This is a genomic window from Peribacillus sp. B65, assembly GCF_058513295.1.
In genome coordinates this window covers 4,173,728-4,231,398 of sequence record NZ_CP195840.1, presented here as the reverse complement: position 1 = coordinate 4,231,398, position 57,671 = coordinate 4,173,728, and the positions used below count along the sequence as shown (strand labels likewise).

At 43.0% G+C, this 57,671-nt stretch carries 56 protein-coding genes, 1 pseudogene and 3 other annotated features (2 of these 60 running past the window's edge); of the genes and pseudogenes, 8 read left to right on the top strand and 49 right to left on the bottom strand.

Annotation, left to right across the window (positions count from 1 at the left end; genetic code table 11):
* Both ACSR9O_RS20600 and ACSR9O_RS20595 read left to right on the top strand, forming a co-directional pair.
* On the top strand, positions 1-48 hold the 3' portion of the coding sequence (locus tag ACSR9O_RS20600; protein ID WP_101222779.1) for an IscS subfamily cysteine desulfurase. Its footprint begins 1,080 nt before the window's first position; 48 of the gene's 1,128 nt are visible here — the last part of the coding sequence; its start codon lies beyond the left edge, outside the window; the stop codon is at positions 46-48.
* A gap of 49 nt (positions 49-97) precedes the next feature.
* Positions 98-628 carry a transcription repressor NadR gene (locus ACSR9O_RS20595; RefSeq protein WP_101222780.1) on the top strand — a complete coding sequence of 177 codons (531 nt, stop codon included), beginning with the start codon at positions 98-100 and terminating at the stop codon, positions 626-628.
* A 58-nt stretch (positions 629-686) separates the two neighbouring features.
* Here the strand turns inward: ACSR9O_RS20595 and ACSR9O_RS20590 are convergent, their stop codons facing one another.
* The 11 genes from ACSR9O_RS20590 to ACSR9O_RS20540 form a co-directional block, all read right to left on the bottom strand.
* Positions 687-1,379 carry a DUF6944 family repetitive protein gene (locus ACSR9O_RS20590; protein ID WP_230176800.1) on the bottom strand — a complete coding sequence of 231 codons (693 nt, stop codon included), beginning with the start codon at positions 1,377-1,379 and terminating at the stop codon, positions 687-689.
* 333 nt (positions 1,380-1,712) lie between these two features.
* Positions 1,713-2,588 (bottom strand): prephenate dehydratase, encoded by an 876-nt coding sequence (gene pheA, locus ACSR9O_RS20585; protein ID WP_101222781.1) that lies wholly within the window; start codon positions 2,586-2,588, stop codon positions 1,713-1,715.
* 615 nt (positions 2,589-3,203) lie between these two features.
* Complete coding sequence (locus tag ACSR9O_RS20580; protein WP_034308837.1) at positions 3,204-3,653, bottom strand: ACT domain-containing protein; 450 nt, start codon at positions 3,651-3,653, stop codon at positions 3,204-3,206.
* A 40-nt stretch (positions 3,654-3,693) separates the two neighbouring features.
* On the bottom strand, positions 3,694-4,983 hold the full coding sequence (obgE, locus tag ACSR9O_RS20575) for a GTPase ObgE (protein ID WP_101222782.1): 1,290 nt from the start codon (positions 4,981-4,983) through the stop codon (positions 3,694-3,696).
* Positions 4,984-5,031: 48 nt separating this feature from the next.
* Positions 5,032-5,571, bottom strand: a complete 540-nt coding sequence (locus tag ACSR9O_RS20570) for a Spo0B domain-containing protein (RefSeq protein ID WP_101222783.1) — start codon at positions 5,569-5,571, stop codon at positions 5,032-5,034.
* 541 nt (positions 5,572-6,112) lie between these two features.
* Entirely contained in the window at positions 6,113-6,403 is a 291-nt protein-coding gene (gene rpmA / locus ACSR9O_RS20565; protein ID WP_048688955.1) for a 50S ribosomal protein L27, read from the bottom strand.
* 12 nt (positions 6,404-6,415) lie between these two features.
* A complete protein-coding gene (locus tag ACSR9O_RS20560; RefSeq protein ID WP_101222784.1) occupies positions 6,416-6,748 on the bottom strand; it encodes a ribosomal-processing cysteine protease Prp in 333 nt (110 codons plus the stop codon).
* A 13-nt stretch (positions 6,749-6,761) separates the two neighbouring features.
* On the bottom strand, positions 6,762-7,070 hold the full coding sequence (gene rplU, locus ACSR9O_RS20555) for a 50S ribosomal protein L21 (RefSeq protein WP_034308849.1): 309 nt from the start codon (positions 7,068-7,070) through the stop codon (positions 6,762-6,764).
* A gap of 13 nt (positions 7,071-7,083) precedes the next feature.
* Positions 7,084-7,167: a sequence feature (ribosomal protein L21 leader region), on the bottom strand.
* A gap of 75 nt (positions 7,168-7,242) precedes the next feature.
* Positions 7,243-8,715, bottom strand: a complete 1,473-nt coding sequence (locus ACSR9O_RS20550) for an Rne/Rng family ribonuclease (protein WP_491725494.1) — start codon at positions 8,713-8,715, stop codon at positions 7,243-7,245.
* A 42-nt stretch (positions 8,716-8,757) separates the two neighbouring features.
* Positions 8,758-9,624 (bottom strand): M50 family metallopeptidase, encoded by an 867-nt coding sequence (locus tag ACSR9O_RS20545; protein WP_101222786.1) that lies wholly within the window; start codon positions 9,622-9,624, stop codon positions 8,758-8,760.
* Positions 9,617-10,366 carry a M23 family metallopeptidase gene (locus ACSR9O_RS20540; RefSeq protein WP_101222787.1) on the bottom strand — a complete coding sequence of 250 codons (750 nt, stop codon included), beginning with the start codon at positions 10,364-10,366 and terminating at the stop codon, positions 9,617-9,619. Before ACSR9O_RS20540 ends, ACSR9O_RS20545 begins: the two co-directional genes overlap by 8 nt.
* Positions 10,367-10,605: 239 nt before the next feature.
* On the opposite strand from ACSR9O_RS20540, the gene ACSR9O_RS20535 reads away from it, so the two are divergent.
* Positions 10,606-11,049, top strand: a complete 444-nt coding sequence (locus ACSR9O_RS20535; RefSeq protein WP_034308861.1) for a S1 domain-containing RNA-binding protein — start codon at positions 10,606-10,608, stop codon at positions 11,047-11,049.
* 126 nt (positions 11,050-11,175) lie between these two features.
* Here ACSR9O_RS20535 and minD read toward each other — a convergent pair whose 3' ends face one another.
* The 9 genes from minD to ACSR9O_RS20490 form a co-directional block, all read right to left on the bottom strand.
* Positions 11,176-11,979, bottom strand: coding sequence for a septum site-determining protein MinD (minD, locus tag ACSR9O_RS20530; RefSeq protein ID WP_491724987.1), 804 nt, complete (start codon positions 11,977-11,979; stop codon positions 11,176-11,178).
* Positions 11,980-11,981: 2 nt separating this feature from the next.
* Positions 11,982-12,665: a septum site-determining protein MinC gene (minC, locus tag ACSR9O_RS20525; RefSeq protein ID WP_230176797.1), complete on the bottom strand. Its 684-nt coding sequence runs from the start codon at positions 12,663-12,665 to the stop codon at positions 11,982-11,984.
* A gap of 116 nt (positions 12,666-12,781) precedes the next feature.
* Positions 12,782-13,300, bottom strand: a complete 519-nt coding sequence (gene mreD, locus ACSR9O_RS20520) for a rod shape-determining protein MreD (RefSeq protein WP_101222789.1) — start codon at positions 13,298-13,300, stop codon at positions 12,782-12,784.
* On the bottom strand, positions 13,297-14,169 hold the full coding sequence (mreC, locus tag ACSR9O_RS20515; protein ID WP_101222790.1) for a rod shape-determining protein MreC: 873 nt from the start codon (positions 14,167-14,169) through the stop codon (positions 13,297-13,299). The genes mreD and mreC overlap by 4 nt, the downstream gene beginning before the upstream one ends.
* A 125-nt stretch (positions 14,170-14,294) precedes the next feature.
* The gene (locus ACSR9O_RS20510; RefSeq protein WP_034308871.1) at positions 14,295-15,314 is read right to left on the bottom strand and encodes a rod shape-determining protein; all 1,020 of its coding nucleotides are present in this window, start codon (positions 15,312-15,314) and stop codon (positions 14,295-14,297) included.
* 148 nt (positions 15,315-15,462) lie between these two features.
* Entirely contained in the window at positions 15,463-16,137 is a 675-nt protein-coding gene (gene radC, locus ACSR9O_RS20505; RefSeq protein ID WP_101223484.1) for a RadC family protein, read from the bottom strand.
* A 58-nt stretch (positions 16,138-16,195) separates the two neighbouring features.
* Complete coding sequence (locus ACSR9O_RS20500; protein ID WP_101222791.1) at positions 16,196-16,765, bottom strand: Maf family protein; 570 nt, start codon at positions 16,763-16,765, stop codon at positions 16,196-16,198.
* A 191-nt stretch (positions 16,766-16,956) separates the two neighbouring features.
* A complete protein-coding gene (locus ACSR9O_RS20495) occupies positions 16,957-17,964 on the bottom strand; it encodes a hypothetical protein (protein WP_491724986.1) in 1,008 nt (335 codons plus the stop codon).
* Positions 17,965-18,238: 274 nt separating this feature from the next.
* On the bottom strand, positions 18,239-18,988 hold the full coding sequence (locus tag ACSR9O_RS20490; RefSeq protein ID WP_491724985.1) for a prepilin peptidase: 750 nt from the start codon (positions 18,986-18,988) through the stop codon (positions 18,239-18,241).
* A 302-nt stretch (positions 18,989-19,290) separates the two neighbouring features.
* Between ACSR9O_RS20490 and ACSR9O_RS20485 the strand changes: the two are divergent.
* Positions 19,291-19,514 (top strand): annotated as a pseudogene (locus ACSR9O_RS20485) (transposase); the annotation flags it as partial.
* A 29-nt stretch (positions 19,515-19,543) separates the two neighbouring features.
* Here ACSR9O_RS20485 and ACSR9O_RS20480 read toward each other — a convergent pair.
* On the bottom strand, positions 19,544-20,833 hold the full coding sequence (locus ACSR9O_RS20480) for a bifunctional folylpolyglutamate synthase/dihydrofolate synthase (protein WP_491724984.1): 1,290 nt from the start codon (positions 20,831-20,833) through the stop codon (positions 19,544-19,546).
* 98 nt (positions 20,834-20,931) lie between these two features.
* Here ACSR9O_RS20480 and ACSR9O_RS20475 point away from each other — a divergent pair, with 98 nt between their 5' ends.
* The gene (locus ACSR9O_RS20475; RefSeq protein WP_101222795.1) at positions 20,932-21,873 is read left to right on the top strand and encodes an ATP-grasp domain-containing protein; all 942 of its coding nucleotides are present in this window, start codon (positions 20,932-20,934) and stop codon (positions 21,871-21,873) included.
* The gene (locus ACSR9O_RS20470) at positions 21,842-22,684 is read left to right on the top strand and encodes an ATP-grasp domain-containing protein (RefSeq protein ID WP_101222796.1); all 843 of its coding nucleotides are present in this window, start codon (positions 21,842-21,844) and stop codon (positions 22,682-22,684) included. The genes ACSR9O_RS20475 and ACSR9O_RS20470 overlap by 32 nt, the downstream gene beginning before the upstream one ends.
* Before the next feature lie 49 nt (positions 22,685-22,733).
* Here the strand turns inward: ACSR9O_RS20470 and ACSR9O_RS20465 are convergent, their stop codons facing one another.
* Positions 22,734-25,385, bottom strand: coding sequence for a valine--tRNA ligase (locus ACSR9O_RS20465; protein ID WP_101222797.1), 2,652 nt, complete (start codon positions 25,383-25,385; stop codon positions 22,734-22,736).
* Positions 25,386-25,428: 43 nt separating this feature from the next.
* Positions 25,429-25,655 (bottom strand) — a binding site (T-box leader).
* Positions 25,656-25,881: 226 nt separating this feature from the next.
* On the opposite strand from ACSR9O_RS20465, the gene ACSR9O_RS20460 reads away from it, so the two are divergent.
* On the top strand, positions 25,882-26,073 hold the full coding sequence (locus tag ACSR9O_RS20460) for a YszA family small membrane protein (RefSeq protein ID WP_101222799.1): 192 nt from the start codon (positions 25,882-25,884) through the stop codon (positions 26,071-26,073).
* 56 nt (positions 26,074-26,129) lie between these two features.
* Here ACSR9O_RS20460 and ysxE read toward each other — a convergent pair whose 3' ends face one another.
* The 8 genes from ysxE to hemA form a co-directional block, all read right to left on the bottom strand.
* Positions 26,130-27,200, bottom strand: coding sequence for a spore coat protein YsxE (gene ysxE / locus ACSR9O_RS20455; RefSeq protein WP_232782920.1), 1,071 nt, complete (start codon positions 27,198-27,200; stop codon positions 26,130-26,132).
* An 87-nt stretch (positions 27,201-27,287) separates the two neighbouring features.
* Complete coding sequence (locus ACSR9O_RS20450; protein WP_491724983.1) at positions 27,288-28,718, bottom strand: LysM peptidoglycan-binding domain-containing protein; 1,431 nt, start codon at positions 28,716-28,718, stop codon at positions 27,288-27,290.
* A 332-nt stretch (positions 28,719-29,050) separates the two neighbouring features.
* Positions 29,051-30,340 carry a glutamate-1-semialdehyde 2,1-aminomutase gene (gene hemL / locus ACSR9O_RS20445; RefSeq protein ID WP_230176788.1) on the bottom strand — a complete coding sequence of 430 codons (1,290 nt, stop codon included), beginning with the start codon at positions 30,338-30,340 and terminating at the stop codon, positions 29,051-29,053.
* Between the two features lie 40 nt (positions 30,341-30,380).
* Complete coding sequence (gene hemB / locus ACSR9O_RS20440) at positions 30,381-31,373, bottom strand: porphobilinogen synthase (protein ID WP_260358251.1); 993 nt, start codon at positions 31,371-31,373, stop codon at positions 30,381-30,383.
* 1 nt (position 31,374) lies between these two features.
* Complete coding sequence (locus ACSR9O_RS20435; RefSeq protein WP_491724982.1) at positions 31,375-32,166, bottom strand: uroporphyrinogen-III synthase; 792 nt, start codon at positions 32,164-32,166, stop codon at positions 31,375-31,377.
* Positions 32,166-33,098, bottom strand: coding sequence for a hydroxymethylbilane synthase (gene hemC, locus ACSR9O_RS20430; RefSeq protein ID WP_101222805.1), 933 nt, complete (start codon positions 33,096-33,098; stop codon positions 32,166-32,168). Before hemC ends, ACSR9O_RS20435 begins: the two co-directional genes overlap by 1 nt.
* 9 nt (positions 33,099-33,107) lie before the next feature.
* Positions 33,108-33,938, bottom strand: coding sequence for a cytochrome C assembly family protein (locus ACSR9O_RS20425; protein ID WP_133349505.1), 831 nt, complete (start codon positions 33,936-33,938; stop codon positions 33,108-33,110).
* A 10-nt stretch (positions 33,939-33,948) separates the two neighbouring features.
* Complete coding sequence (gene hemA / locus ACSR9O_RS20420) at positions 33,949-35,295, bottom strand: glutamyl-tRNA reductase (RefSeq protein WP_101222807.1); 1,347 nt, start codon at positions 35,293-35,295, stop codon at positions 33,949-33,951.
* A gap of 254 nt (positions 35,296-35,549) precedes the next feature.
* On the opposite strand from hemA, the gene ACSR9O_RS20415 reads away from it, so the two are divergent.
* Positions 35,550-36,032, top strand: coding sequence for a LiaI-LiaF-like domain-containing protein (locus ACSR9O_RS20415; RefSeq protein ID WP_101222808.1), 483 nt, complete (start codon positions 35,550-35,552; stop codon positions 36,030-36,032).
* 73 nt (positions 36,033-36,105) lie between these two features.
* Here the strand turns inward: ACSR9O_RS20415 and yihA are convergent, their stop codons facing one another.
* From yihA to ACSR9O_RS20320, 19 genes are all read right to left on the bottom strand, one after another.
* Entirely contained in the window at positions 36,106-36,687 is a 582-nt protein-coding gene (yihA, locus tag ACSR9O_RS20410; protein WP_063232814.1) for a ribosome biogenesis GTP-binding protein YihA/YsxC, read from the bottom strand.
* Positions 36,684-39,005: an endopeptidase La gene (lon, locus tag ACSR9O_RS20405; protein WP_101222809.1), complete on the bottom strand. Its 2,322-nt coding sequence runs from the start codon at positions 39,003-39,005 to the stop codon at positions 36,684-36,686. Before lon ends, yihA begins: the two co-directional genes overlap by 4 nt.
* 255 nt (positions 39,006-39,260) lie before the next feature.
* A complete protein-coding gene (gene lonB / locus ACSR9O_RS20400; RefSeq protein WP_101222810.1) occupies positions 39,261-40,931 on the bottom strand; it encodes an ATP-dependent protease LonB in 1,671 nt (556 codons plus the stop codon).
* A 397-nt stretch (positions 40,932-41,328) separates the two neighbouring features.
* On the bottom strand, positions 41,329-42,597 hold the full coding sequence (gene clpX, locus ACSR9O_RS20395; protein ID WP_101222811.1) for an ATP-dependent protease ATP-binding subunit ClpX: 1,269 nt from the start codon (positions 42,595-42,597) through the stop codon (positions 41,329-41,331).
* Between the two features lie 431 nt (positions 42,598-43,028).
* Positions 43,029-44,321, bottom strand: coding sequence for a trigger factor (gene tig / locus ACSR9O_RS20390; RefSeq protein WP_491724981.1), 1,293 nt, complete (start codon positions 44,319-44,321; stop codon positions 43,029-43,031).
* A 184-nt stretch (positions 44,322-44,505) separates the two neighbouring features.
* Positions 44,506-45,540: a tetratricopeptide repeat protein gene (locus ACSR9O_RS20385; RefSeq protein WP_230176784.1), complete on the bottom strand. Its 1,035-nt coding sequence runs from the start codon at positions 45,538-45,540 to the stop codon at positions 44,506-44,508.
* Between the two features lie 172 nt (positions 45,541-45,712).
* Positions 45,713-46,312: a 3-isopropylmalate dehydratase small subunit gene (gene leuD, locus ACSR9O_RS20380; protein WP_101222814.1), complete on the bottom strand. Its 600-nt coding sequence runs from the start codon at positions 46,310-46,312 to the stop codon at positions 45,713-45,715.
* 28 nt (positions 46,313-46,340) lie between these two features.
* Complete coding sequence (gene leuC / locus ACSR9O_RS20375) at positions 46,341-47,750, bottom strand: 3-isopropylmalate dehydratase large subunit (protein WP_101222815.1); 1,410 nt, start codon at positions 47,748-47,750, stop codon at positions 46,341-46,343.
* A 70-nt stretch (positions 47,751-47,820) separates the two neighbouring features.
* Positions 47,821-48,933: a 3-isopropylmalate dehydrogenase gene (leuB, locus tag ACSR9O_RS20370; RefSeq protein ID WP_101222816.1), complete on the bottom strand. Its 1,113-nt coding sequence runs from the start codon at positions 48,931-48,933 to the stop codon at positions 47,821-47,823.
* 15 nt (positions 48,934-48,948) lie between these two features.
* A complete protein-coding gene (locus ACSR9O_RS20365; RefSeq protein ID WP_101222817.1) occupies positions 48,949-50,484 on the bottom strand; it encodes a 2-isopropylmalate synthase in 1,536 nt (511 codons plus the stop codon).
* Positions 50,471-51,499 (bottom strand): ketol-acid reductoisomerase, encoded by a 1,029-nt coding sequence (gene ilvC / locus ACSR9O_RS20360; protein ID WP_101222818.1) that lies wholly within the window; start codon positions 51,497-51,499, stop codon positions 50,471-50,473. The genes ACSR9O_RS20365 and ilvC overlap by 14 nt, the downstream gene beginning before the upstream one ends.
* A gap of 60 nt (positions 51,500-51,559) precedes the next feature.
* Positions 51,560-52,072, bottom strand: a complete 513-nt coding sequence (ilvN, locus tag ACSR9O_RS20355; protein ID WP_101222819.1) for an acetolactate synthase small subunit — start codon at positions 52,070-52,072, stop codon at positions 51,560-51,562.
* Between the two features lie 3 nt (positions 52,073-52,075).
* Positions 52,076-53,791: an acetolactate synthase large subunit gene (ilvB, locus tag ACSR9O_RS20350; protein WP_101222820.1), complete on the bottom strand. Its 1,716-nt coding sequence runs from the start codon at positions 53,789-53,791 to the stop codon at positions 52,076-52,078.
* Positions 53,792-53,906: 115 nt separating this feature from the next.
* Positions 53,907-54,165: a binding site (T-box leader), on the bottom strand.
* A gap of 308 nt (positions 54,166-54,473) precedes the next feature.
* Complete coding sequence (locus ACSR9O_RS20345; RefSeq protein ID WP_101222822.1) at positions 54,474-54,974, bottom strand: M15 family metallopeptidase; 501 nt, start codon at positions 54,972-54,974, stop codon at positions 54,474-54,476.
* A 158-nt stretch (positions 54,975-55,132) separates the two neighbouring features.
* Positions 55,133-55,408, bottom strand: a complete 276-nt coding sequence (locus ACSR9O_RS20340; RefSeq protein ID WP_101222823.1) for a GNAT family N-acetyltransferase — start codon at positions 55,406-55,408, stop codon at positions 55,133-55,135.
* An 815-nt stretch (positions 55,409-56,223) separates the two neighbouring features.
* On the bottom strand, positions 56,224-56,442 hold the full coding sequence (locus ACSR9O_RS20335; protein WP_232782921.1) for a YidH family protein: 219 nt from the start codon (positions 56,440-56,442) through the stop codon (positions 56,224-56,226).
* A 96-nt stretch (positions 56,443-56,538) separates the two neighbouring features.
* Complete coding sequence (locus ACSR9O_RS20330) at positions 56,539-56,712, bottom strand: hypothetical protein (RefSeq protein WP_202190575.1); 174 nt, start codon at positions 56,710-56,712, stop codon at positions 56,539-56,541.
* Positions 56,713-56,885: 173 nt separating this feature from the next.
* The gene (locus tag ACSR9O_RS20325; protein WP_101222824.1) at positions 56,886-57,248 is read right to left on the bottom strand and encodes a GIY-YIG nuclease family protein; all 363 of its coding nucleotides are present in this window, start codon (positions 57,246-57,248) and stop codon (positions 56,886-56,888) included.
* Positions 57,249-57,266: 18 nt separating this feature from the next.
* Positions 57,267-57,671, bottom strand: the 3' portion of a protein-coding gene (locus tag ACSR9O_RS20320) for a DUF2087 domain-containing protein (protein WP_491724980.1). The gene runs 351 nt beyond the window's last position; only the last 405 of its 756 coding nucleotides appear in the window; the start codon falls outside the window, past its right edge; its stop codon occupies positions 57,267-57,269.

The following is a 57,671-nucleotide window of genomic DNA, read 5'->3' as shown; positions in this document are numbered from 1 at the left end:
ATTCAAAAGTTGGCGGACTGCATCGAAGGAATAGCTGCCATTCGATAAAATCCTCCAATCTGTGTTAGAATGTTTGTAATTAAAGAGGTGAATGTTTATGGAAAGAAAGAAATTACTCGGGGAAGAAAGACGGACGAAACTCTTACATTTATTGCAAACAAGCGCGGAGCCTGTAACAGGCAGCGAGCTTTCGCAGATAACGAATGTAAGCCGGCAGGTTATCGTTGGTGACATAACCCTCCTGAAAGCGCGGAATGAGCCTATCATTGCGACGAGCCAAGGCTATCTGTACTTACAAACGGGGAGCACGCAAAAGCCGGAACGGATCATTGCTTGCCAACATGATCCTTCCCGGACCCAAGAAGAGCTATATTTACTCGTGGATATCGGCATCACGGTGAAAGATGTCAAAATCGAGCACCCCGTATACGGTGACCTTACTGCTTCCATCATGGTCAGCAGCCGTAAGGAAGTCCAGCAATTCCTTTCAAGGGTGACGGCAACGAATGCATCTTTTTTATCGGAGCTAACGAGCGGCATCCATCTCCATACACTGAGCGCATCATCTGAAGAACTGCTCGACGAAGCGGAGTGTGCTTTGAGGGATGCCGGCATTTTAGTCGATTGAATGAACGAAAAAACCTCAAAAGCCATATCTTTTGAGGTTTTTTTTATGGGCCTTATGTTCACTCATCATTGGAATTGCTTTCATTTGAGCTGCCATCCCCGGAGTTTTCATCTTCGTTACTTCTTAACTGCCCGATAAGACTAATGACGGAACCGACCGCCTGTACCCAGCCTCCCATCACTTGGATTGATTCAGCATCAGATGGCTTCTCTTCCAAATAAGGATATTGATATTTTTGCAGTTCCTGCTCCTTATCTTGTTCTTCTTGCTCTTGATCCTTATCTTGGTCTTTTTCTAGAATGCTATTTTTAAGTTCGGCAATTCCACCTATCGCTTGCATCGAATTCCCAATCGCCTGCAACAAATTTCCCGTAGCATTGAAGGCCTGCTCCGGTTCATCCGGATTTTCGTATGCCCCCGCCAAAGCGGTGCCTCCGCCCAACGCTTGAATCAGATTACCTTTGATGATTAATTCCTGTTTCGTTATTTCATCAAAATCAATGACTAGGCCTAAGATAACGGTCGAATTCCCGATCGCCTGTATTATATTACCGAATTTATCCAGTGACCAGGTTTCTTCTGCATCAGCCAATAAGGCATTACCTGTTGCTTGAAGTTCATTTCCAATCAAATCCAAGTTCGTACGAAATTCTTCGTCCAAGACTTTGGATGGTGTACCAGCAACAGCAGAAATGACGGTTCCTATCGCTTGAGTCCAAGAACCGAAAGTTTCTTTGAATTGACTATCCATCTCTGCTGACCACCACCCTCTCTCTGCATTTTTGATTAAAAAGGTGCATCCACTGAATCAGTCATCAAGGTATGTATTACTGCTCCTATTTCCACATGTGGCCTACCGGGATTTACTTATTGTATTTGCTTTCATCACAATCGGTGTTTGTTTTTCATCCAAAATCATGCTGCCTACTTTTATATATTTCATAAAATGCACGCAAAGGGAATACAAAACCTTCGCAAAAAAATGCCCCGGGAAAACCCCGGGGCACTTACATATTCATTGGATAAAACTCAGCTGAGGTTGTACCATTTATCATTTTAGAAAAAAAATTTCACAAAAGAAAAATCAGCGCTGCGGTACACCTGTTTGGACTTTAAAGCATGAATAGCTTCCCATGATCGATACCGTACATCCTAAGGCCTCAAGCTCGGAAATCGCTCCTGGGATAAGGACATCGTCAAGGGGCATTTCGATGTCGATGATGAAAAAGTAATTGCCCAATCCAGTTTTCATAGGTCTTGATTCAATCTTGGAAAGGTTAAGTTTCCTCCAGGAAAAAGCGGAAAGGACTTGGTGCAGCTGCCCTGAGTGGTCGGCAGGAAGCTGAATCATCAAGGTCGTTTTCTTGTCGCCTTCAACGGTCAAATGCCCTTCATAGTCGACTTCACTGTTGGATACGACAATAAACTTGGTGTGATTATGTTCGTAATCGTGAATATTTTGTTTTGCAATCGTCAAACCGTATTCCTCTGCAGCCATATCATTTGCAATCGCTGCAATATTGATATCGGGATTCTCCATCACCATCTTCGCAGCGGCAGCTGTGGATGTGACATACTCATACGGAATGCCTCTTAGCTCATTATGTAGAAATTTGCGGCATTGAGCGATGGCATGGGAATGCGAATATACCATGTCAGGTTTGAAACCAGGATATGCATGGTCAGGATGCACCATATAATGCTGTTGGATTGGAATCGTCACTTCGCCTTTCATAGGCAATGTGACTTCATGGACTAAGTAATCCATCGTTATATTTACCGAACCCTCCAAAGCATTCTCGATCGGCACGAGCGCGTGATTCACTTCCCCGTCCCGAACAGCATCTAGGCAGTCCGGAATCGTGTTCATCGGTATTTTTATATCATTAGGAAATAGTCGCGATACAGCTAAATCCGTGAACGTTGCTTTTGGTCCAAGAAATGCAATTTTTGATGTCATATTATAAACTCCTTTTCACGGAAAATCTATTGTTTATGTTATGCCATTTTCTGATTTTTTACAATAGTTAATCGTTAATTTCCTCTTTCAAATGAAAACAGCCTGAAGACAAAATAAATGAGTTTGTCTTCAAGCTGTTTTAGGTTTTTAAACTTTGACCGTTGATTGGAACGGAGGGCACTCGCTTTCCGCGGGCGGACCGGGAGCCTCCTCGGCGCCATCGCGCCTGCGGGATCTCCCTTGGACACGCTTTTCCCGCAGGAGTCTGTAACTTAAGTTCCAATCAACGAGTTCAATTTGACATGATTACTAGAGTCCGTTGGTCTTTAGGTTACGGTTTCCATGATAAATGCCTCACTTCTCTACGTTCGGCAAAAATTATGAGCCACGCTTAAAAGATACTGACCTGTTTGAACAGATTTTCTCGGAGCTACTATCCTCCCCAACATACATCCATCTGCGCCGCATGAAACGAATAGGCAAACTGTTTTGTTCGTTCATCTTTACATAGTAGACACACTAAGGACCAGTTGGAAAAGGTTTCTTAATGTGACCAATTCGAAACCTTTTATCTACAAACTGACAGCCTGTACATGTGAAATGTACAGGCTGTTTTCATGCGCCGTTACCAATGATTTCGACTTTTTCGACGAACTCCATTTTACGCAGTTTAGTAAGCAGTTCATTAATATCCATCGTCATCCCACCCGTATTCAGGGATAGGGTGACATTTGCACGTCCCTGCAAAGGAATCGTTTGGTGGATGGTCATGATGTTGCAACCGGATGAGGCGACGAGCCGTAAAAGCTCCGATAGAGTACCAGAACGATCTTCGAGATAGAAGAACAGTGTAATCAGCTTTTCCTTAACAACTGTATGAAACGGAAAAACCGTGTCACGGTATTTGTAAAAAGCACTCCTGCTTAGGTCCACTCGCTGTACCGCTTCCCAAACTGATTCCGCTTTTCCCCGTTCAATCATTTCTTTTGCATCCAGCGTTTTTTTCATCGCTTCGGGAAGGACATCCTCTCGAACGAGGAAAAATTTCTGATCGGACTTATTCAAACTCCGCACGCCTCCTTTTGCCTGCCATCATGGTCTCCAATCAATCAACAAATTCAAATTCATATTCAAGGATACGGACGATATCGCCATTTGTCGCACCTTTTTGGCGAAGGCCTTCGTCGACTCCGAATGAACGAAGCTGTCTGGCGAAACGACGTATGGACTCTTCACGGGTGAAGTCAGTCATTTTGAATAAACGCTCGATCTTGAATCCTGATACGGCAAAGCTGCCATCGGGTTCGCGTTCAATGTTAAATTCATCCGACTGTGATGTATGTTTATATAGAACCCGGTGGATTCCAGTATTCTCTTCTTCATGTTCAAGAGGGAACTCTGGGGTCTCTTCGATTTTATCAGCAATAGCATAAAGAAGCTCACGGATCCCTTCACGCGTCACGGCAGAAATCGGGAAGACAGGGTAGTCTTCTTCCAGCTTTTCTTTGAAAGCCGCTAAGTTATCTTCTGAGTCCGGCATATCCATTTTACTTGCTACAATGATTTGCGGACGTTCAGTCAAGCGCAGGTTATACTCTTCCAACTCTTTATTGATTGTTTGGTAGTCTTCATATGGATCCCGGCCTTCAAGACCCGACATATCGATTACATGAACGATTACCCTCGTTCTTTCAATATGGCGCAGGAATTGATGTCCAAGGCCCACACCTTCTGAAGCGCCTTCGATCAGACCAGGTAAATCGGCCATGACGAAGCTGCGGTGATCTTCCGTTTCCACCATTCCGAGGTTCGGGACGATCGTCGTAAAATGGTATTCGGCAATTTTAGGTCTTGCTGCGGATACGACGGAAAGCAAAGTGGATTTCCCTACACTTGGGAAACCAACCAAACCGACATCAGCCAACAGTTTCAATTCCATGACTATATCACGTTCTTGGCCCGGTTCGCCGTTCTCCGCGATTTCAGGTGCAGGATTGGCAGGTGTGGCGAAACGGGAATTTCCCCGGCCTCCGCGGCCACCTTTGGCAATAATGGCGCGTTGTCCGTGCTCAACTAAATCAGCAATGACTTCCTTTGTCTTATCATCAATGACAACGGTGCCTGGTGGAACCTTGATGACCATATCCTTTGCAGCCGCACCGTGCATGTTTTTGGACATGCCATGTTCTCCGCGAGGTGCCTTAAAGTGACGTTGGTAACGGAAATCCATTAATGTACGCAAGCCCTCTTCCACTTCAAAAACGACATTGGCCCCATTTCCGCCATCTCCGCCGGCAGGTCCGCCTTTAGGTATGAATTTCTCACGACGATAAGCAACTATCCCGTTACCACCGTCTCCGCCTTTTACATAGACTTTCGTTTGATCGACAAACATGCTATCACTTCCTTGTTTTCTGCAAGTCATTTCTTGCTGTATACTTCTCTAAAAGTTAATATCCATCTTAAAAAATATTTCATCCTCATTACATTCAAGAATTTCAATTGATTGCTCGGCCGTCAATGAACTTTCCAAAAACTCGATCACTGGGGATTGATCAATGAACCTGCCTTGCATATGAAATGAACAGCGCATATCGCTCACTTCTTTTTTACACATGGAAACAGCCAGTATATTTTCAAAAAACGGATCGAGATTCTTATCGAGAATTTTAAAGAAATCATTTGTCCAGCGATACATCAGCCCGTCCATCTCAGTTGAGCCTTCAAAAACATCAATGATTTCATATTCGCAATAAAATGATCCATTATTCCAATTCGACGTCAACAACATCTCGGTGAACTTAGGTAAGTTCAAACTGGAGAGGCGTGCTTCATTCTGGGTTTCAACAATGATTTCATCAATGATGCCCTTGACACGATCAATTCTGTTCAACTCCAGATTCCCTTTGATGATTTGAATTTTATTCAGCCAGTCATGCCTGGTTTGACGCAGAGTTTCAATAGTCGTCCAATTTTTGTCCATTATTAACACCTTCAATTATGATAAAGAAACTTTTTTTTCAGCTCTATCATGTTGAATACTTCCATTTGTACAGTATATCAAAAAAACAACAAACAGGAAATGAAGCTCGATTCACATGCCTTCACATGAAAGCCCCCGTCCAAAAAATACAGCCGCACACCCTGAGTTCTTTGGACGATGGTAGAGCCATTTGAACTAAAAAAGAGAATGGGCCTTTTATGCACCAATTGGAGATATTATAGTTGAATTGGAGTGTCTATTTGGTTTAAACCAAATCGGATGGATGAGTAATCTTGGATTTTCCCCCCTGAAAGTTTAAGAAAGCCCGCCGATTGGCGAGCCTTTTGTAAGTCAGAGGTTGTTTTCCTTATACTAATGACTAAAGTCTCCTGCAAACTGCTGGTTCATTTCCTATAGTATAAATAAAGGGCCGGACCCCTTCATCACTATATAGCATACCATTATTAAAAATGACGCGGTATATAGTGTCTTGTAGAAGGAATCAGACCCTTTTGAGTCAGCCTCTGTTCAAAGATGCCAATTATGCTTCTTGTGCAACTGGATATACGCTTACTTTTTTACGGTCACGTCCGAAACGTTCGAATTTAACAACACCGTCTACTTTAGCGTATAGAGTATCGTCTCCACCACGGCCTACGTTCTCACCAGGATAGATTTTTGTTCCGCGTTGACGGTAAAGGATAGAACCACCAGATACGAATTGACCATCTGCACGTTTAGCACCAAGGCGCTTGGAGATTGAGTCACGTCCGTTCTTTGTAGAACCTACTCCTTTTTTCGAAGCGAAGAACTGAAGATCTAATCTTAACATTTGTTCCACCTCCTACTGGTTGAGGATAATTTTCATGTATTTACCATAATCACGTTCGATGGTTTGCAGCGATATGAGCATGCCGTTCAAAAGCAGCTGAACCTTCTCTTCCGATTCCGGCGAAAGATTCCCCGGAATGACGCAGCGAAGATAGCCGCCTTCTCTCCCTTGCTCAATCTCAGGCTCTACGTCCGTTAAGGACATGATTGCATTGACTGCCCCGAAGGAAACAGCCGATACACCTGCACAAACGATATCAGAACCTTTTTTAGCAAAATTAGCATGTCCGCTTAAGGTGAACGAAGCAATCCGTTCCTGCGGAGCATCAAATACAACTTTGATCATCTAGAATCAGCCCTTACGCGTTGATTGCTTCGATAACAACTTTAGTGTATGGTTGACGATGACCTTGTTTTTTACGATTGTTTTTCTTCGCTTTGTATTTGAAAACAGTGATTTTCTTTTGCTTACCTTGTTTTTCGACAGTACCTGTTACAGTAGCGCCTTCAACTAATGGAGCACCGACTTTCACGTCTTCGCCACCTACGAATAAAACTTTGTCAAATGTAACAGTTTCGCCTGCTTCTGCGTTTAATTTTTCAATGTAAACCGCTTCGCCAGCTGCTACTTTAATTTGTTTACCGCCAGTTTCGATAATTGCGTACATACTTGCACCTCCTTAAATGTCTCAGACTCGCCAATCACAGGCGTTTTACCAGAAAGGCAAAAGCTTAAAACCTGATGTTGAGCGGTTGTAGCACGGGTGCTACAAACATAACATTAAAATCCTAACATGAAACAGGAAAGGCTGTCAATATATTTATAACAATTCCCGCCCTTCACTCGAAAGCCTTCCCGATTTCCTGAATGCTCCCGAAGCGCTTGATGGAGTAAGCATTCCTCGAACCAGGGATAAAAGACAGGAATACCTTTTTACCGATCAATTCCTCCAATGTCGGCCGATATGATTCCTTTTCACCAAGCAGCACGTCCGCCACCGCTTTACTGGCCTCCACCCAGACCGCTTCATCATCTGTCTTCCTGTGTTCCAGCAGTTCACGTTCCAACCGGAAGGCAACCGTTTCAGGACTCTCGATTTTACCGCTTCCACTGCACACTGGGCAAGGCACCGTCGCCATCTCACTTAAAGACGGTGAGGTTCGCTTTCTCGTCATTTGTAAAATGCCCAGTTCCGTAAAACCGATGACCTGGATTCGCTTCTCATCCCTCACCGCTTCCTTTTTAACGATTTCGATGATTTCCTGCTTATGCCGGGACTGCTCCATATTGATGAAATCTATCAGGATGATTCCGCTGATATTCCTCAATCTCAGTTGACGGGCGACCTCTTTCGCCGCAGCCTGATTAACCGCAAACAATGTTGCTTCCTTCGCCACCTTGCCGGTGAACTTACCTGAATTGACATCGATTACGGTGAAAGCTTCCGTTTCTTCAAAAATTAAATATCCGCCATTCTCAAGCCAAACGATTTTCTTGGCCATTTTCTCAACTTGCGCTTCCACATTCCATTCGGAAAAAATATTCTTTGTACTCGATACATGGGATATTTCCCACTCCTTACGGTTTTCCTGTATCCATTTTTTCAACTCGCGATAGGCCTCGAAGTCATCGATGGCAAGTTCCCCGGTCGCCGTTCCCGACATTTCGGAAATGATCATATCAAGGTATTCATCCCTCTCATAGAGAAGGGAAGGGGCCTTGAGGGACGCAGCCTTAAGTTCAAGCCCTTTATAGAGCTCCCGCAATCCATTTAACCTGTCAAGGAAGACCGATTCACTTTCGTTCTCCATCGAGGTGCGGACAATCAATCCCTCATCAGGCTTTTTATGCTGCAAGGCAGTTTCCCGCCATTGCTTCTGAAGATCATTGTTTTTGAATTTCTTTGAAACACCAACATAATCTATTCCATGTATGTATACGAGGGAATCTGTCGAAAACTCGATCAGCCCAGTCAATTTAGCTCCTTTGGTGCCCGTTTCATCCCGCGTCACCTGAACTAGCAGCTTTTCTCCCTGACGGACAAATTGACCAATCGATGCTTTCCCATCACTTTTTTTTATCAGCTGGAAAGAGGGAATCTCGTCACGGTGTAAAAAACCATTTTTCTCTGCTCCATAATCAATGAAGACGGCATCCATGCCCGGTAACACCTTCGTCACCTTCCCAAGATAAATATTACCGACAGTACTGCGCTTTTGAGGCGGAATGATTTCAAGTTTACGTAAAACACCATTCTCAAGTACAGCCACTCTTTTTTCGCGTGAAGCCAGGTTCGCGATCATTTTTTTCATCAAAAAAAATCCTCTCCTCAATTTGAAGAAAGGATAACATATTTAATAAGAATATAATAGGTCGCCGATTTTCCCGTTTGTCATTTTCTCGGAAAAATAGGCATGAAGGATTTCCGTTTCATCCAACGAGCCGCTCTCTTTCCCGTTTTTCATGATGATCACGGGGTGTTTACAGCCGCGTTGAAACATTTCCAGCACTTTATAAATCGGTTCTTGTGAGTCCACCGAGATCGGCTTCAGTTTCGCCAAATCATTCGTATGCCCGTAATGGCGCTGCAGAAGAAAGCGGATGAACGCATAATACCTCTGCCGCCATTCCATGACGAGTGACAGACTTATGAAAAAGATGATGAGCCAGATGTTCAAATTGAGCGGATCCAGAATGAGCCAGGTCAAAAAAGCAAGGAAAGCGAATACTGCAGAAAAGTGAAGTGTATGCTTCTGCGCTTCCAGAAAGGTGCAGTATAGGGAAACACCGATGAATAGCAGCCTTCCCCCGTCCAGGGGCCAAATTGGCAGCAGATTAAAAATCAGCAGCATAAGATTCATATACAAAAATGGCTGGTACAGCTCATATGGGATAATGGTAAAGAAATAGAGCAGAAAAGCTGCGCCAATGAGCCAAACATGTTGAAGCGGACCGGCAAGCACCACCGCCAAATCCTCCTTCAAACTCTTGTTTCCATATTCCTCAGTCTCGACAGCCCCGCCAAAAGGAAGAAGCTGGATTGACTTTATCCGCCATTTGAAGTGCTGCGCACAGACGGCATGCCCCATCTCATGTATGAAGACGATGAGCAACAGCATCATCACTTCAACGAAATGGGCTGTGAGGATGGCGATGCCAATGACAAACCACAATGTCGGATGCACCCTGATTTTAAACAGTAACTTCCCATATTCACTCAAAGGAAATCACCTTTTTAGGATCGACGAAAGCATCATTTTCCTTTATCGCTAAATAAAACCTGCCCATGGATCCATCTTCACTTAGTGTAACCTGTCCGACTTCATTGCCCTTTTTAACGAACTCATACAATTTCACATCAATTTCTTTCAGCTGCCCATACCAAGATTCAGTTTTATTGGCATGCTGAATGACTACCGTCTTTCCGATCCCCTCCTTTTCACCGGCAAAAATGACTACCCCTTCATTAACGGCCTCGACCTTTGAGCCTTTGCTCGTTTCCAATATGATTCCCTCACCGTTCGTCTCGAAGTTTTGGGTAATCTTTGCAGAAGCTGGCATTGCATATTCTTCATTCGAATCAACAGTTTCCGTATTGGCTTCATTCGGTAAAAAAGCGATTGGTTTACCAAACGCACTTTCGTACCAATTGGAGATTGAAGCGAACTGAAATTCCTTGCTCATGTTCTCCATGACAAAACTCCTGGCAGGGTCAAGCCGCACAGAAGGGTGTTTGAACATCACCGCGACAATCAGGAACAGGCATACACTGGCAAGGATTTTAAAGAAAAAATATTCTTTCTTGAAGAGCGGATGGTCTTTTTCGGAATATCCGTTATATGAATCAATCCCATATGGTTCCTCATTGTTGATCTCCGTCCAACTACTGCTTCCTGCAGGTTTATCATTAAACTTGCGTCTCTTGGCGATACGATTGCGGATATCTTTCCTGCGATCATCCATTCCAGACTTCCCCCCCTGCTCATGTCAAAGCGCTATATTACAACGTATGAGCAACTTGTCCAGACTATTCTGCACTTCCCTTAAAAAATTTTTTCCGATGAAAAATTCACTGAAACTTATGAATTTCCAAGGTGGTTCGGGCAATCGATTCAGAAAATCGAATAATTGAGATTGATATTGTTCCCCGGAATTTGTTATAATAAAGTGGTTTTAACATTATTGAGGGGGAACATTTTTTTATGTCAATCGAAATAGGCAGCAAAGTACAAGGTAAAGTAACAGGTATCACTAATTTTGGAGCATTCGTAGAATTACCAGGAGGCTCAACAGGTCTTGTGCATATCAGTGAGGTAGCAGATAGCTATGTAAAAGACGTAAATGACCATCTTAAAGTAGGCGACCAAATTGAAGTAAAAGTGATTAGTGAGAAAGACGGAAAAACTGCCTTGTCCATCAAAAAGGCTATAGATAGACCCGAAGGGCAAACCTCTTCTTATACCAAACGCCCACCACGCCAAGGGGATAGCCGTTCTAAAGATTTTCGTTCAAAAGGTAATTTCCAACCAAAGGAAAATTTCGAAGATAAAATGGTGCGCTTTTTAAAGACTAGTGAAGAAAATTTATCGACACTTAAACGCAGCACCGAATCAAAACGCGGCGGCAGAGGCGGAAGACGCGGATAACCCGCTGCATTTTTAGCATATAGATCAGGCAAGCCAGTATATGGCTTGCCTTTTTTATTTCACAAGAAGCATAAAAAAAAGCGAGGGCATCAAATGCTCCCCGCTTCTTGACAAAAGAATATAGATTTACCGCACGCTGAAGAATTTTTTTAATTTGGACATGAAGCCCTTTGGTTCGCTGCCAATTGGAGTCAAGGGCACAGATTCACCAAGGATCCTTCTGGCGATGTTCCGATAGGCAAGCGAAACTCTATTATCCGGATTATAGGCAATGGGTTCCTTTTTATTCGCTGCCACAATGACCTGGTCATCATCAGGAATGACGCCGATCAAATCAATCTTAAGAAAATCGGCAACTCCATCGATATCCATTTCTTCATCCTCATGAAGCAAATGGCCGCGGATCCGGTTGATGATCAATTGGGGCGGTTCAATATGCTCTTCTTTTTCAAGCAGGCCAATAATACGGTCAGCATCCCTGACAGCCGGTCTCTCTGCAGTCGTAACGATGATAGCCTTGTCTGCCCCAGCTATGGCATTCCTGAAGCCCTGTTCAATGCCTGCAGGGCAATCAATGATGACATAATCATAGTCAGCCTTCATATCGCTGATGAGTTTCCTCATCTGCTCTTCATTCACCACTGTTTTGTCACTATTTTGCGGAGCGGGAAGCAGATAAAGCAAATCCTCGAAATGTTTATCTTTGATAAGCGCCTGGTGTATCTTACAGCGCCCTTCGACCACATCGACCAAATCATAGATGATGCGATTCTCCAATCCCATGATCACATCCAAATTCCGAAGACCAATATCCGTATCAATCAAGCAAACCTTTTTGCCTAGAAGAGCTAAAGATGTTCCTAAATTGGCGGAGGTGGTCGTTTTCCCGACACCACCCTTACCGGATGTTATAACTATTGCCTCTCCCACGATTAGAGACCCCCTTCTAATCTATTTAAATTAGGTCTATATTTCTTTAAGACTTGCAATTTTTCTATTATGATATTTTGTTCTTCATCCATGAAGGCACATTCCAAGTCATGTCCCCATTTCGTATATTGGTCAGGAGATAAATTCACTTTTCCGGCAATACGCAGTTGGGCAGGCTTCATGACAGAGGCAGCTATAATGGCCTCGTTATTCCCTTTATATCCGGCATGGGCTATTCCCTTTAACTGTCCCATGATATATATGTTGCCACCCGCACGAACCGTTCCGTCGGGATTGACATCCCCTATCAGCAGTAAGTCCCCGGGAACTTCAAAAACCTGTCCCGACCTTATCACCTTGGTCACGGTCGTCACTTGATTTTCATCTTTCCATCGTTTCGCTTCATCCTTCGTCAGGACATTCGAAATCATCTCATCCACGAAAAGCTTCTTCTTTTTATGGATGACCTCTTTAATCTGTTCTTCTTGTTGTTCATCAAGATAGCGGTTCCCTGTATGTACTTTTACGGAAATGGACGGGTCATTTTCTTGAAACTGATAGTTTGCCGAAAGCTTCACTTCTAACTCTTTCAATAATTCGGAAAATGAGCAAGAATCATCGAGATGAAGCATAAACCCGTCTTTTGTTCCCTTAATCATGACATTTTGCTGAATTCTTTTATTCATGACGTTTGTTTCACCTCAATGAAATATAATTCGACATAGGAAAACAAATTTCCTTTTTCTACGTACACGGAAATGAGAAAATACATTTCCCACCTGCTTCTTAAGACACAGGAACGTTATTCCGTTTCTCCTTGCAAATCAAGCTTTTCAATCATTCTCTTTAAAGGGTAGCAGCTAATAATAATGAATGCGAGATTCAATAATAATGTAGGAATCAATCTCCGTTCCGCAAATTCAGCAAACCCCATATCTGCAAAAGAGAGTATGATATTCATCTGAAAGATGACAACCTCTAAAACTGCCGTGAATAAAAGCGCAGTAAGACAGGCAATCAATATATTATTTTGCAGGATTTTCATGCATTTCGATATCAAATAGGCAAGAAAAGGCAGCAGGAACATGTAAGTCCCAAGGATTTCCGTATATACGACATCATAAGTCAACCCAAGAATCGCACCATAAAGCATACCCATTTTCCTTGAGCCGAACATGGTCAGGAAAAAAACGAAAACCATCATGAAATGGGGCACGAGGATTTTATCGGCCCCGAATGCATCTCCAGCGAACATCTGGGCGAAGATGCTTTCAAAAACAAAAAAAACCAAGGCTATAAAAGAAAGGATGAAATATCTCACTCAGCTTCATCCTCCCCTTCACTTTCTTTCGGTACACCGTCCACTTCGCGCTGAACGACCATGACATTATTAATATCATAAAAATCCGTCGAAGGTTCAATATATGCAGTCTGGTTCAATCCATATTGATCCACTTTAACATCGACAACTTTCCCGATCAGCAGACCTTTCGGAAAGATCCCTCCATAACCGGATGTGATGACCAATGAATTTTTCTTGATCTTTTTATCATATGGGATCCGTTTCATCAGCAAAAGGTTCTTCTTATCATCGAATCCTTCAATCAAGCCATATGCTTTATCATCACCTTGGACGATCGATGAGACACGATTGGCTTTATCGATCGAGCTTAAAAGTTGAACCGAGGCCGTGAAATCCGTCGCTGATTTCACCTTACCGACTAACCCATTGGACGTGATGACAGCCATATTTTTTTCTACCCCATTGCGCTTCCCTTTATTAATCGTCAGCATTTCATGCCAGCGGTCGGGATTGCGTCCAATGACCGTCGCCTGAGTGGGCGAATACTTGCGCAGGTCATCTTCTTTTTTGAGGTTATCGCGAAGTTCTTCATTTTCTTCCTTTAAATCTTGGACTTGCGTTTTCAATAATACATATTCATCCAAGCGGGCTTTCAATTTTTTGTTTTCATCGTATGTATGTTGTAGGTCTTTTAAGCCCCCTACAAAACCTGTTATACCCGATACTGGCTTATTAAACACATTTCCGACCCAGCCTGTCGTATCTTTCAGGAATTGCTCCGGCCAAGTCAACTCTTCTCTCTCCCTTAATGAAAAACCGATCAATGCCACGAGAACGATAATACTAACGAGCAAGAGAAGGAGCTTTTTATTAAAAAACTGTGGCATGGTGATTACACCTCTATCTAAAATTTCTTAAAAATACACTATGGATTTAATTAAACAGCAAAACATAAGAAAACCGGCTCAAAATTGCACCTTTTGTTGAGCCGGCCCTATTTGAGAAGTAATGCTTATCGCGAATCTCTTGATTTAGTCTTGAATAAGTGAATGTGGTCCAGCGCTTTTCCCGTTCCGATTGCAACACAATCCAGCGGGTTTTCAGCGATGATCACCGGCATTTGCGTTTCTTCACTGATGACTTTATCCAAATTGCGCAGCAAAGCGCCCCCGCCTGTCAGCACAATGCCTCTGTCCATGATGTCAGCCGCTAATTCAGGTGGTGTTTTCTCTAAAGTGTTTTTCACGGAATCCACAATTGCAGAAACTGTGTCGCTTAATGCTTTGGATATTTCCTCCGCTGTAATTTCGATCGTTTTTGGTAATCCAGTCAATAGGTCACGGCCGCGAATTTCCATGTTTTCTACGCCTTCCGTATCCCCAGCAGAACCAATTTCCATTTTGATCGCTTCAGCAGTACGCTCACCGATCATCAAATTGTAGTTCTTACGGATGTAAACGATAATGGCGTCGTCCATTTCGTCACCTGCGATACGGATCGATTGGCTTGTAACGATTCCGCCAAGTGAAATGATTGCCACTTCCGTCGTTCCTCCGCCGATATCAACGACCATGCTTCCTGTAGGCTCCCAAACAGGAAGGTCCGCACCGATCGCTGCTGCAAACGGTTCTTCGATTGGATATGCGTCACGGGCTCCAGCTTGTCTTGCTGCATCGATGACTGCACGCTGCTCAACTGCAGTAATCCCAGAAGGCACACAAATCATGACATATGGCTTGTTGCCAAATACGCCCTTCTTTTGAGCTTCCTTCATATAGTACTTCATCATGGTAGCCGTCGTTTCATAATCGGCAATTACTCCATCCTTCATCGGGCGGAGGGCAACCACGTTACCAGGTGTACGGCCGATCATGTTTTTCGCGTCGTTTCCGACTGCAACGATTTGCTTTGTATCTGTTTGCACAGCTACAACCGATGGTTCACGTACTGCGATGCCTTTTCCTTTCACATAGACAAGCGTATTCGCCGTTCCTAAATCAATCCCTATATCTCTAGCGCCAATTCCAAACATTATGGTATCTCCCTTTCGTAAACAAAAATGCCTTTTTATAAGTTCAAATAATAATTTGTCGTTTTTTGACAATAAGAGTTTTGAAAAAGTTTCCTCTTTTAAAAATCATAAACAATATTATATCGCATCGTCAAAAATTTTGATAGTGTCATAAATAACCTTTTTCCTTCAAACTAACATATTTATGCTCCCCGATGATGATATGGTCCAACACTTCAATCCCGATTATTTTACCACATTCTACTAACCTTTTCGTCACTTCAATATCTTCTCTGCTGGGAGAGGGGTCTCCGGAGGGGTGGTTATGAAGACAGATGATAGAGGCAGCGGACCTTTTGAAAGCCTCTTTGAAGACCTCGCGCGGATGCACGATCGAGGCATTGAGGCTGCCGATGAATACCGTAGTTTTTTGAAGCACCTGATTTTTCGTATTTAAATAAAGACAGACGAAATGTTCCTGTGATAAAAACCGCATTTCTTCCATGCAATAATTGGCTCCATCTTCTGGAGATCTAATCACATAACGGTCTTGATCATTCAAATTGTTAATTCTCCTGCCAAGTTCGACAGAGGCCAGGATTTGAATCGCTTTCGCTTCACCAATCCCTTTAATCACGGTCAGTTCTTCCACTGAGGCTTCTTTTAGCAGGCGAAGGCCCTTGAAGGAATTGATGAGCCTGCCGGATAGCTGCAGGACGGATTCTTCCCTTGATCCCGTCCTCAATAGCAGAGCGAGCAATTCCTGATTGGAGAGACCCTGCGGTCCGTCTTGCAGAAACCTTTCGCGCGGCCTCTCCTCTTTCGGGTAATCCCGTATTAACATTTTTTCGCTCAAAAAATCAACCCTTCCTTAGAAAAGGGAAGATGCCAGAGGAAATCGATCATTCTAACTCTTGCTGCATCGCTTTAAGTTCCCGGGCCAGTCTTGAGACCGGAAGCCCGACGACTGAGAAATAGTCCCCTTTGATTCGTTCGACAAGAAGAGATCCGTATCCTTGAATCCCATAGCCGCCAGCTTTGTCAAAAGGTTCCCCGCTATCCAGATAACGTTCGATTTCAGCTTCTGGCAGCTCCCAAAATGTCACTTCCGTTTTTTCTGCGAATACTCTGCGATGCTTGCCGAATAGAATGGCGACACCTGTGTATACCTCGTGTGTCCGTCCCGATAACATTTCCAGCATTCTTTTTCCATCCGCACGGCTTGTCGGCTTACCCAATATCTCTCCATCAAGGACAACAACGGTATCCGAGCCGATTACCCAGCTTTCCTGAAATTTTGCTGCGATGGCTTCCGCTTTACGGGATGCCAGTTCTTTCACCGCTGCATCAGGACACATGTTTTCATCAATACTTTCATCGACATTGGAATTCATGCTTTCAAAGGGGATTTGAAGAAATTGTAGAAGTTCTTTACGACGTGGTGATGAAGAAGCTAAAATCAATGGCTGCATAATATAAAAGTCACCTTTCTTTACATAGGGAGATACATAACTATCCTATCAAATTATGGTGCAATCCACAATTATTGTTTACTAGGAATCGACAAATGCCTGTAAGTATTTCCCGGAAAATAAAAAAGGTGTCACAGATGGTTTCATATTGGGGAGCTTGTCCATTTGGCAGCCCCCCTTCTTTTCTTTACTTAACTCGATTTGTTTTGGTAATTCAATAAAAAATCAAGAAGACTTTCTTGAGCCTGGAATAGCTTTTTTTCGTTTTTGGAAGTCTCATATTCATCAATCGACTTTGCGGCAGCAGTCAGGTCATCGTTCATATTCGAAAACTCCGGCGATAATTTCCCCGCCTTCAGTTCATCCAAGTTTTTTTTCAGGGTTTCTTTGTTTACCGTCCCTTCCTTTCCGCGAAGCTTGGTTGCGGATGTTTCTGCCAAGGAAGTATATACTTCCTTCATCTTGTCGAGGGTTTTCTCATCTTCCTGGCTTGTCCCAGCCGCTTCAAAATTGATTTCCTTCCAATATACGTCCACATCATAGGACTTTAAGAATAAGGCCAGCTCCTTACTTGAAGCTAGACTCTCTGCCGACCCCAAGAATAGATAATAGCTGTCTTCCAATTTGAAAATTTCAGCAGGAACCTGCTTTTCAATGATTTTCTTTTGTATTTGCCTTGCCGCATCCTCGCTGCTGAATACTCCTCCCTGTACAAGGAATGTCTTCAGCTGGTTTCCTGGTTCAGTCACTGCCGCTTTTTTATCCTCAACAGTGGCTTCCGTTGGAACCGGGGTCTCGACCGAAGATACTTCGGCTTTTTCCTTTGTAATCGTTTTAACGGCGATCAAGCCAAGAATCGACCCAAAAAAAACAGCACAAATGACAGCGATCATGAATGTCTTGATCGGTCTTTTATCAGAACCTTTCAGCGAACTGGTACCAAAACCGATGAGCTTCGGCATTTTTTTCTTGGGCGGTGAGGGTACCAATACGATTTTGTTTTCGTTTGAATCCTCAGGGAGTATCCATTCGAAACTCTCGTCTGTTTGTCCCTGTTCCTGCTCCTTACTCGCCGCCTCTTGACTTTCAGCCTTTTTATCGGCAAATACTTTTTCTTCCCCATTTATTTTAATCGTTACACCCTTGCTTTGTTCCGGCTTGCCCAATTTTTTTCCTCCCCTCCAGATCATTTTTTTCATCCTAACATAGAGGTAAAAAAAAATAACAAGACTTTTGTCGTCTTGTCATTAATAGGTTTCGTCAAATTTCCCTATTCATATATGGGTGACGAAAATAGAATTCCAGGTACTGGTACTTCTGGTTCACAAACCATTCAATATCGCCTCTCACCAATTACATACATCACTCTTTCATGCCAGATTCACTTGCAGCCAATTGGGGATAGTTCCCTACTGAGCTATTGTTCAGGTGATTTTTGACAAATTCCTCTTGGATCAGGTTGGTTCTTTAAGCTCATCTTAAAAAATTTACATACCAATATAGAAGGGAATCGCCCCAAAAATAAGCAGTCAATGTCCCAAAAACGATATACGGACCGAAAGGAATAAGTGTTTTCTTTTTTAGGATTCCGCTCAGCAATCCGATGAAGCCCAGGAATGCCCCATAAAAGCACGCAAAAAGAAACGATAACAGCACCATCTTCAGTCCCAGTACAAAGCCAATCACTGCAAATAGCTTGATATCACCGCCACCCATGCCACCCTGACTCACGACTGCGATTAATAACAGCAGGCTAAAGCCCACCACTGCCCCGACAATTGAATCCCACCAGGGCGACAGCGGAAATGAGACTCTTAAAACGATAAAAATCACCGTAAAGAAAAGCAGTATTTTATCAGGTATGAGCATATAGGCGACATCAGTCACGAAGATGATCATAAATAATGAAATCAATGCCAAGCCAACCAAGAGTTCGCTCGACCAGCCAAGGAATATGGGAGCAGAGGCAAACAAAACACCGGTCAGCATTTCCACTATCGGATAAAGGGGGGAAATCCTTGCTTTACAGCCCCGGCATTTTCCGTCTTGCAACATATAGGAAATAACCGGCATCAACTCGAAGAATGTCAATGTGCGCCCACAAGAAGGGCAGGCGGAGCGACGATTCGCAAATGTCTGACCAGCTGGAACACTTAAACCGACAACGTTAAAGAATGAGCCTAAAATTAAGCCGAAGACGAAGAGATAGATATGGATAGCCATCATTTATACAAAGTGCATGAGGATTCGATTGCTTTTCTATGAAACCCTAATAAAAAAATCCCTTCCGCTATGTAATCGTCACTGGGGCTCTTCATGATCATTCATTCCTCCCGTCATTTCATTAAGTAGATCCTACTATTCATCAAGCATGTAGAATCAATATATAAACATATTTTAACAAAAATACTTGGTGATTTGTTATCAATCACTCTATTAGAGTTTTTTCTTTTCAACCAGCTCTGTTAACAAGGGAAAAGGACCTTTGAAAAGGTCCTTTCAGACTGTAGACAAACTCGATGAAAATCGTGTTTGCTTTCATTTATGATTTGGTGAAAGATAGGTATTCAGAGAATGGAAGCCCAAGTATTGATCCAGTTATATTAGCCAAACTGACTTTCAGTCAATTTACCCTCGGTATTCGTTCAATTCTACAATTGAAGAAGTAGAAACAAATATGGCTTACCGTTGGTTCTTAAGCTTTGGTTTCCATGATAAAGCGCCTCATTTCTCGACAATCGGGAAAAATAATTAGTCCACCGGTAAAGGCACATCCCTTTAGGCATCTTCTCTGATTAGGAACTCCCTCACAAGTGAAAGGAAATGGAGCGACCCTGTGATGACAAGAATCTCTTTTTCCCCTGTTTTCCTTCTGCCTTCCGTTATCGCCTCCTGCCAATCCTTGTTTATCCGTTTATTGGGATGACTGCATTTTTCATATAGCGTTTTCGCATCCGCCGCCCGTTCATGGTCGAATTCGGTAATGATGATTTCCATCGCTTCAGTTTCCAGTCCATGAAGCATCTCGGAATAATTTTTATCTTTAAATGAACTGAATACGAATCGGTACTTATAATCGGGGTAATGCACTTTTAGCGTTTCCTTCAGCACGTCGATGCCGGCAGGATTATGTGCACCATCGATGATCACCAACGGCTCATCCGATATTTTTTCAAAGCGGCCATCCCATTTCGCTTCGCCTATTCCTTTAAGGATGCTTCTCTTATCGATATTTTCCATTCCTAATGTGACAGCAGCAATGGCCAGTGCCGCATTCTCCATTTGATGACGTCCTAGCATCCGCATTTCCACATTTTCGATGGACCTGTCGGCAAGCGAAAATGAGAAACTTTGCCCTCGTTCACTTTGCTTTATATTGCCTATATGAAAGTCTTTACCTAATTGGTAATAAGGTACCCCTAATGATGACGCTTTTTCTTCAATTACTTTTGCTGGTTCCCCGGCTGTGACTCCGCTGATGATCGGCGCCCCGCTTTTAATGATGCCAGCCTTCTCAAAAGCAATTTCCCCAAGTGTGTTACCCAGGATGCTCGTATGTTCCAAAGAAATCGAGGTAATGATCGAAAGAAACGGCTGGATGACATTCGTTGTATCGAGCCTGCCTCCCAAACCGGTTTCCATCAAAACCAAATCCACTTCCTTTTTGCTAAAATAAGAAAATGCCATCGCAGTCAAAATTTCGAACTGAGTGGGACCGTCCCCTTTACTGTCCATCTCTTGTATAATCGGCCAAAGCTCACGGAAGACAGCGATAAAATCCTTATCACTGATTTCATCTTCATTAATCTTGAGCTGTTCATTCATCCGTATTAAATAAGGTGATGTGAAGGAAGCGACCCGAATCCCTTGGGCAAGTAGGATCTCTTTAATATATTGCAGTGTTGATCCTTTCCCGTTAGATCCTGCAATATGAATATATTGTAGCTCCTTATGCGGGTCTCCTAATTCAGTTAACAATGCTTCCATCCGTGATAGGCCAAAATTCATGCCCAATTGAACTTGGCGCCGTTCAAAAAAATGATTGATTTCTTTCATGGTCGTTACCATTATCGTTGTGCCTCCTCTTTCTTTATACCGCTCTTATGCGTTAAGATTATTTTATCAATATATGAACGATTAACCTAGATGAAAGGTAGTGTTTTACCATGAAACCTTCAGATTACCACTGTTGGATTGTCGTTAACGGCTATTTACAGCATGATAAGTTTTCCAGTTTAGCTTTGTTCATTAAAGAGGCGGCTGAAAGGAAAGATATCATGGCAACTCTTATCCGTAATTCAGATCTCATTCCCATAATCGAAAAAGGAGTGCCACTGCTTAAAGGAGCTTTTGATAAGCTTCCTGATTTTGTTCTGTTCATGGATAAAGACATTCATTTGGCACGCCATTTGGAATTGCTCGGCATCCCCGTTTATAACAGCAGTAAAGCGATCGATATTTGCGACAGTAAAGCAAAAACACATCAAGCATTAACCGGGCATGGTATACCGATGCCGAAAACCTTATTTCCCCCTTTTACATACGAAGGGATTGAAAGGGTCAATATGGATGCTTTTATCCAAATCGGCAATGAGCTTGGGTATCCGCTTATCGTTAAGGAAGCATACGGTTCTTTTGGGGAACAAGTATATTTGATCCAAACAGAGGATGAGTTACTAAAGACGATCCGTAATCTTGGCCACAAACCATTTATAATCCAGGAATTCATCGAGCACAGTAAAGGTCGGGATATTCGTGTGAATGTCGTGGGCAATCAAGTCATAGCAGCGATGCAACGCCATTCGGAGCAAGACTTCCGAGCTAATATGACTGCCGGAGGGCAGGCTGCACCATATATACCCACCAATGAAGAAGCACAACTTGCCATCCGATGTGCGCAAATTCTGGGTGCCGACTTCGCTGGCGTCGATTTGTTGTTCGGTGAAGAAGGTCCGCTTTTGTGCGAAGTGAATTCGAATTCGCATTTACTGAATATTTATGAATGTACAGGCATCAACATCGCTGAAAGCATGTTCGATTATATCTTGAAAGAATTAGGAAAAGGAAGTGCATCTGATGAAAAAACAAGCAGGCTGGTTGATTTATAACCGTGAGGATGCCTTGAAAAACAAAGGATACATAGATTGGATGCTTGACGAAGCCAGTAAGCTTGATCTTGATTTACACTTTCACTTTCGGGAAGACCTTAGGATCGGTCATCGTTTCAACGAGTTGTACGTGGAACATGGGACGCAGCCAATTTCATTGCCAGACTTCGCTATCGTCCGGACCATCGATCCTTTTTTTACAAAGCAACTTGAGCAACTGGGGATTGCTTGCTTTAACTCCTCCTTCGTATCGGAAATCGCGAATGACAAAGCAAAGACGCACCAATATATGTCCTCGCTTGGGATTCCAATGGCCGATACCGTATATTGTAACGGAAGACCGAGTGCCGATGACATGGAGTTCCCTTTCATTGCTAAAGAAACAAGTGGACGCGGCGGGAAACAAGTATATCTAATACAACATGCCGATGATCTTGCCATACTGAAAGATGGAAATTGGATTGTCCAAAAACCCGGCTTATTCGGTAAAGATATCCGCGTTTTTGTAATTGGAAAAAAAGTGAAGGCTGCTGTACTTAGGGAGTCCGCTTCAAGTTTCAAGGCAAATTATACGCTGGGCGGATCGGCTTCACTATATGAGCTATCTGCAACTGAATTAGCCCTTGTCGAAAAAGTGATGAAGTCGTTTGATTTCGGCCTGGTCGGAATCGATTTCATATTTGCCGAAGATGGCAGCCCCATGCTCAACGAAATCGAGGATGTCGTTGGCAGCCGGACATTAAGTGCATTAAGTGATATGAATATCGTATCGGAGTACCTTACATTCATAAAAGAAAGAATATCCTCCTAACGAAACACAAAAAGGATGAACCGGCATAAAGCTGGTTCATCCTTTTGTTTTACAGTTGTTTCAGTTCGCTGATCCTGTGGATTACAGAGTCGCGTTTTTCGCTATAGTCTTTTTCCTTGGCACGTTCTTCTTCGATGACGCTTGCCGGCGCCTTTTTGACGAAGCCCTCGTTGCCTAGTTTTTTCTGTACACGCTCAACTTCTTTATTAAGTTTGTCGAGTTCTTTTTCAAGACGTTTCACTTCTTCGTCAATATTGATCAGTCCTGTCAGCGGAAGGATCAGTTCTACGCCAGTTACGACAGCTGTCATGGCTTGAGCAGGTTCCTCGACTTCAATTCCGATCGTCAATTGTTCAGGATTACAGAAACGCTCGATATAGCTGCTGTTTTTCTGTAACGTCTCTAAGATTGACTCATCTTTCGCTTTTAAAATCAAATTGATTTTTTTGCTAAGCGGTGTGTTCACCTCAGCACGGATATTACGTACGGAGCGGATGATTTCAACAAGCAGCTTCATTTCCTCGGCTGCAGCTGTATCTGTCAATCCTTCATTCACTTCCGGCCAAGCGGCAACAGTGATGGACTCACCTTGATGCGGAAGGTTCTGCCAGATCTCTTCGGTAATGAAAGGCATGAACGGGTGTAACAATCTCATCGTGTTATCCAGTACATAAGCCAAGATCGAGCGCGTCGTTTTCTTCGCTGCTTCGTCTTCGCCATATAGCGGAAGCTTCGCCATTTCAATATACCAGTCACAGAAGTCATCCCAAATGAAGTTGTATAGCACACGGCCCACTTCACCAAACTCATAACGGTCCGCAAGTCTGGTTACGTTGGAAATCGTTTCATTCAAGCGCGTCAAGATCCATTTATCGGCTACAGACTTCTCACCGCTTAAATCGATTTCGTCATAAGTCATGCCATTCATGTTCATCAAAGCAAAACGGGATGCGTTCCAAATCTTATTGGAGAAGTTCCAGACCGCTTCCACTTTTTCCGTGCTGTAACGAAGATCCTGTCCTGGCGAGCTGCCAGTGGACAAGAAGTAACGCAGTGAATCGGCACCGTATTGATCGATGACATCCATCGGATCGACACCATTGCCAAGCGATTTACTCATCTTGCGCCCCTGTTCGTCACGAACGAGTCCGTGGATCAGCACATCTTCAAATGGTCGTTCACCCGTGAACTCAAGAGCTTGGAAAATCATCCGTGATACCCAGAAGAATATGATATCATAACCTGTCACAAGTGCCCCGGTTGGATAGTAACGTTGGAAATCGATACTGTCCTTGTCAGGCCAGCCCATAGTCGAGAACGGCCATAATGCCGAGCTGAACCATGTATCCAGAACATCCGTATCTTGTTCCCAGTTTTCAGCGTCCGCAGGCTCTTCGTGACCTACATACACTTCACCTGTTTCTTTATGGTACCAGGCTGGAATGCGGTGACCCCACCAAAGCTGACGGGAAATGCACCAGTCACGGATATTTTCCATCCAATGCAGGTACGTTTTTTCGAAACGATCCGGTACGAAATGAACTTTTTCCTCATCGGATCCTTTTTGAAGCTCAACGGATGCATCAGCCAGCGGCTGCATTTTAACGAACCATTGCGTCGAAAGATATGGTTCAACAACAGCACCGCTTCTCTCTGAATGTCCCACTGAGTGAAGGTGATCTTCGATTTTGAAGAGTACTCCTTCTTCCTGAAGGTCTTTGACGATTTGTTTACGGCATTCAAACCGGTCCATGCCTTCATATTTACCAGCCTTTTCATTCATCGAGCCATCTTCATGCATGACAAGGATGCGCTCCAAATCGTGACGGTTCCCGATTTCGAAATCATTCGGGTCATGAGCCGGAGTAATTTTGACCGCGCCTGAACCGAATTCCATATCGACATAATCATCACCGACAATCGGGATTTCCCGGCCTGTAATTGGCAAGCGGACCATTTTGCCGATCAAGTGTTTATAACGGTCATCTTCAGGATGTACAGCAACAGCAGTATCACCAAGCATCGTTTCTGGACGGGTGGTGGCAATTTCGATTTCACCTGATCCGTCAACCAATGGATATTTCATATGGTAAAATGCGCCCTGCACATCTTTGTAAATAACCTCGATATCGGATAACGCCGTTTTCGTCGATGGATCCCAGTTGATGATGTATTCGCCGCGATAAATCAAGCCCTTGTTATAAAGCGAAACGAACACTTCGCGCACAGCTTTTGAAAGCCCCTCATCAAGAGTGAAGCGTTCACGTGTATAATCAAGTCCAAGACCCAGCTTTGACCATTGTTCACGGATATGGCTCGCATATTCCTCTTTCCATTTCCATGTCTCTTCTACGAATTTTTCACGTCCAAGGTCATAACGGCTCACGCCTTCCGCACGAAGTTTCTGTTCTACCTTCGCTTGTGTGGCGATACCGGCATGGTCCATGCCCGGCAACCATAAAACATCATAGCCTTGCATTCTTTTCATGCGTGTCAAAATATCTTGAAGTGTCGTATCCCAAGCGTGACCAAGATGAAGCTTACCTGTCACGTTAGGCGGCGGGATGACAATCGTGTATGGTTCTTTTTTATCGTCACCCGTCGTTTCGAAAAACTTTCCATCAAGCCACCATTTGTAGCGGCCTTTCTCTATCGTCTGCGGATCATATTTAGTCGGCATAGAAATTTGGTTCTCTTCCATATCATTTCCTCCTTTTTAGGCATAAAAAAAACTTCCATCATCACAAAAGGACGAAGGAAGTTGTTCGCGGTGCCACCTTTTTTCCGAAAAAGAAAAAAACTCTTTCGGCTCTCAAATCGGATAACGGCTCTTCACCGGCCTTCGCTACTAAGAGTTCACGAAGACTGCTCGCGGACGACTTCGGATGCTGCTTCCTGGAAACCTCGCACCAATTTGGTTTCCTCTCTGAAAAGTGCATATCATCTTACTATTTCCGGTCTTTGCATTGATTTATATTCATATGTAAATTCATTGAATGCATATAGTATATAGTACAAAAAATATGGGGCTCCAGTCAATCATCTTTTCGCTTACTTTCCCAGGAATCATCCCATTTGTTACATTCAAGGTCGTTTTCTTTATTTTATCCTCCAAGAACAGTGAATGTGACGGCTTTATCACCTTTTCCACTGCCCACCCATAGAATATAAGAAGTCCTAAAAAGGAAGGTAATAATATGAAGCGAAGATATACTCCCTATACTTTACCGCCTTGGATGAAAAAATTCCGCGGTGTCTGCCAGCAGTTCATCGTCCCCTTTATCGTATTCCAAGGATTACGCACGTTGATTTTTCCGACTTTCTTCGATATGCTCCTGCTAATCGCATTTATTTTCCTGGCCATGTCTTTATATTTCGAATGGATATAATTATTCCCTTACAGCAAAAAAATATACATGACTGGAGATAATCCAATCATGTATATTTAGCTTGGAGGTGATTGTTCTTCTTTGGCAGCCTCGGCAGCAGCCTTTTTCTGCTGTTCGATCTCTTCGATTTTCATCACCATATATTCAATATTTTTCAGAAGCCAAAATTGCCGCTGCAGTTGAGTAACATTTTCAAGCTCTGAACGATGGACCCTGCCATCGGAATAACTCTTCACTAATTCCAAAGCTGATCCAGGGAATGCCAGATAACTTTGCATGAGCAGCAATTCTTCTTCCTTCAACGGAAAATAACGAAAATAGTTATATAGCCAGTCAACGCAGTCATCGCATTGGACAGGATAGGTCCTGGCTGATTTAACGAGAAATGGCAGTAAATCGAAATGCGGCGGAGCCGTATTCGAATTCTCAAAATTGATGAAGTAGCCATACCCCCGCTCATCATAAACGAAATGCTTCAAAGAAACCTTTCCGTGCGTGACCACGGTTCGCACCTTTTCACTATCCTTCGTTTTTTCATACCAGGTTTCAAACTTCTTGATCGAGTACTTCAGCGCCTGTGAAATATCAGTGTAGAAAGAACAAACCGTCATTTCGAATGGAGACATATACCACTTCTTTTCACAGCTGACAATATACTCATCCATAAAGTCCTTCTCGTTATTCCAGGCATCAAGCGTCCGCTCATAATGGGCTTCCCTTTCCTCAATATCCACTTGTATTTCCTTAACGGAAAGTGTATGCATCCGAGCAAGCTCCCTGAACATTTGCTTATGTTTTTCATCGCGCTCCCCGTCCCCCTCATTATTAAGCCAGGGCATCAGGTAATACAAACGGCCATTATGAAGAACGGCGTAACGCTGATCCATCGTTTGATAAATCGGAACGATCCGATTATAGCCGCGATGGTACAGTTTTTGAACATTTTTGATAAAATCAATGCCGTTCTGCGGTAACATCGATTTCAAGGCAAATGTACCGCGATCACTGTACACTTTTTTCACACGCCCGAAGTCCTCGATATATTGTACATACATGGCATATTCCTTCAATACGGTTTCCGTGTCCCGATTCAGATTGGCAGGCTGCTGATTCTCGTTTTCCCTCACGAGACTCACTCACTTTCTCTAAAAAACTAAAGATTCTCCAGCACCTAAAAAACAGGAGCAGACCATATGCTCTGCTCTCTGTCCCGATCAATTCTTATATGCAACCGCCTTCGGTATATAGATGACTTGCCCTTCATGAACGTTTTGATTCGACTCCAATTCATTGCTGAAAAGTATCGATTGAACCGTAACATCATATCGTTGAGCCAAGTCATCAAGCGTTTCCCCTTGCTGAACAATGCAAACTTTCATCCTTACCAGTTCTTCTTCCTGTTTCCGTCCGAATAAATCCATGATGGAAGGCTGCTTCTCACCATGATCGGCCGTTTCTTTATCATCACGTTCCGCGGCTTGTTTCCTGCCTTTGAAATTCTTAACCTCCTTAGCCGGAGGCGCAGGTCTTTCCCTCTTTTTGAATAGATCGCTTAAGGACGAATGAGATTCCTCTTCCTGCTCCACCTTTACATGTTCATTTAGAATAGGACCCGCTGCAACGCCATCCTCCTCCTGCCGTATGACATCCTCGGTTTCTAAATTGGAAACAGGGCTATTTTGATGGATGGCTGCTTGACTTGGCTCTTCTACTACTTCTTCTTCTACTTCTTCTACTTCTTCTTTCAATGTCACTCTAGGAATCTCTATCTTCTCCACTGGATCCTGCCTGCTTGGTTCTTCCTCCAGTTTCTCCTCTTCCATGGAAGGTACCTTATCCGTTGGGTCAGACGGATCTCCAATAACTTCTTCCTCTACAGCTTCAGCTTCTTCCTGTCTATGCACTTCCGTTTCCCACTCCTCCTCTTCAGGATATGGTGAAACGGGAATTTCAAAAACTGGGGCACTATGCTGATCGCTTAAATAAATCGGCTCCTCTTCCTCTTCTTCATTTGCTTCAGAAACTCGTTTTGACTCTGCAGAAAAGGGCGCGTATAACTCTTCTTCCTCCTCATCACGGAAAACAGGCTGAAAGTCCGGAATCGGCGGCACTGCAGCCGCATAAGGAATATACGACTCATTTTCCCCATCCGTTTCTTCTTGTTCCTCTGTTTCCCCAACTTCCTGCTCCGTATCGAACCGTTCTTCCACATATGAATCATTATAGATTCCGGTTATCAAAAGATCCGCCTGCAATTTCAAACAGTTATGCTCTGGCAGGGCATAATCAAAGCTTTGAATCGAGACATCGACCTCATCCAATGAGGCAATCCGATTATTCGGAATCGTTATGTCAACCGGAAAACGGTGTGTGAACTCATTTAGTCCATTGGGATGCCTCTCGACCTTATGAACCGCTTTTGGCAAAAAGGTCTGCGAAAACTCCTCTTCTTCACCATTTTGCGAGTCTTTATATTCACCGCTTAAATCCAACGAGCCTCGTATAAAAACATATTGGTCACTTTCTTGAATCGTCACATTTGGATCAAGCGAAATGGAATATAGCTCAGCCACTTCCTGTCCCTTCTGGAACCAAACGGATTCCTCTAAAGAAAATCGTAAATACGATTCATTTTCTTGCGACAAAAACAACTCCTCCTTTCAGCTTCAGGAAACGGTACCTATACCAATATCAATCTATGAAGAAAGGAAGCCGATTATTCCTTAATTTCATATGCCACACTCGAGACCTTTTATTTCCTGAACCTTTTAAAAAGAAGGGATTCAAATATTTCAGGCTAAAATCATGCGGGATTGTAACAATGGGCATGAAAACCTGAATGAAACCATTATTTCGACTTTCCACGTACTGATTGAATTCAAAAAAACTGGCTGCCCTTCTCCAAAAGTTCTTGGAAAATGGCAGCCAATTCAAAGTTATCATTATTCAATATATCGGTAGTTCGTGAAGCCTTGCATCATTTTTTTAATTTTGCAAAAGCCTGTTCTGCCGCTGTAATGGTCTTTTCGATATCTTCATCACTATGTGCAGTGGAAAGGAATAAACCTTCAAACTGTGACGGCGGCAAGTAGATGCCTTGATTCGCCATTTCCCTATAGTAAGAAGCAAAGAACTCTAAATCGGATGTTTTTGCTGTATCATAGTTTACCACTTCTTCATTCGTAAAGAAAAGTCCAATCATGGAACCGGCACGGTTGAATGTATACGGGACTCCGTACTTTTTCGCTGCTTCCCCAATACCTTTTTCGAGCATATCCCCTTTTCGGGTGAACTCATCATAAGATTCTGGAGTCAATTGGCTCAGCGTTTCAAGGCCGGCCGTCATGGCAAGAGGGTTACCCGACAATGTTCCCGCTTGATAGATCGTCCCACTCGGGGCAATTTGTTCCATGAATTCTCGCTTGCCTCCGAATGCACCTACAGGCAAGCCGCCGCCAATAACTTTCCCAAGGCAAGTCAAATCAGGTACGATGCCAAAATAGCCTTGTGCACAATTATAGCCGACACGGAACCCTGTCATAACTTCGTCAAAGATCAATAGAGCCCCGTATTGGGTGGTCACTTCACGTAAGCCTTCGAGGAAACCAGGTTGTGGCGGAACCACACCCATGTTCCCTGCAACAGGTTCTACGATGATACAGGCAATGTCTTCGCCAAATTGTTCAAATGCGTATTTGGTCGCAGCTAGATCATTATATGCTACGGTAATCGTATTTTTTGCAATGCCTTCCGGTACTCCCGGGCTATCCGGTAAGCCTAATGTCGCAACTCCGGAACCCGCCTTGATCAGCAAGGAATCGCCATGTCCATGATAGGAGCCTTCGAATTTCAGGATTTTATCACGGCCTGTAATGCCTCGTGCCAACCTTAGTGCACTCATCGTCGCTTCCGTGCCTGATGATACCATACGGATCATTTCAATCGAAGGCACCCGTTCAATGACCAGCTTGGCCAGTTCATTCTCAATCAGTGTCGAGGTCCCAAAGCTTGTGCCTGATTCCGCTACCTTTTTCAATGATTCCACGACACGGTCATTCGTGTGACCCAGGATAAGCGGTCCCCATGAAAGAACATAGTCGATATATTCATTTCCATCGATATCATACATTTTTGAGCCTTTTCCGCGCTCCATGAAAATGGGATCCATGTCCACAGATTTGAAGGCACGTACCGGGCTGTTCACGCCGCCTGGCATCAAATTTTTTGCTTCAGCAAACGCTTTTTTCGATTTTTCATATGACCGCATGATTCAATCCCCTTTTTCCATTACAGGTTATATTTTTATATCATTGATTATCTTCGTTTATCCAGCGTGCTACCTCTTTTGAAAAATACGTAATGATCAAGTCGGAACCTGCGCGTTTCAAGCCTGTCAGCATTTCCATCACTATCGCTTTTTCATCAATCCAGCCATTTTGGGCAGCTGCCTTAACCATTGAATATTCACCGCTGACATTATAGGAAACGATCGGAAGATTAAAGTTATTTTTAACGTCTCTGATGATGTCCATGTAGGAAAGGGCCGGTTTCACGATTAGGAAGTCCGCACCTTCAGCAACATCGGATTCAGCTTCACGGAATGCTTCAAGGCGATTGGCGGGATCCATTTGGTAAGTTTTCCTGTCGCCGAATTGCGGCGCACCATTTGCGGCATCACGGAATGGGCCGTAAAAAGCCGAAGCATATTTCACCGCATAGGACATGATTGGGATATCTTCATAACCCGCTTCATCCAGACCTGCACGGATGGCCGCAACAAAACCGTCCATCATGTTGGAAGGTGCAATGATATCGGCGCCGGCCTCTGCCTGGCTGATTGCCGTTTTGGCAAGAAGGTCAAGTGAAGCGTCATTGAGGATTTTTTCCCCTTCTACGACCCCGCAATGGCCATGGCTTGTATACTCACATAGGCAGGTATCCGCTATGACAATAACATCGGGATATTGTTTTTTAATAAAACGGGTTGCCTCTTGCACAAGTCCGTTATGGTGAAATGCCCCTGTACCCTGTTCGTCTTTATCATGATCAAAAGGGACACCGAATAAAATGACTGATTTAATGCCCAGACTCACGACTTCATCCATTTCGGCCCCCAGATTATCCATGGATAGCTGATAGATACCTGGCATGGAGTTGATCTCATTTTTCACATTTTCTCCGTCGATGACGAAGATCGGATAGATCAAATCCTCTTTATGTAATTGTGTTTCACGGACTAAAGCCCTCATGCCGGCACTTGCACGCAAGCGACGGTGGCGATTGAATGGAATGTTTTTCATTTTAAAGTTCCTCCTTTTTACTTCTTTTCAAAATGAAGCGTATTAACTCAGCAACCATGGCATCCGTCGTATAAACTTCTGGACAGACATCGACGGATAGCCCATGTTTTTCAGCCGTTTTAGCGGCAATCGGCCCGATGCAGGCGATGATGATCCGGTCTATGTATGTATCCAATTCATGGCGTTTCATGATCTGTAAAAAATGATTGACCGTCGATGAACTCGTAAAGGTTATGATGTCGATATCGTCGTTCCTTATAAGCTGCACCAGTTTTTTTTCACTGCTTCGAGGAAGCACGGTATGATAAATAATCACTTCATCACAGGATGCACCAGCTTCATTGATTGCCTCCGCAATAACCGCCCTTGCGAGATTTCCTTTTGCCAGCAACACGCGGGACCCTTTATCAAGCACGGCATTGAACTCCGCCACGAACCCCTCGGCAACAAACTGAGTTGGAACGAAATCCGCCTTATATCCAAGCCGTTTCAGGGCCGCTTCTGTTTTGGAGCCGATTACGGCTATTTTCGGAAGCTTTAAAGGCTGGTTACCAAGAAGCTTAAAGAAGAAATCCACCCCATTTTGACTGGTCAAAATGATCCAGTCATATGTAAGTAACTCATCTAACCGCTGTTGTACATCTTCCAAATGATCAGGAAGAGTGAACTCAAGCAATGGCACAAGAAGCGGCGTTCCGCCATTTTTTTCGATCGACCCTTTTAAACCATCTGCCTGTCCTTTCCCTCTGGTGATTAATACCTGATAATCCTTAAGAGGTTGAAAGGGATTCATTACTGATCAAGCTCTTCTTTTACGCGATCGATCAATTCTTTACCGCCCATTTCGCTAATCTGTTTGGCAGCAGCATGCCCAACCGCCTCGGGATCGGTTCCCTCAACCATTTCTTTATAAATCACCTTTCCATCCGGGGCAGCGACCAAAGCCGTCAAGGAAACGGATCCATTATCTTTTGCCACCGCAAATCCGGCAATCGGTACCTGGCATCCGCCTTCCATTTTATCCAAAAAGGCACGTTCCGCTTCAACCGTTCTTTTAGTTTTTTCACAGGTCAATTTCGCAAGTTCCGCCAGCAGCTCTTTGTCGTCTTCACGGCACTCAATGGAAAGTGCTCCTTGTCCAACTGCCGGAATGCAAATATCTTCATCTAAAAATTCCGTTACGATGTCCTTCTCCCAACCCATTCTTGACAGTCCGGCAGCAGCTAAAATGATAGCATCATAATCTTCCGTTTTCAGCTTATTCAGACGGGTATCGATATTACCGCGAATCCATTTAATTTCAAGGTCCGGCCTTCTAGCCAATATTTGCGCGCCACGGCGCAAGCTGCTTGTACCTATGATGGAACCCGGCTTCAGTTCGGAAAGATTTTCATGATTTTTTGAAATCAAGGCATCCCGATGGTCCTCCCTCGGTGGTATGCAGCCAATCGTCAAGCCTGGAGGCAGCACTGCTGGCATATCTTTCATACTATGTACAGCCATATCAATTTCTTTATCCAGCATCGCTTGTTCGATTTCTTTAACGAATAAGCCCTTTCCGCCTACCTTGGAAAGTGTTACATCAAGGATTTGGTCACCCTTTGTGACAATTTCCTTCACCTCGAAATCGTATGGGACCCCAAGCTCTTTAAGTTGATCGATAACCCAGTTAGTTTGGGTGATCGCTAATTTACTACGTCTAGAACCGACAATTATTTTTCTCATAGTTTCCTCCTAAGTATTCCAAAAGTGGAATGTTGAAAGGCTTCCGAAAAGGAAAAAGTTTATTAACACAATCATGAAAGATCCAATATTCAGAAAGGCTAGCGTCCTTCCATACATTTGTTTCCGAATTTTCAAGTATAAAAACACACTGTAAGCGATAAGCAAAATAAATGAGCCGATGATCTTCATGTCCAGCCAGGATACCCCAGGCACTTTTATATATGCCCATTGAATCCCCAGGATAAGGGAAACCACTAATAATGGAACACCTATTACTGCGAGGACATAAGACATTTGCTCGAGCTTTGTTAGATCGCCGAGTCGAAGCAGGCGTTTTCCCCATTTCTTCCGTTTCAGTAAATCATATTGGATTAAGTATAAAAGTGAAAAAACGAAAGAAAGCGTGAATGCCCCATAGGATAGGATGGCAAAAGTGATATGTATGAGCAGTAGCTCTGAAACCAGGCGCTGTGCAAGCACTTGAGATTCTATCTGAACAGGTGCAAAGGTATGGATGGCCATAACCATGAAACCTAATACATTCGTAAAAAAGACCGTAAAATCGACTCTTAGCAATCGGTTAATGATTAAAGATAACGATATGAGGACCCATGCATAAAAATATAATCCTTCAAAAATCGTCAATACCGGGAACCTTCCCGTTTTCAACACATACAGAAATAAAAAAATTGTTTGCAGTACCCAAACAATAGAAAGCAACCAGAAGGCGACCCTGTTCGCCTTCTGGTTATTATTGAGGAAATCGATAAAATATAAAAGCATACTGATGGCATACAACAATACAGTGGCTTCATGCAATCTTGTCATTAGTAATTCCATATCTACCTCATTACTGGACAGGAACTGGATTCAATAGGGATGACTTGGAGCTGTTCCGTTCTTTTTCATCCGCAACCAGCTGGTCTTCAATCAATTCCTCTAAATGGAAGATTTTCACGAAATTATTTAATTGCTCTTTTGCATTCGGCTCATCTGCCAGCTCTTTTGCATAAAGAATCGGATCTTTCAGCATTTGGTTGATGATGCTTTTCGTATGCTTATTCAAAACTTTTTTGTCACGTTCGCTCAAATGCGGAAGCTTTCTTTCGATGCTTTCCATCGTTTCCTTTTGTATCGATAGGGATTTTTCCCGTAAAGAAGAAATGACGGGAACCACACCAAGTAAATTAATCCATTGATTGAAATCAACGATTTCTGATTCGATCATCAATTCTATTTTCTCGGCAGCTTTTTTACGTTCTTCGATATTGGCTTGCACGATCCCTTCAAGATCGTCAATATCATACAAGAAGACATTTTCCAGCTCAGCCAATGTTGGATCGAGGTCACGCGGCACTGCGATATCGACCATGAAAATAGGACGGCCTTTACGAAGCTTATTGACGAATGACATCATTTCTTTTGTTACAAGGAGATCTTTTGATCCGGTGGAAGTAATCAGGATATCAGCTTCCACTAAAGCGCATTGCAGCTCTTGAAGCTGTTTCGCCGTACCATTGAATCTTTCCGCCAGGTCGACCGCTTTCTGGAAGGTGCGGTTAATGACTGTAATGCTGTCGGCACCATTGCTATGCAGATTTTGAATGGCCAGCTCACCCATCTTACCGGCCCCAAGAATCAAGACATTCTTGCCGTTCAGGCCTCCAAAGATTTTCTTGGCAAGCTCGACTGCCGCATAGCTGACGGAAACGGCATTTGTATTGATTTCGGTTTCCGAATGAGCTTTTTTAGCCAATGTAAGGGCTTGCTTGAAGAGATGGTTAAAAACGGTACCGATCGTATCTTCCTTCTGCCCTAACAGATAGCTTGAACGTACTTGTCCCAAAATCTGAGTTTCGCCCAGTATCATGGAATTCAGGCCGCAGGTAACTGAAAATAAATGCTCAACAGCCCCATCGCCTTCATAAATGAACAGATATTTAGAAAATTCTTCTTTATCGATATTAAACCATTCCGAAAGAAATTCCTTTATATAATACCTGCTTGTATGAAGCTGGTCACCGACCGCATATATTTCCGTCCTGTTACATGTTGAAATAATAATATTTTCCAAGATGCTTTTTTTATTTTTAAGAGCTTTCATTGCCTCGGCAAGTTCGGCTTCGTTAAACGATAGTTTTTCCCGAATTTCTACAGGGGCAGTTTTGTAATTTATACCAACCGCTAGAATATGCATCCTTTTGTTTTGCACCCCCAAAATTTTTCATGTAAATTTATTATACCATGTACTAAAATGGTTTTACGCAAATAATATGAACAGTTTATGAATAACGTATGCTACCATGAAAAGACAGCCAAAACGCCAGTAATGCTACAAAAGGTGTCTTAGCAGGATTAGTAAGTTACATACATATTTCGACATTGTGTACAAAAGTACCATATCAAAAATGGCAAAAAACTTCAAGTAATCGAATTGCATAGGAGGATAAAATGAAAACGCAGCGTATTTTCCCAGGAATCGTATTAATCGGTTTCGGGCTCTATTTTTTTCTTGAACATTCCCAAATCGAAATCTTTCCAGGCTTTTTCAGCTGGCCCACTTTATTATGTATAGTTGGTGCAGCCTTCCTGATTCAGGCATATAGCGGTAATGAATATGAGTCCATCCTGCCAGGCGTCATCTTACTGGGTTTCGGGGCTCACTTCCATATCGTCGAGAATCTGGATATTTGGCCGGATAATATAGGTATCTTTATTTTAATCATCTCGCTCGGATTTATTCTCCGGGCACGTAAAACAAATTCTGGAATGTTTCACGGGATGGTAATACTTCTCATCTCGATCACTTTCTTATTCTATGATCAAATCACTTCTTCTTTTGGGCTTGTTGAAACAAGCACTGCGAACATCGAAAGGTTTTGGCCATTTGCGTTGATGGCAATCGGCATTTATTTTTTGGTTCGAAAAAAGTGAGAATTGCCGATTCGGATTTTTTGCAAATCCCATGATGAAAAAGGGTATTCCAGTTACGGAATACCCTTTTCTTTTACATATATTTCTTAAGGACGCCCCAGGCTTGTTCCTTGCCTTCGCCTGTTTCACCAGAGAATAGAAGCAATTCATCTTCTTTTTCCATATTTAGCGTTTGGCGCGTGATTTTCAAGTGTTTCTGCCATTTGCCTTTTGGAATCTTATCCGCTTTGGTTGCAATGACGATCCGGGGCAGATCATAATGCTTCAGGAATTCATACATCGCGATATCATCCTTTGTAGGAGGATGACGCAAATCCACAATCAGAAGCGCAGCGCGGAGCTGGTCTCTGGAAGTGAAGTACGTTTCGATCATTCTTCCCCAAGCATCACGTTCCGTCTTGGATACTTTTGCATAACCATAACCCGGTACATCCACAAAATGGAGTGCTTCATTTATGATATAAAAATTCAAGGTCTGCGTCTTACCCGGTTTAGAGGATGTGCGCGCCAAGTTTTTTCGATTGATCATTTTGTTGATGAAACTGGATTTTCCAACGTTGGAACGGCCTGCCAAGGCAAATTCCGGTATTGGAGTATTGGGATATTGTTCAGGCTTCACAGCACTGATGACAATATCTGAACTTGTCACTTTCATTCGTTCACACCTACCAATGCATGCTCAAGGACTTCATCGACGTGTGAAACTGGAACAAATGTTAATGCTTTACGGACACTTTCCGGGATATCATCAATATCCTTTTCGTTATTTTGCGGGATGATGATTTTCGTAAGTCCTGCGCGATGGGCCGCTAAAGATTTTTCTTTAAGCCCGCCGATCGGAAGAACCCGTCCGCGTAATGTAATTTCGCCTGTCATGCCTACCTCTTTTCTGATCGGCCTATTTGTAAGGGCCGATATTAACGCTGTTGCAATCGTGATGCCTGCAGAAGGGCCATCTTTTGGGACCGCACCTTCAGGGACATGAATATGAATATCATATTTTTCATGGAAGTTCGAATCAATCTGAAGTTTCTCGGTTTTTGAACGGACATAACTGAAAGCAGCCTGGGCTGACTCTTTCATTACATCGCCAAGCTTTCCTGTCAGGATCAGCTTGCCTTTACCTGGTGATAAGGAAACCTCGATTTGCAGCGTATCGCCGCCTACCGATGTGTATGCCAATCCATTAGCTACACCGACTTGGTTCTCGACCTCCGCCTGTCCATAATGGAACATGGTTTTCCCTAAAAACTCCTCGACATTCTTTTCTGATATGACGACCCGCTTTTTATCTCCGGACACGATGATTTTCGCAGTCTTCCGACAGATGCCTGCAAGCTGTCGCTCCAAACTTCGAACACCGGCTTCCCGAGTATAATAACGGATGATTTTTGTAAGAGCTTCCTCACGGATTTGCAGTTGTGTCTTCGATAAACCATGGTTTTCCAGCTGTCTAGGCAGCAAGTGATCCTTGGCTATATGAAGTTTCTCTATCTCAGTATAACCTGCAATCGAAATGATTTCCATACGATCACGAAGCGGGCCAGGAATCGATCCCAAATTATTCGCCGTCGCCACGAACATGACTTTGGAAAGATCGTAAGTTTCTTCAATATAATGATCACTGAAATTATGATTTTGCTCTGGATCGAGCACCTCCAGCATCGCTGCAGATGGATCTCCCCTAAAGTCATTGGACATCTTATCCACTTCGTCCAGTAAAAAGACTGGATTGATCGTTCCAGCTTTTTTCATGCCTTGAATGATCCTTCCTGGCATCGCCCCTACATATGTACGGCGATGTCCGCGGATTTCTGATTCATCGCGCACCCCACCTAAAGATATACGGACGAAATTCCTATTCAGCGATGAAGCGATCGATTTAGCCAAGCTGGTTTTCCCGACCCCTGGAGGTCCCACCAAGCAAAGGATTGGTCCCTTCAATGAATTGGTCAATTGCTGGACGGCCAGATACTCAAGCACCCGCTCCTTCACCTTTTCCAAACCATGATGGTCCCGGTTCAGGATTTTTTCGGCTTTATGAATATTCAAGTCATCTTTGGTCGCTTTGGTCCAAGGAAGCGAGATCAACCATTCGATATAATTGCGGATGACAGAGCTCTCGGCCGAACTGGAAGGAACCTTTTCATAACGGTCCAATTCCTTTAGTGCCGTTTCTTTGATGTGCTCAGGCATTTCCGCTTCCTCTATCTTTTCGTTGAGAACCTCAATTTCCCCTGTTTTTCCTTCCTTATCTCCCAATTCCTTTTGGATCGCTTTCATTTGTTCTCGTAAATAATATTCCTTTTGAGTCCGTTCCATCGAACGCTTAACACGCTGGCCGATCTTTTTCTCGAGAAAAAGAACTTCTTTCTCGTTATTGATGATCTCGATTACACGGCTTAAACGCTCTTTCATATCAATGGTCTCAAGCACTTCTTGCTTCTCCTTCAATTTCAAAGGCAAATGGGAAGCGATTATATCCGCTAATCGTCCAGGCTCTTCAATATCCGAAGTGGACGAAAACGTTTCACCGGTTATTTTCTTGGACATTTTTATGTATTGTTCAAAATAATCCAGTAAGGTGCGCATTAATGCCTGATGTTCAGCATCCTTTTCATCACTGTCTTCATATATTTTAATCTTGGCACCATAATGTGTCTCATAATCGTAAAATTCAATGACTTCTGCGCGGTTCAACCCTTCCACCAACACCCGGATTGTACCATTCGGAAGCTTCAGCATCTGTTTTACCTTTGTTAAAGTTCCCATTGTAAATAAATCTTCTTCACCTGGTTCGTCCAACGAAACATCTTGTTGTGTCGTCAAAAATATAAGATGGTCTTCCACCATTGCTTTCTCAAGGGCTTGTACCGATTTATCTCGGCCTACATCTAAATGAAGTACCATCGTTGGATATACAAGCAGTCCTCTAAGCGGCAGGAGGGGGACGATGATTTCTTTATCAGTCATTTCCTGACACCTCCATCTAATTAGTATCGTCGTTGTAAACTATTTACCCATGTTCTCAACCTTTTAACAATTCTATCCTATTTATATAGAAGTGTCTATTCGTTTACCTTAACACGTTTCGACTGCTATTATTATCTCCAATATTAGATAAAAAAGCACGTCTGAATGCGTGTTTATTTTATACTTCAGGTTTGTCCGGGACGCCAATATGGTCCTTAAAATGCCCCGGTTCTTGTTTTTCCCGGGGCATCTCCTTTATACACTTTCTTTTTTTGATAGGTCCAAGGTTGTGAGGATTTGTTCCGACATCAATTCTTTTTTCAATGCCTGATCCAGCACTTCTTTCACATTTGAAACGGGAATGATTTCTATATCCTTGATTTCAGATAGAAGTGGCTGCATGTTTTCGGCTGGGATGATTACTTTCTTTGCCCCGGCCAGTTTTGCCGCCTTTATTTTCGGAATGACACCGCCGATCGGTTTAACGCCGCCATGAATGCTTATTTCTCCAGTCATTGCCACTGTGTGATCAACAGGGATTTTATATATGGCCGAGTATATGCCCGTGGCCATTGCAATTCCTGCAGAAGGGCCATCTACTGGACTTCCGCCTGGAAAGTTCACATGGATATCAAATTGACCGGCAGGCACTCCCATCGACCGTAACACCGTAATGACATTTTCAATTGAACCTTTTGCCATGCTCTTGCGGCGAACCGATTTGCCGCTTCCGCCGCCGATACTTTCTTCTTCAACGATACCAGTAATGTTTATCGATCCTTTTTCATCAGTAGCGGCCATGACCGTAACCTCGATTTCCAGCAATGCCCCGCTGTTGGGACCATAAACTGCAAGACCGTTGACAAGACCTATTTTAGAATTCGCTTCTATTTTTCTATCCATTCTTTGTGTCAGCTGACTGCTATGGGCCATCCAATCTATATCTTCTTCTCTGATAAAAGTCCTGTTTTCATTAATTGATATACCAGCAAGAGTCTGAATCATGTTGACAGCTTCCCTGCCATTTCGGGCATAATCCGAGATCGACTGCAAGCCTTTTTCACTGATGGTGATTCCCACTTTATCTGAGGCATTCTTAGCCACGGTGATTATTTCCTCACGGTCAAGTTCACGGAAAAACACTTCTATGCATCTTGAGCGTATCGCAGGCGCGATTTCATTCGGTGTTCTTGTTGTGGCCCCAATCAATCGAAAGTCAGCCGGCAGTCCATTTTTAAAAATATCATGGATGTGAGTCGGAATATTTTGATTTTCCTCTTGATAATAAGCACTTTCAAGAAAGACCTTACGATCCTCCAATACCTTTAACAGTTTATTCATCTGTATTGGATGAAGCTCCCCTATTTCATCTATGAACAGTACGCCTCCATGAGCATTGCTGACTGCACCCTGCTTTGGCTGCGGAATGCCTGCCTGTCCCATTGCCCCGGCTCCTTGATAGATTGGATCGTGCACAGAACCAATGAGCGGATCGGCAATCCCCCGTTCATCGAACCTGGCTGTGGTGGCGTCCAATTCAACGAAAACGGCTGAATTCTTAAAAGGAGACTTGCCATTTTTCTTCGCCTCTTCCAAAACAAGTCTGGCAGCTGCAGTTTTCCCTACCCCTGGAGGACCGTAAATTATCACATGCTGGGGATTCGGCCCGCATAAAGCAGCTTTTAAAGATTTAATCCCATCTTCTTGACCGATGATTTCATTAAATGTGCTTGGTCTGACTTTCTCTGCCAATGGCTCTGTTAACGAAATCGATCTCATTTTCCGTAATTGGTCCATCTCCTTACGTGAATCACGGTCAATGGAAACTTTTTGTGTCCGCTGGCCTTTCAATAAGTTCAAAAAATACAATCCAATAATAATCCCAAAAAACAGCTGGATAAACAACGCCAATCCTGTCCAATTCATCGTATTCCCTCCTGCACTCTCCTAGTTTGTCATTTCTGTTAGTATCTCCTTTGGAAGGGCGATATTATCCAAGAAATTCGTGTTGAAAATTTTGGCGTTTTTATCCTAAGTAACAACAAATTGAAAAAAAGACTACCAGGATGAACCGGCAGTCTCAGACTGTAAACAACTCGAAATTAACTGGTTTTACCTACTGTTTTGAGGTTTTAACGTTGATTTCCACTACAGGCACTCGCTTTCCGCGGGCGGTCCGGGAGCCTCCTCGGCGCTCTGCCCCTGCGGGGTCTCCCTTGGACGCGTATTCCCGCAGGAGTCTCGTACCTTACGTCACAATCAACTTTGGTCTATAAACAAAAAGACTGCCAGCATTAACTGGCAGTCTTACTTTTCCATATTATCAAGCAGATGTTTTCTTTTCTTGTCCTTTGATGGTTGTACCGTCTTTAAGGACGAGCTTTGGAGATTCATTTTTCGAAATCGTGCTGCCTGTGATTACACATTTTGCTACATCATCACGTGAAGGCAGATCGAACATCACTTCAAGAATGATGCCTTCGATGATGGACCGCAGACCACGTGCACCAGTTTTACGTTCAATTGCCTTTTTAGCAATTTCACTTAGCGCTTCCTGTTCGAATTCCAATTCAACATCGTCTAGTTCAAGCAACTTTTGATATTGTTTAACAAGGGCATTTTTCGGTTTTGTCAGGATTTCAATCAACGCAGCTTCATCCAATTGCTCAAGAGTCGCAATTACCGGAAGACGACCGATGAATTCCGGAATTAATCCGAAACGAAGCAAGTCTTCAGGAAGGACTTTTGAAAGCAATTCTTTTTCTGCAACATCATCCTTTTTCACGTCAGAGCCAAATCCAATGACTTTTTGACCAAGACGGCGTTTGATGATCGGTTCGATGCCATCAAAGGCACCGCCGCAGATGAACAAAATATTGGTCGTATCGATTTGAATGAATTCCTGATGTGGATGTTTACGTCCACCTTGAGGCGGAACGCTTGCAACCGTTCCTTCAAGGATTTTCAATAATGCTTGTTGCACACCCTCACCAGACACGTCACGTGTAATAGAAGGATTTTCCGATTTACGGGCAACTTTATCGATTTCATCAATATAAATGATGCCTTTTTCCGCTTTTTCCACATCATAATCAGCGGCTTGGATCAGCTTTAGAAGGATGTTTTCGACATCTTCTCCAACATATCCAGCTTCCGTCAATGAAGTGGCATCAGCAATCGCAAATGGAACATTCAGTAAGCGCGCCAATGTTTGCGCAAGAAGGGTTTTCCCGCTTCCCGTCGGTCCGATCAGGGCGATGTTACTTTTAGAAAGCTCCACATCGTCGACTTTGCTATTGGAATTGATACGTTTATAATGGTTGTAAACAGCGACAGCCAAAGATTTCTTTGCCTGTTCTTGTCCAATAACATATTCGTCAAGAATTTCACGGATTTCCATAGGTTTAGGAACATCCCTGAATTCTACTTCTTCATCAGTGCCCAGCTCTTCTTCGACGATCTCCGTACAAAGTTCTATACACTCGTCACAAATATAGACACCTGGACCAGCAACCAGTTTACGGACTTGTTCTTGTGTTTTACCGCAAAAAGAACATTTTAACTGTCCTTTTTCATCATTAAATTTAAACATGTACGTTCACCCCTTTAAATACTCTTCCAACTCTATTACATAGCGGTACCTAATCGTAATGAAAAAAAACGAGGCACACATCTACTTAAACATTCCAAAATCCCTAGTATGTTTTGCATTTTATCATGTTCTTGGAAGTTTAGTAACAAAAATGCTCACGCGTCCGAGTTGTTAAATAAGTACAATAATCAATCAATATGTATTTGCCCTTTACCAGTATGCCCAAAACTTTGGATTTTTAAAAGCAGGATTTGCTGTATAAATATGTATATGCGGTATTAGAACTAATCTACACTGAAATCCAAAAAAAATCAATCAGGAAATAACCGATATTTGAAATTTACACTAATTCTCAATATGTATAAAACAAGGCACGATTACTCGCGCCTTGTTTTTTAAAGGAAATATTTAAATCTACTTATTTATAAAAATTATTTTGCGTCAACTGTTTTGCTGTTTTCTACCAAGAAGTCAATTGCTTTCTTAATTTTAAGATCGCCTTTGATTCCTTCTAAGTTTCCAAGAGCTTGTTTGATCGCATCAACTTCCATATTGTACATAGTAGCCATTTGTGCAAGTTCAGCTTCTACGTCCTCGTCAGTCGCTTCAAGTTTTTCAACTTCAGCGATTGCTTCAAGAGTTAGGCTCGTACGAACTTGTCCTTCAGCTTCTTCTTTCATTTGCGCTTTTAAAGCTTCTTCGTCTTGACCTGAGAATTGGTAGTAAAGCTCCAAATTCAGACCTTGAGATTGAATGCGTTGAGAGAACTCATTCATCATGCGGTCAACTTCATTTGAAATCATCGCTTCAGGAACGTCCATTTCTGCGCCTTCAACAGCTTTACCAATTACAGTGTTTTGAACGAAGTTTTCTTCTTCGTGCTTTTTGTCATGCTCTAATTTATGTTTTGTTTTTTCTTTAAGTTCAGCCAAAGTTTCCACTTCGTCGTCGACATCTTTCGCGAACTCATCATCCAACTCAGGAAGTTGTTTTGTTTTGATTTCGTGAATTTTCACTTTGAATACTGCTGGTTTACCTGCAAGTTCAGCAGCATGGTATTCTTCAGGGAATGTAACTTCGATATCTTTTTCAGCACCAGTTTCAAGACCGACAAGTTGCTCTTCAAATCCTGGAATGAAAGAGTTTGAACCGATTTCCAATGAATGGTTTTCTGAAGCTCCGCCTTCGAATGCTTCACCATCAACGAATCCTTCAAAGTCAAGAACAACTGTATCGCCTTCAGCAACTTGTCCTTCTTCTTTAACGACAAGCTCAGCTTGACGCTCTTGTAAAGTTTTCAATTCGTTTTCAACATCTTCGTCAGTTACTTCAGTATTGAATTTTTCAACTTCAACACCTTTGTAATCTCCCAATTTAACTTCAGGCTTAACTGTTACAGTTGCAGTGAAGATCAGGTTTTCGCCTTTTTCCATTTTCTCGATGTCGATTTCAGGACGATCTACAGGCTGAATTCCAGCTTCTTCGACAGCATTTGCATAAGCATCTGGAAGAATGATATCAAGCGCATCTTGGTAAAGTGATTCTACGCCGAATTTTTTTTCGAACATTTGACGTGGCATTTTACCTTTACGGAAGCCAGGTACATTTACTTGTTTCACTACTTTTTTGAAAGCTGCGTCTAAACCTTCGTTTACTTTTGCAGCGTCAACTTCAATTGTTAGTACGCCTTGATTACCTTCTTGTTTTTCCCATTTTACAGACATGTGTTTCCCTCCAAAAAATCTATATACTTCAATAATAAGCATTGGATGAATATGCTTTGCAAGTGTTAACAAGTCATCCTTCAAATATACCCAAAAAATATTGGGGAAATCGTCAAAATTAGACGAATATACATTACAACCACTACATTATACCACAGGATTAATCTGTTACAACAGCAATAGCTTAAATAATGGGATAAGAAATTTCTTCAATTTCTTTTATATAGGAAAGAATATCCGCAATGCTTTCCTCATCAGCCTGGTACAGGTCCGCTAAGTCCCTACCGAAAACTTCCCCGGTCATGTATTCTTCCGCCAAGGCATGATAGGCAGCTGCCCATGCAGGCAAGCTTTCAGGTCCGGGTTCAAAAGGGAACAATAAAAAAGAATGACGTTCAATCAAACTATGGACCATTTCAAATAAGCTCGGATTATCCTGACTGATTTCCTCTTCGGTCAGTCCGGTTACCTTCTTATAGAAGTCCGTCTCCTTCAAACTTTTCAATCCCCTTGGTATGACCGACTTCGATTGATTGAATTTCCTCAACGTCACTTCCTCGTTATATTCCTGGTCGATAAGAATGTTAAGGAGCATCGTTTTAAAGAAAGGGTGTCCCTCTTCTTTTTGTAGAAATTTTTCGATTTGAGGGATAAATGGTCGAATATTGATATTCGTTAGTTTTGAAATGACCATTAGCATTTCATTATCCGTTTTCCCTTCAAAAAGTTCATCCTCCTGCAATTCCTCTGAAAGCTGCTGATTTTGCCTTTCCTTCTCCTCTTTTTTATCCTCAAGGGCCCTTTTACTGAACTGAAGCATCTTTTCGAAATGTTCCTCTTTATCAAAAGGAATTTGGCTTTCTTCAAATAGCAGTTCGATCGTCGTGACCATTTCCTGATGCTCGCCTAATTGCAGCAGAACCATCAAATAAATATTGATCAGTTGAAAATAGTCACCGATGCCTTTATTCAGCATCTCTATACACAACTCTTTTGACTCCTTGTAATGCTCAAGTTCGACTAGTGAGACCACTAGTCCCATGCAAACTTCATCATTCTCGGGCTCATACTCCCTAGCTTGGCTGAAAAGCTGTGCAGCCGCTTTAAAGTTTCTGTTTCCAAGCTCATCCAGTCCCTTTGCAATCAGCCTATCACCGAGATTTGGAAAGGCGATAATCTTGGTTTCTTCGGCCTTCTTTTGGTTATTCTCATTATCCATCCTATTTTCCGCCTCACCGTTCGCTTTTTGAGAAACAGTTTAGCATGTAATAGCAGGAAACACAAAATTTATATGGGGCGGATGAACACCTTTCTTTCTTTCCCAGATAAAAAAATCCCGCATCCTTTCTAATCAAGAAAGGAGAACGGGATATGACCTTCTTCTATTAATATTAAATGCTCGAAACAGCCTTTTTTTGAGATTCATAGGCAGAAATCTCTTTATCATATTGAAGCGTTATCGAAATTTCATCCCAGCCTTTGATGAGCATTTCCTTCCAATATGGATGAATTTCAAAGCTTGTTTCAAACCCTTGACCATCATTCAATGTCTGATTGGGGAGGTCGATCGTCAACTCATAGTCAGGTGCCGACACTCTCTCCATTAAATAGTTTACTTCAGCCTGGGTTAAAGCGATGGGGACCATCCCATTTTTCATGCAATTACTTTTAAAGATATCAGCATAAGACGGAGCGATGATGATATCGAATCCATAATCTTTCAATGACCAAGGGGCATGCTCACGCGAAGAACCGCAGCCAAAATTTTCTCCTGCTATTAAAATGGACGTGTTTTGATTATGAGGCTGATTCAATTCAAAATCAGGACGCTTCTGTCCATTTTCATCAAAACGCCAGTTATAGAATAAAAATTCGCCAAATCCGCTTCGCTCAATCCGTTTTAAAAATTGCTTTGGAATGATTTGGTCCGTATCCACGTTTTTACGGTCAAGTGCCGCCGCTCTTCCTTTATATATAGTAATGGGTTCCATTCTATGCACCTCCGGTTAATTCGTATTCTTAATGGACTTGTTCAGTTCTTTTCAAATTCCTAATATCGACAAATTTCCCATGAATGGCGGCCGCGGCAGCCATAGCCGGACTAACCAGGTGCGTTCTTGCTCCAGCGCCTTGCCTGCCTTCGAAGTTCCGATTACTTGTGGAGGCACAATGCTCACCGGACGGAACCACGTCAGGATTCATGCTTAGGCACATGCTGCAGCCCGATTCACGCCATTCGAAGCCCGCAGATTTGAAGATTTCATCCAACCCTTCATCTTCCGCTTGCCTTTTGACGCTTTGTGAACCGGGAACGACCATCGCCCGAACTCCTTTTTGAACAGTTTGGCCTTCGATCATTTCTGCAGCTTGCCGTAAGTCCTCAATGCGCGAATTGGTACACGATCCTATGAAAACATGTTGTACGGGAATTTCCGTGATCGGCATGCCTTCCTTAAGACCCATATACTCAATGGCTCGATTAAGTTCCTTGGGATCCATGATATCTTCCGCGAAGGTAGGCACTTTACCGTCCACGCCACTAGCCATTCCAGGATTCGTCCCCCAGCTCACCATCGGTGGAATCAAACTGCCATCAAGAATGATTTCTTGGTCATAAACAGCATCCTCATCACTGGAAAGTGACTTCCAGTCCTGAACACATCGCTCGAACTCTTCTCCTTTCGGCAAATATTTACGACCTTTCAAATAAGAGAACGTGGTTTCATCGGGAGCTACCAGCCCCGCTCTTGCCCCGCCTTCGATCGACATATTGCAAACCGTCATTCTCTCTTCCATCGACATATCCCGGAAAACTTCCCCACAATACTCAATGATATGTCCAGTACCGAAATTGACGCCGAATTTAGAAATCACATATAAAATGACATCTTTCGCCATCACACCATGACCAAGCTTGCCATTAACCTCAAGCTTTAATGTTTTCGGTTTAGTTTGCCATAGGGTTTGTGTAGCCAAAACATGCTCGACCTCACTCGTACCGATTCCAAACGCAATCGAACCAAACGCACCATGTGTGGAAGTATGACTGTCTCCGCAGACAATCGTCATTCCTGGCTGTGTAAGCCCTAATTCCGGCCCGATAACGTGAACGATACCTTGATCCGGGCTGTCTAAATCAGCAAGGCGGATGCCGAACTCCTTACAGTTTTGCTCAAGCGCCTCTAGTTGTTTCCTTGCAATATCATCCTCGATGAAATAGCGGTTAACGGTTGGCACATTATGATCCATTGTCGCGAAAGTACGGTCGGGTCTTCTGACTGTGCGTCCTTTTAATCTCAATCCTTCAAATGCTTGCGGAGAGGTCACTTCATGAATATATTGAAGGTCTATATAAATTAAATCCGGTTTATTCTCCTCTTCATTTACAATATGGCGATCCCATATTTTCTCTATTATCGACTTTCCCATCACTATCCCACCTCGATCAATCTTGTATTTTTTTAAAAAACACGGCCTATTGTTAGGCCGTGAAAGAAGTTTATGCGTAAGCTCCCATGATATTGGAAATAGCTTCCTGGTCTAAAAGATTTGCTTTTATTTCTGCGATCATCTCTGAAGTGGATGTAATATTTGGTTGGCCATTTGCGATGTCGCCTGTTCTTAAGCCATATTCAAGGACCGTTTCCACAGCCTGCTCAACGGCTTTCGCCTCATCTTCCAAACCAAAGGATAGACGCAGCATGGAAGCCGCTGATAAAATCGTCCCAATCGGATTAGCCAGGTTTTTGCCTGCGATATCCGGGGCGGAGCCATGAATCGGTTCATATAGATTAGGCCCATTTGTTGATATGGAGGCGGAAGGAAGCATTCCAAGCGAGCCAGTCAATACCGACGCTTCATCGCTTAAAATATCACCGAACATATTCTCCGTCACGATAATATCAAATTGTTTCGGGTTTTTGATCAATTGCATGGCCGCATTATCAACAAGCATATGTTCAAGGATTACATCCGGATAGTCCTTGGCAATTTCTTCAGCTGTCTCACGCCACATCCTGCTTGATTCAAGAACATTCGCTTTATCCACGGATGTTACTTTTTTCTTGCGATCCGATGCTAATGCAAAAGCAAGTTCAATGATGCGCTTCATTTCGCTTTTCTGATAGAAAAGTGTATCGACGACCGCCTCTTGCCCTTCTTTTTCCATGCGCTCACTTGGCTTTCCGAAATAAAGGCCGCCTGTCAGTTCCCTGACAATCACGAAATCCACATCTTCAATGAATTCCTTTTTAAGAGGAGAAGATTCCGACAAGCTGGAATAATAGCTGATTGGACGGATGTTAGCATAAAGATTCAAATCTTTGCGGATTTTCAACAAACCTCGTTCTGGTCTTAGGTGCGCAGGCTGGTCATCCCACTTAGGTCCTCCAACGGCCCCTAATAATACCGCATCGCTGTTTTTACAAATCTCCACTGTTTCATCCGGCAGGGGTGCACCTGTGTTATCGATGGCCCCGCCGCCAATCTCACCATATTGAAATTCAAAATCGTGTCCATATCTTTGGGCAACGGCTTCGAGGATTTCTACAGCGCCTCTTGTTACTTCTTTCCCGATGCCATCTCCTTGAAGCACCGCAATATTCCTTTTCATCGAAATCTCCCCTTCCTATTGTAATACTGCTTTTTCTTCCAGTTCCTTCATGATGATCACACGGTTCACAGCGTTCAAATACGCTTTGGCGGATGCTTCCAAGACGTCCTGATCAAGACCCCTGCCGCTTGTTTCCACACCGTTATAATCAATTTTTACAAAAACCTGAGCAAGGGCATCCATTCCGCCGCCCACCGATTGAATTCGATAGTCCAGCAAGCTGATCTCGCTGCCCAAACATCTTTCAAGCGTGTTATATAAGGCTTCTACACTTCCTGCACCTGTAGCCGCTTCCTGAATCTCTTCATTATCGCCTTTTTTCAGCGTGACCGTTGCTGTCGCCGTCTGATGGGTACCATGGGAAATCTGTAAGGAAATCATGTCATAAAAACTGATATCCGTCGCTTTCTCTTCAAGCACCAGCGCAACGATATCTTCATCCGTCATGTTCTTTTTATTATCGGCCAATTCCTTGAACTGAATGAATAATGAGTTCATTTCCTCATCCGTTACCGTAAAATTCAACTCTTGTAATCTTTCTTTGAAAGCATGACGTCCTGAATGCTTTCCTAAAACTAACGAATTGGACGAAACCCCGACAAGTTCTGGTGATATGATTTCGTATGTCGTTTTTTCTTTTAACACGCCATCCTGGTGAATGCCAGATTCATGTGCGTATGCATTGGCACCAATAATGGCTTTATTAGCAGGTACTTGCATTCCCGTAAGGCGGCTGACCAAATCACTGGTCCTTTTTATTTCATTCAATACAAGACCCGTTTCCGCTTGATAGAAATCTTTACGGATGTAGAGTGCCATGGCCACTTCTTCAAGGGCCACGTTTCCGGCACGTTCCCCAATTCCGTTGATTGTGCCTTCGACTTGCGTAGCTCCGCCTTCGATGGCAGCCAATGAATTGGCCGTCGCCATTCCAAGATCGTCATGGCAGTGTGCGGATAAACTAACTTTATCAATAGAAGGAACATGTTCACGAAGGTATCTGAAAATGTTTCCGTACTCGATTGGAGCTGCATATCCAACAGTATCCGGGATGTTAATGACCTTGGCACCAGCCTGAATGACCGCTTCAACGATTTCAGCCAAATAGTCAAGTTCTGTACGGCTTGCATCTTCTGCAGACCATTGTACGATCGGAAAACGCGCTGCCCCGTACTTGACCATATCAACTGCCTTTTCAATCACTTGCTGCTTCGTCATTTTCAACTTATATTCACGATGAATGGGCGAAGTGGCGATGAAAGTATGCAACCTTGGTTCTTCCCCGCCCCTTAATGAATCCCAAGCTGCATCGATATCTCCTTTTACAGCGCGCGCCAGCCCTGTGACAGAGCTGTTTTTGATTTTGCGCGCGATTTCCTGTACGGAGTTGAAATCCCCTTTGGATGCTGCCGGAAAACCGGCTTCGATAATATCAACACCCAATCTTTCAAGCTGATAAGCAATTTCAAGTTTTTCGGTAAAATTCAAATTTACACCGGCTGATTGCTCCCCATCTCGAAGTGTAGTTTCAAATATATTAATTTTTCGCAACGGCTACCACTTCTTTCTCTTTTTGTTGAGGTTTTACGAATGGCATCATTTTTCTTAATTCACGGCCAACCACTTCGATTTGATGTTGGTTTTCACGATTATTGATAGCATTGAAGACTGGACGATTCGCTTGGTTTTCCAAGATCCATCCTTTAGCGAACTCACCGTCTTGGATGTCTTTCAAGATCGCTTTCATTGCCTCTTTCGTAGTTTCCGTCACAACGCGTGGTCCAGAAACGAAATCTCCCCATTGAGCTGTGTCAGAAATGGAATAGCGCATGTTTTCCATACCGCCTTCATACATAAGGTCGATGATTAATTTAAGTTCATGCAAACACTCGAAATATGCTACTTCCGGTTGGTATCCAGCTTCTGTCAATGTTTCGAATCCAGCTTTCACAAGGGCAGTCAATCCGCCGCAAAGTACGGCCTGTTCTCCAAATAGATCCGTTTCCGTTTCTTCTTGGAATGTAGTTTCCAAACCGCCAGCTCTTAAAGAGCCGATTCCCCGAGCGTACGCAAGGGCCAAATCTTTTGCTTCACCCGTAACATTCTGATAGATGGCGAATAATGCCGGCACCCCTGCGCCTTGTTCATATGTACGGCGAACAAGATGTCCCGGACCTTTTGGAGCGACTAATAATACATCTACGTCTGCCGGAGGAACGATTTGATTGAAATGGACGTTGAATCCGTGTGCGAACATTAACGCTTGACCTGCGCGCAATACCGGCTTGATTTCTTCTTGGTATACTTTCGGCTGAGTTTCATCCGGTAATAGGTTCATGATCACGTCTGCCTGTTCAGCTGCCTCTTTCACCGTGTAAACATTGAAACCGTCTTCCACCGCTTTATCGAAGGATTTACCTTTCCTGATTCCGATGATTACATCTACACCGCTGTCACGTAGGTTTTGTGCATGTGCGTGTCCTTGTGAACCATATCCGATTACCGCTACCTTTTTATTGTTGAAGAAATTCTCGTTTGCTTCTGCGTTATAATATACTTTTGCCATAATAATTACATCTCCCTTTTCATCATTGTTTTTTGTTTTGGTTTGTTTTGGTTTTTATTTTTATACGATTGTCGCACTCTTAGCGTGTGCAATTTGCATTCCACGCGGGATGGCGGCTGTCCCTGTCCTTGCCAATTCCTTGATGCCATATGGCTTGATCAGTTCAATGAAGGCTTCGATTTTATCCGATTCCCCTGTGATTTGAACTGTCAGGCTATCTTTACTGACATCAATAACTGAAGCTCGGAAGGGTTCGATGACTGAATAAATCTCGGCTCGGGTTTGTGTAGTCACCAATATTTTAATGAGTGCAAGTTCCCTCGCCACAATCGATTGATTCGTAATATCATATACTTTCAAAACATCGATCTGCTTATTCAATTGCTTGGTGATCTGTTCAATGACAGCTTCGTCATCAACATCGACCACGAAGGTCATCCTTGAAATGCCATCCTGTTCGGAAGGTCCGACAGTCATGCCTTCAATGTTATAATTTCTTTTCGTGAACAGGTTCGTAATCCGATTCAGGACGCCTGGCCTGTTGTTCACGGTGAGGCTAAGAATTCCCTTCATTGATTAAACTCCTTCCATTTCATCAAGCCCTTTTCCTTGTGCTACCATCGGAAAGACATTTTCATTTTGTTTTACCCGGAAATCAATCAACACTGGACCATCAGTCTTTAACGCTACATCCAGGCAGTTGCTTGCTTCTTCCTCCGTCGTCACTTTGTACCCCGGAATTCCATAAGCATCGGCCAATTTCACGAAGTCCGGATGCGATTGAAAAATACTGTGCGAGAAACGTTTATCATGAAATAGTTCCTGCCACTGTCTTACCATACCTAGTGCCCCGTTGTTGACGATGATGATTTTGATTGGCAGATTCATTTCGGCAATGACTGAAAGTTCCTGCAGGCACATCTGGAATCCACCATCCCCAGATATGGAAAGCACCGTCGCTTTCGGATTCGCCAGTTGCGCTCCGAGAGCCGATGGTAAGCCAAAGCCCATCGTTCCCAATCCACCGGAAGTGACCCATGAATTCGGTTTGTTAAATGGATAGTATTGCGCTGCCCACATTTGATGCTGTCCAACATCCGTCGTAACGATGGCTTCCCCATTCGTTTTTTCGTGAAGCATCTGGATGACCCGCTGAGGTTTCAATACGCCTTCTTCATGGGTATAACGCAATGGGAACTCTTCATTCCATGCAGTAAGCTGTGTTGTCCATTCATCAATTTCCGGTTTCTTGCCATTTTGCGCAATCAACTCTGCCAGTGCTTCCTTGGCACTTCCGACGACCGGAATTTTTGTCGGCACATTTTTACCGATTTCCGCTGGATCAATATCGATATGGGCCACCGTTGCATGCTGTGCGAATTTCGCTAGGTTCCCAGTCAATCGATCATCGAACCTGGCACCGATATTGATTAATAGATCACATTTCGCTAACGCCATGTTTGCCGCATAGCAGCCATGCATACCACCCATACCGATAAAGAGAGGATGTTCCGCCGGAAAGCCCCCAAGACCCAATAAAGTGTGGACGACGGGAATGCCTTGCTGCTCGACATATTCCTTTAATAGATGGGAGGCCTTTGCATGCAGGACACCTGCCCCTGCAAGAATGACCGGTCTTTTCGCCCCGCTTACTGCTTCAACAAGCTTTCTGATCTGTAAGTAATTCGGCTTGGTCGTCGGCTGATAGCCCGGGAGATTCATCTCTGGCTCCTCTTCAGTCGATACACCTTCTATAATGGCCATGTCCTTAGGTATATCGATTAATACTGGACCTGGCCGGCCGCTTGAAGCGATATAAAAAGCTTCTTTTATAATGCGCGGAAGGTCTTCCGGCCTCCTTACCTGATAGTTATGTTTTGTGATCGGGGTAGTAATCCCCAGTACATCAGCCTCCTGGAAAGCATCCGAGCCAATTACACTGGTAGCTACCTGACCCGAAATTACCACAAGCGGTAAAGAATCAATCATTGCATCGGCCAAACCGGTGACAATGTTCGTTGCCCCTGGACCGGATGTAACTATGACCACTCCCGGCTTGCCGGTAATCCTGGCGTATCCTTCCGCTGCATGAATCGCACCTTGTTCGTGCCTTGTCAAAATATGAAAAAGTTCTGAACTGTAAAGCTTGTCATAAATCGGCAATACAGAACCTCCCGGATAACCAAAGATGACTTCAACATTTTCCTTTTTCAATGCATTCAGCAGAAATTCAGCACCAGTATAATGTGTCTTTCCACTTTTCCGATCAGCAACAACTGACTTTTGTGTCATTTCGTAAAAAACCTCCTTCGCTTTTCTATTGAATATTTCTTAACATTCAGAATTTTCAGCTTTTTATGCATACAAAAAAGCCTTTTCACCCCAAATGTACTTGCACTCGGCAAGTTAAAGGGGTGAAAAGGCTTGATGAGCCACTCCACGGTACCACCCTTTTTCGCATGAAACTCCATGCGCACTTTGAATAGCCTACACTATTCTCTGTTTTGGTAACGGGTACTGGTACGCACCCGTTCAGCCCTACTAGTCTGACGTTCAAGCTGAAACTCCAAGGTGAGTTCATCTTTCGGGACAATACCGGCTCTCAGCTACCCGGCTCTCTGTGACTGCCTTTTTAAAAGACTACTTATCCTCTTCAATGCTTTTCGCATTATTCATATTTTTTGAAACGCTTATGTTTGATGTCTTGTATTTGTGATTATCTTACGTGTATTTCGGGTAGTAGTCAACAGGTTTTTTGAAATTTTTTGATAATTCTAAATTGAAAGATTTGTTGTATCCGCTTACATACCTATCATGACCACATTCTATAAAAAAAGTTTTTTTAATATTTAATTTTTAAAAACGTCAGATATCCCATTAAAATTATTAAAGTGATAACAAACTTCTCCACTGAAATATCCTCGCACTACGCACATGATGCCAGTCACTAGTATTAGTGTTCTCAAACAGCGGATCATCCATTTTCCCTTTCACTGTTCGCTGACGCCACTCTTGATATAAGATTCGGCCTCAATCCCTTTTGAAGATCTCTAGTGGATAAACCGCCTGACATTCCAAGATGCGGAAAATCACGGAACAATTCAAAATCCCCTCCCCAAACAAATCCCAGGGATTTTGCTATGGCCGCTACCCTTGTCCACTTTTCGCCCTCTGTCCACAATGTCCGCTTGCCGTCATCACTAACAATGACAAAATCTACAGCAAGTCCATAGTTATGCAAGGACTGGCCAGCTCTGGCATAAGTCACGATAGGCATTGATTTATTCGTTCTGCCCCGTTCATACAATTCATTTTGTTCTGGGAAACTTCGATAACCAGCTGTTATTTGAACAAATATCCCCGCTTCATAAGCTAATTTAACCACTTCAAGTATCGTCTCGTTCACGACCGGGTCCATACCGCCTCCCATATTTTCCTTTGCGCGATTCAATAGGGTTTGTAATTTGATGGCCATCCTAGCACCTCCCCTATATTAAATGCGAACAACACTGTAGGCGGAAAGGCATTTTTATATTTTTTTCTTGGGGAATTGATGGAGTGAAGATTATCTAAAAAAATGACAATGGGCTGAACACAGGTGATATTAATCATCCCCTGGTCCAGCCCTCTAGTTCATTTAGCCAATACATCCTCGTATTCTTCATTTTTTTCAAATTGTTTTTGAACGAACGAACATACCGGAACAATTTTCAGTTTTTCCTCCCTTGCGAATCCTATTACCTTTTCAACAAGGGCATTTCCTACCTTTTGTCCGCGCAACTTGTCAGAAACAACGGTATGATCGACCGTGATTTCATCATCACCTGATTTAAAGAATGTAATTTCCGCTAATTTCTCACCAGATTCTTCGACAAAAAAAGAACTTTCACCTTTTCTAATATCAACCATGTTAATGACCTCCTTTTAGTTCCTCTTTATCATATCTCACAAAATGGAAATTAAACAAATATTTAAAATGCGATTGAAATTGAATAAAGTAAAGTACTTTCAAAAGTTTTAATGCTAGCATTGCCCATGTGAAGTTTATTCACAAACTGATGGTGGCTAATATATATTTTTTCAAGAAAGGCAAAACTTGACCGATTTTTCCTTACCGCTTATATGCCCTTCCGGTACTTCAAATTTCACCATGGCTACGTGCACAACACTGTATTTAATGTAATAAAAAGGTTTTAATTATTCCAGTTTGTCGACAATAGGGTTCTGAAAATTTATCTTTCATCAAATGATGCCCCCGAATCAACGGACACAAAGTAGCCATACCTTCAAACCTTAAGTATGATTTCCATCTGAATTTTATTACGATGTTGATTGTAGAGGGAGGCGCGAGACACCTGCGGGAAAAGCGAGTCTAGAGGAGATCAGCCGAGGAGGCTCCCGGGCCGCCCGCGGAAAGCGAGTGCCTGGATCGGAAATCAACGTCCAAATTGTAAACACCATAAAATTACTGCAGGCAACAGGTTTTCTTCGAATTTTCTACAGTCTGAATAATTCTTCATAACCTGAAATACAGTGTTTTTCAAGCTTTCGTTTTTTGATTGCATTTAATCAATGGAAGAAATCTTCCCGTAATGATGTAAGAATAAGTATATAATAGTAGAAATTGAAAAAAACTGCCCTTTAAATGTTAGGACAGTTTTACACTTTTATGAAAACAAAATATAAAATGATCATCGATAACAATATGACCATAAAAACAGCGATTAGAATAACGTCGAACTCGAGGGCCGGAATGTCCCTTCATTGATTTGCCGCTTCTTCTGAAGATAACCGAACTTCGCCAGCACTGTAATCACAAGGCCCAATGCACATGTAAACATCCCCAGCACGATACTAATCAGGTCAATCCGGGGATCCCGATGCACACCAAACGTAAAATGTATGCTAGTCGCAAGAAAACCAACCCCCACTATCGCAATCACCGTTCTTACCCAGGCTAAAAGGTACGTTCATTAGCCAGCTGCTGCTGGACATATTTCAATTGGTTTTTCTCCATGTCATCACCTTAATAAAATCAGTCATCTTTTCAGGAGTGAAAAGGCCCTGAACATAGACCCGACAAACATAAGCCCTGCACCGCCGAGCAATAAATATATACATAGAGTTTTATTAATAACATTCAAAGGATAAAGTAAGGCCCCCAGCGCTATGATTGCTCCTATCCCCGTTATGGTCCATCCTATTTTTTTCATTCGCAACTCCTAAAATAAATTATTTAGTGAAGGTCTCCACTGGTTTCCCCCTATTTCATAAACAGGACCCTCATTATTAGCTTAAACCATTTAAAAACTTACAACAAGTGAGATCCTCTGATTTTTTTCCCACAAAAAAAGAGCCACAAATGACTCCCTGTTTTAAAGGCCACTTACAAGTCAGTGGATTTCATTCTATTGTATCCCCGTTCTTCGTATGGCTGTATTTTTTCCATCCACATTTCTTCAAGTTTTTTCAATTCCCGTTTAACATCAAAAAATCCTGTTTCTTTCGGCTTCAATACTTCCAGCACCTCAAAAGAAAAAGCATCTTTCCCATATTGGTTCCACTCACCTTGCAGCACTTTATTGGTGTTTGTTCCGACTTCCAATTCAAATTGTTTCCCCTTCAACGTCTTTAAATTCCTCGTGCTTCCGATAAAAACTTTATTATTTACCGTATTTCTGATTTGGTATACACCTGCTTCAACTTTCGTTTCTTTATATAATTGCTTCAATTCTTTTTTACGATCCATTTTTCTTGCCTCCAGTCATCATTTCTTCAGCCAATATTGGCTCCCATCAGGCTTTCTATCCAAAAATCCATATTCTATTAAATACCTTCTCAAAAGAACGTGATCATGATAAACGGTACCCAAAATTTGATTGATTTCTTTTTCTTCGTATTTCCGCTCATTTTCAAATCGGTTCATAATTTCTTGAAGAATGATCAGCCTTTGTTTTTCCTTTGGCGGGAAAGACTTTAATGCATCCTGACTGCCTTTAGGGAAGTATTTTTTCAGTACAGTCACCTTTTCATCCTCGGTAACGTTATAACGATCATCAACCATCGTCGCTTTTTGATGAAGCGGGATAAATGCCGGCGCATGTTCATCTTTATCTTTCAAAAGTTCCATCAGGGCTAAAAACAACTTAGCCTGACGCTCTTTTTCTTTCAA

Excerpts from the sequence above, each read along its gene's own strand:
- yihA (WP_063232814.1), bottom strand. The coding sequence starts at position 36,687 with ATGAAAGTGACAAGTTCAGATATTGTCATCAGTGCTGTGAAGCCTGAA.
- hemA (WP_101222807.1), bottom strand. The coding sequence starts at position 35,295 with ATGCATATTCTAGCGGTTGGTATAAATTACAAAACTGCCCCTGTAGAA.
- ACSR9O_RS20460 (WP_101222799.1), top strand. The coding sequence starts at position 25,882 with ATGAAGCGAAGATATACTCCCTATACTTTACCGCCTTGGATGAAAAAA.
- ACSR9O_RS20325 (WP_101222824.1), bottom strand. The coding sequence starts at position 57,248 with ATGGATCGTAAAAAAGAATTGAAGCAATTATATAAAGAAACGAAAGTT.
- obgE (WP_101222782.1), bottom strand. The coding sequence starts at position 4,983 with ATGTTTGTCGATCAAACGAAAGTCTATGTAAAAGGCGGAGACGGTGGT.
- rplU (WP_034308849.1), bottom strand. The coding sequence starts at position 7,070 with ATGTACGCAATTATCGAAACTGGCGGTAAACAAATTAAAGTAGCAGCT.
- ACSR9O_RS20490 (WP_491724985.1), bottom strand. The coding sequence starts at position 18,988 with ATGGCTATCCATATCTATCTCTTCGTCTTCGGCTTAATTTTAGGCTCA.
- mreC (WP_101222790.1), bottom strand. The coding sequence starts at position 14,169 with ATGCCACAGTTTTTTAATAAAAAGCTCCTTCTCTTGCTCGTTAGTATT.
- lonB (WP_101222810.1), bottom strand. The coding sequence starts at position 40,931 with ATGAATTGGACAGGATTGGCGTTGTTTATCCAGCTGTTTTTTGGGATT.
- ACSR9O_RS20435 (WP_491724982.1), bottom strand. The coding sequence starts at position 32,166 with ATGAATCCCTTTCAACCTCTTAAGGATTATCAGGTATTAATCACCAGA.
- ACSR9O_RS20425 (WP_133349505.1), bottom strand. The coding sequence starts at position 33,938 with ATGGAATTACTAATGACAAGATTGCATGAAGCCACTGTATTGTTGTAT.
- ACSR9O_RS20500 (WP_101222791.1), bottom strand. The coding sequence starts at position 16,765 with ATGCAGCCATTGATTTTAGCTTCTTCATCACCACGTCGTAAAGAACTT.
- pheA (WP_101222781.1), bottom strand. The coding sequence starts at position 2,588 with ATGACATCAAAAATTGCATTTCTTGGACCAAAAGCAACGTTCACGGAT.
- ACSR9O_RS20385 (WP_230176784.1), bottom strand. The coding sequence starts at position 45,540 with ATGGATAATGAGAATAACCAAAAGAAGGCCGAAGAAACCAAGATTATC.
- ACSR9O_RS20480 (WP_491724984.1), bottom strand. The coding sequence starts at position 20,833 with ATGGTAACGACCATGAAAGAAATCAATCATTTTTTTGAACGGCGCCAA.
- hemC (WP_101222805.1), bottom strand. The coding sequence starts at position 33,098 with ATGAGAAAAATAATTGTCGGTTCTAGACGTAGTAAATTAGCGATCACC.
- ACSR9O_RS20345 (WP_101222822.1), bottom strand. The coding sequence starts at position 54,974 with ATGGCCATCAAATTACAAACCCTATTGAATCGCGCAAAGGAAAATATG.
- lon (WP_101222809.1), bottom strand. The coding sequence starts at position 39,005 with ATGACTGATAAAGAAATCATCGTCCCCCTCCTGCCGCTTAGAGGACTG.
- ACSR9O_RS20415 (WP_101222808.1), top strand. The coding sequence starts at position 35,550 with ATGAAAACGCAGCGTATTTTCCCAGGAATCGTATTAATCGGTTTCGGG.
- ilvC (WP_101222818.1), bottom strand. The coding sequence starts at position 51,499 with ATGGCAAAAGTATATTATAACGCAGAAGCAAACGAGAATTTCTTCAAC.
- ACSR9O_RS20330 (WP_202190575.1), bottom strand. The coding sequence starts at position 56,712 with ATGAAAAAAATAGGATGGACCATAACGGGGATAGGAGCAATCATAGCG.
- ACSR9O_RS20495 (WP_491724986.1), bottom strand. The coding sequence starts at position 17,964 with ATGAAAAAAATGATCTGGAGGGGAGGAAAAAAATTGGGCAAGCCGGAA.
- hemB (WP_260358251.1), bottom strand. The coding sequence starts at position 31,373 with ATGAAAAACATTCCATTCAATCGCCACCGTCGCTTGCGTGCAAGTGCC.
- ACSR9O_RS20510 (WP_034308871.1), bottom strand. The coding sequence starts at position 15,314 with ATGTTTGGAATTGGCGCTAGAGATATAGGGATTGATTTAGGAACGGCG.
- ACSR9O_RS20475 (WP_101222795.1), top strand. The coding sequence starts at position 20,932 with ATGAAACCTTCAGATTACCACTGTTGGATTGTCGTTAACGGCTATTTA.
- ilvB (WP_101222820.1), bottom strand. The coding sequence starts at position 53,791 with ATGACACAAAAGTCAGTTGTTGCTGATCGGAAAAGTGGAAAGACACAT.
- hemL (WP_230176788.1), bottom strand. The coding sequence starts at position 30,340 with ATGCGGTCATATGAAAAATCGAAAAAAGCGTTTGCTGAAGCAAAAAAT.
- rpmA (WP_048688955.1), bottom strand. The coding sequence starts at position 6,403 with ATGTTAAGATTAGATCTTCAGTTCTTCGCTTCGAAAAAAGGAGTAGGT.
- ACSR9O_RS20590 (WP_230176800.1), bottom strand. The coding sequence starts at position 1,379 with ATGGATAGTCAATTCAAAGAAACTTTCGGTTCTTGGACTCAAGCGATA.
- leuD (WP_101222814.1), bottom strand. The coding sequence starts at position 46,312 with ATGGAACCCATTACTATATATAAAGGAAGAGCGGCGGCACTTGACCGT.
- ACSR9O_RS20570 (WP_101222783.1), bottom strand. The coding sequence starts at position 5,571 with ATGGACAAAAATTGGACGACTATTGAAACTCTGCGTCAAACCAGGCAT.
- tig (WP_491724981.1), bottom strand. The coding sequence starts at position 44,321 with ATGTCTGTAAAATGGGAAAAACAAGAAGGTAATCAAGGCGTACTAACA.
- ACSR9O_RS20535 (WP_034308861.1), top strand. The coding sequence starts at position 10,606 with ATGTCAATCGAAATAGGCAGCAAAGTACAAGGTAAAGTAACAGGTATC.
- leuC (WP_101222815.1), bottom strand. The coding sequence starts at position 47,750 with ATGGGAAAGTCGATAATAGAGAAAATATGGGATCGCCATATTGTAAAT.
- ACSR9O_RS20465 (WP_101222797.1), bottom strand. The coding sequence starts at position 25,385 with ATGGAAGAGAACCAAATTTCTATGCCGACTAAATATGATCCGCAGACG.
- ACSR9O_RS20595 (WP_101222780.1), top strand. The coding sequence starts at position 98 with ATGGAAAGAAAGAAATTACTCGGGGAAGAAAGACGGACGAAACTCTTA.
- ACSR9O_RS20540 (WP_101222787.1), bottom strand. The coding sequence starts at position 10,366 with ATGGATGATCGCAGGAAAGATATCCGCAATCGTATCGCCAAGAGACGC.
- clpX (WP_101222811.1), bottom strand. The coding sequence starts at position 42,597 with ATGTTTAAATTTAATGATGAAAAAGGACAGTTAAAATGTTCTTTTTGC.
- leuB (WP_101222816.1), bottom strand. The coding sequence starts at position 48,933 with ATGAAAAGGAATATTGCGGTGCTTCAAGGAGATGGCATCGGGAAAGAA.
- ACSR9O_RS20340 (WP_101222823.1), bottom strand. The coding sequence starts at position 55,408 with ATGGTTGATATTAGAAAAGGTGAAAGTTCTTTTTTTGTCGAAGAATCT.
- ilvN (WP_101222819.1), bottom strand. The coding sequence starts at position 52,072 with ATGAAGGGAATTCTTAGCCTCACCGTGAACAACAGGCCAGGCGTCCTG.
- minC (WP_230176797.1), bottom strand. The coding sequence starts at position 12,665 with ATGAATAAAAGAATTCAGCAAAATGTCATGATTAAGGGAACAAAAGAC.
- ACSR9O_RS20470 (WP_101222796.1), top strand. The coding sequence starts at position 21,842 with ATGAAAAAACAAGCAGGCTGGTTGATTTATAACCGTGAGGATGCCTTG.
- ACSR9O_RS20560 (WP_101222784.1), bottom strand. The coding sequence starts at position 6,748 with ATGATCAAAGTTGTATTTGATGCTCCGCAGGAACGGATTGCTTCGTTC.
- ACSR9O_RS20550 (WP_491725494.1), bottom strand. The coding sequence starts at position 8,715 with ATGAAAAAAATGATCGCGAACCTGGCTTCACGCGAAAAAAGAGTGGCT.
- radC (WP_101223484.1), bottom strand. The coding sequence starts at position 16,137 with ATGTTAATACGGGATTACCCGAAAGAGGAGAGGCCGCGCGAAAGGTTT.